The 57,671-nt window shown below is 47.0% G+C and carries 52 protein-coding genes (1 of these 52 cut by a window edge); 43 read left to right on the top strand and 9 right to left on the bottom strand.

All coding sequences use genetic code 11. The features are described 5' to 3' along the window. The 7 genes from AMS66_RS14670 to AMS66_RS14640 all read left to right on the top strand — a co-directional run. A protein-coding gene (locus AMS66_RS14670; RefSeq protein WP_053781485.1) for a CPBP family intramembrane glutamic endopeptidase crosses the window boundary here: on the top strand, positions 1 to 474 show its 3' portion. Its footprint begins 216 nt before the window's first position; only the last 474 of its 690 coding nucleotides appear in the window; its start codon lies beyond the left edge, outside the window; its stop codon occupies positions 472 to 474. A gap of 172 nt (positions 475 to 646) precedes the next feature. Then, entirely contained in the window at positions 647 to 1,090 is a 444-nt protein-coding gene (locus AMS66_RS14665; RefSeq protein WP_053781484.1) for a GNAT family N-acetyltransferase, read from the top strand. Positions 1,091 to 1,195: 105 nt separating this feature from the next. Next, positions 1,196 to 2,074 carry an EamA family transporter RarD gene (rarD, locus tag AMS66_RS14660; protein WP_053781634.1) on the top strand — a complete coding sequence of 293 codons (879 nt, stop codon included), beginning with the start codon at positions 1,196 to 1,198 and terminating at the stop codon, positions 2,072 to 2,074. A gap of 371 nt (positions 2,075 to 2,445) precedes the next feature. Further along, the gene (locus tag AMS66_RS14655; RefSeq protein ID WP_053781483.1) at positions 2,446 to 2,748 is read left to right on the top strand and encodes an AbrB/MazE/SpoVT family DNA-binding domain-containing protein; all 303 of its coding nucleotides are present in this window, start codon (positions 2,446 to 2,448) and stop codon (positions 2,746 to 2,748) included. Further along, the gene (locus tag AMS66_RS14650) at positions 2,745 to 3,080 is read left to right on the top strand and encodes a type II toxin-antitoxin system PemK/MazF family toxin (RefSeq protein ID WP_053781482.1); all 336 of its coding nucleotides are present in this window, start codon (positions 2,745 to 2,747) and stop codon (positions 3,078 to 3,080) included. Before AMS66_RS14655 ends, AMS66_RS14650 begins: the two co-directional genes overlap by 4 nt. A 298-nt stretch (positions 3,081 to 3,378) precedes the next feature. Next, entirely contained in the window at positions 3,379 to 6,531 is a 3,153-nt protein-coding gene (locus AMS66_RS14645) for a GNAT family N-acetyltransferase (RefSeq protein ID WP_053781481.1), read from the top strand. Between the two features lies 1 nt (position 6,532). Further along, the gene (locus tag AMS66_RS14640; protein ID WP_053781480.1) at positions 6,533 to 7,411 is read left to right on the top strand and encodes an amidohydrolase family protein; all 879 of its coding nucleotides are present in this window, start codon (positions 6,533 to 6,535) and stop codon (positions 7,409 to 7,411) included. Positions 7,412 to 7,972: 561 nt separating this feature from the next. On the opposite strand, the gene AMS66_RS33755 is transcribed toward AMS66_RS14640, so the two are convergent. Beyond that, the gene (locus AMS66_RS33755) at positions 7,973 to 9,049 is read right to left on the bottom strand and encodes a hypothetical protein (protein WP_053781479.1); all 1,077 of its coding nucleotides are present in this window, start codon (positions 9,047 to 9,049) and stop codon (positions 7,973 to 7,975) included. Between the two features lie 245 nt (positions 9,050 to 9,294). Then, positions 9,295 to 9,921, bottom strand: coding sequence for a hypothetical protein (locus AMS66_RS14630; RefSeq protein WP_053781478.1), 627 nt, complete (start codon positions 9,919 to 9,921; stop codon positions 9,295 to 9,297). 256 nt (positions 9,922 to 10,177) lie between these two features. Here AMS66_RS14630 and AMS66_RS14625 point away from each other — a divergent pair, with 256 nt between their 5' ends. Next, the gene (locus tag AMS66_RS14625) at positions 10,178 to 12,235 is read left to right on the top strand and encodes a methyl-accepting chemotaxis protein (protein WP_144424496.1); all 2,058 of its coding nucleotides are present in this window, start codon (positions 10,178 to 10,180) and stop codon (positions 12,233 to 12,235) included. A gap of 167 nt (positions 12,236 to 12,402) precedes the next feature. Here the strand turns inward: AMS66_RS14625 and AMS66_RS14620 are convergent, their stop codons facing one another. After that, the gene (locus AMS66_RS14620; RefSeq protein ID WP_053781476.1) at positions 12,403 to 12,765 is read right to left on the bottom strand and encodes an iron-sulfur cluster biosynthesis family protein; all 363 of its coding nucleotides are present in this window, start codon (positions 12,763 to 12,765) and stop codon (positions 12,403 to 12,405) included. A 97-nt stretch (positions 12,766 to 12,862) separates the two neighbouring features. On the opposite strand from AMS66_RS14620, the gene AMS66_RS34365 reads away from it, so the two are divergent. The 9 genes from AMS66_RS34365 to AMS66_RS14580 all read left to right on the top strand — a co-directional run bounded on the left by AMS66_RS34365 (position 12,863) and on the right by AMS66_RS14580 (position 25,557). Beyond that, positions 12,863 to 12,988, top strand: coding sequence for a hypothetical protein (locus tag AMS66_RS34365; protein WP_269084546.1), 126 nt, complete (start codon positions 12,863 to 12,865; stop codon positions 12,986 to 12,988). A 37-nt stretch (positions 12,989 to 13,025) separates the two neighbouring features. After that, the gene (locus AMS66_RS14615; RefSeq protein ID WP_024628667.1) at positions 13,026 to 14,054 is read left to right on the top strand and encodes a LacI family DNA-binding transcriptional regulator; all 1,029 of its coding nucleotides are present in this window, start codon (positions 13,026 to 13,028) and stop codon (positions 14,052 to 14,054) included. 182 nt (positions 14,055 to 14,236) lie between these two features. Next, positions 14,237 to 15,496, top strand: coding sequence for an ABC transporter substrate-binding protein (locus tag AMS66_RS14610; protein WP_053781475.1), 1,260 nt, complete (start codon positions 14,237 to 14,239; stop codon positions 15,494 to 15,496). A 74-nt stretch (positions 15,497 to 15,570) separates the two neighbouring features. Continuing rightward, positions 15,571 to 16,458 (top strand): carbohydrate ABC transporter permease, encoded by an 888-nt coding sequence (locus AMS66_RS14605; RefSeq protein WP_053781474.1) that lies wholly within the window; start codon positions 15,571 to 15,573, stop codon positions 16,456 to 16,458. Next, positions 16,451 to 17,296, top strand: coding sequence for a carbohydrate ABC transporter permease (locus AMS66_RS14600; protein WP_053781473.1), 846 nt, complete (start codon positions 16,451 to 16,453; stop codon positions 17,294 to 17,296). Before AMS66_RS14605 ends, AMS66_RS14600 begins: the two co-directional genes overlap by 8 nt. Before the next feature lie 87 nt (positions 17,297 to 17,383). Next, entirely contained in the window at positions 17,384 to 18,973 is a 1,590-nt protein-coding gene (locus AMS66_RS14595) for a glycoside hydrolase family 30 protein (RefSeq protein WP_236703404.1), read from the top strand. A gap of 68 nt (positions 18,974 to 19,041) precedes the next feature. After that, positions 19,042 to 22,032: a beta-galactosidase gene (locus tag AMS66_RS14590; protein WP_053781472.1), complete on the top strand. Its 2,991-nt coding sequence runs from the start codon at positions 19,042 to 19,044 to the stop codon at positions 22,030 to 22,032. Positions 22,033 to 22,332: 300 nt separating this feature from the next. Then, the gene (locus AMS66_RS14585) at positions 22,333 to 23,667 is read left to right on the top strand and encodes a glycoside hydrolase family 43 protein (RefSeq protein WP_053781471.1); all 1,335 of its coding nucleotides are present in this window, start codon (positions 22,333 to 22,335) and stop codon (positions 23,665 to 23,667) included. Between the two features lie 51 nt (positions 23,668 to 23,718). Beyond that, a complete protein-coding gene (locus AMS66_RS14580) occupies positions 23,719 to 25,557 on the top strand; it encodes an RICIN domain-containing protein (protein ID WP_053781470.1) in 1,839 nt (612 codons plus the stop codon). A gap of 166 nt (positions 25,558 to 25,723) precedes the next feature. Here the strand turns inward: AMS66_RS14580 and solA are convergent, their stop codons facing one another. Next, positions 25,724 to 26,857, bottom strand: coding sequence for an N-methyl-L-tryptophan oxidase (solA, locus tag AMS66_RS14575; RefSeq protein WP_456238479.1), 1,134 nt, complete (start codon positions 26,855 to 26,857; stop codon positions 25,724 to 25,726). 227 nt (positions 26,858 to 27,084) lie between these two features. Between solA and AMS66_RS14570 the strand changes: the two genes are divergently transcribed. The 15 genes from AMS66_RS14570 (at position 27,085) to AMS66_RS14505 (ending at position 42,016) form a co-directional block, all read left to right on the top strand. Beyond that, a complete protein-coding gene (locus AMS66_RS14570; RefSeq protein ID WP_053781468.1) occupies positions 27,085 to 28,029 on the top strand; it encodes an amidohydrolase family protein in 945 nt (314 codons plus the stop codon). Positions 28,030 to 28,089: 60 nt separating this feature from the next. Beyond that, positions 28,090 to 29,439, top strand: coding sequence for an extracellular solute-binding protein (locus AMS66_RS14565; protein ID WP_236703403.1), 1,350 nt, complete (start codon positions 28,090 to 28,092; stop codon positions 29,437 to 29,439). Between the two features lie 27 nt (positions 29,440 to 29,466). Continuing rightward, positions 29,467 to 30,411, top strand: a complete 945-nt coding sequence (locus AMS66_RS14560) for a carbohydrate ABC transporter permease (protein ID WP_082350699.1) — start codon at positions 29,467 to 29,469, stop codon at positions 30,409 to 30,411. A gap of 25 nt (positions 30,412 to 30,436) precedes the next feature. Next, complete coding sequence (locus AMS66_RS14555) at positions 30,437 to 31,297, top strand: carbohydrate ABC transporter permease (protein ID WP_053781467.1); 861 nt, start codon at positions 30,437 to 30,439, stop codon at positions 31,295 to 31,297. 194 nt (positions 31,298 to 31,491) lie between these two features. Further along, entirely contained in the window at positions 31,492 to 31,665 is a 174-nt protein-coding gene (locus tag AMS66_RS14550) for a tryptophan RNA-binding attenuation protein (protein WP_053781466.1), read from the top strand. Positions 31,666 to 32,053: 388 nt separating this feature from the next. After that, the gene (locus tag AMS66_RS14545) at positions 32,054 to 32,890 is read left to right on the top strand and encodes an alpha/beta hydrolase (protein ID WP_053781465.1); all 837 of its coding nucleotides are present in this window, start codon (positions 32,054 to 32,056) and stop codon (positions 32,888 to 32,890) included. A 189-nt stretch (positions 32,891 to 33,079) separates the two neighbouring features. Then, positions 33,080 to 34,642, top strand: a complete 1,563-nt coding sequence (locus tag AMS66_RS14540; protein ID WP_236703402.1) for an AraC family transcriptional regulator — start codon at positions 33,080 to 33,082, stop codon at positions 34,640 to 34,642. Between the two features lie 119 nt (positions 34,643 to 34,761). Further along, positions 34,762 to 35,763, top strand: coding sequence for an ABC transporter substrate-binding protein (locus AMS66_RS14535; protein ID WP_053781463.1), 1,002 nt, complete (start codon positions 34,762 to 34,764; stop codon positions 35,761 to 35,763). A 24-nt stretch (positions 35,764 to 35,787) separates the two neighbouring features. Then, on the top strand, positions 35,788 to 36,795 hold the full coding sequence (locus AMS66_RS14530) for a FecCD family ABC transporter permease (RefSeq protein WP_024628652.1): 1,008 nt from the start codon (positions 35,788 to 35,790) through the stop codon (positions 36,793 to 36,795). After that, entirely contained in the window at positions 36,788 to 37,810 is a 1,023-nt protein-coding gene (locus tag AMS66_RS14525) for a FecCD family ABC transporter permease (RefSeq protein ID WP_053781462.1), read from the top strand. Before AMS66_RS14530 ends, AMS66_RS14525 begins: the two co-directional genes overlap by 8 nt. Before the next feature lie 37 nt (positions 37,811 to 37,847). After that, positions 37,848 to 38,582: an alpha/beta hydrolase gene (locus AMS66_RS14520; protein ID WP_053781461.1), complete on the top strand. Its 735-nt coding sequence runs from the start codon at positions 37,848 to 37,850 to the stop codon at positions 38,580 to 38,582. 106 nt (positions 38,583 to 38,688) lie between these two features. Next, the gene (locus AMS66_RS14515; protein WP_053781460.1) at positions 38,689 to 39,438 is read left to right on the top strand and encodes an exodeoxyribonuclease III; all 750 of its coding nucleotides are present in this window, start codon (positions 38,689 to 38,691) and stop codon (positions 39,436 to 39,438) included. A gap of 275 nt (positions 39,439 to 39,713) precedes the next feature. Continuing rightward, entirely contained in the window at positions 39,714 to 40,697 is a 984-nt protein-coding gene (locus AMS66_RS14510; protein WP_053781459.1) for an alpha/beta hydrolase, read from the top strand. 50 nt (positions 40,698 to 40,747) lie between these two features. Further along, entirely contained in the window at positions 40,748 to 40,894 is a 147-nt protein-coding gene (locus AMS66_RS32720; RefSeq protein ID WP_160319687.1) for a hypothetical protein, read from the top strand. Positions 40,895 to 41,038: 144 nt separating this feature from the next. Further along, positions 41,039 to 42,016, top strand: a complete 978-nt coding sequence (locus AMS66_RS14505; protein ID WP_407944544.1) for a diaminopimelate dehydrogenase — start codon at positions 41,039 to 41,041, stop codon at positions 42,014 to 42,016. Positions 42,017 to 42,206: 190 nt separating this feature from the next. Here the strand turns inward: AMS66_RS14505 and AMS66_RS14500 are convergent, their stop codons facing one another. Beyond that, on the bottom strand, positions 42,207 to 43,061 hold the full coding sequence (locus AMS66_RS14500; protein WP_053781457.1) for a pentapeptide repeat-containing protein: 855 nt from the start codon (positions 43,059 to 43,061) through the stop codon (positions 42,207 to 42,209). Between the two features lie 198 nt (positions 43,062 to 43,259). Continuing rightward, the gene (gene gdhA / locus AMS66_RS14495; RefSeq protein ID WP_053781456.1) at positions 43,260 to 44,636 is read right to left on the bottom strand and encodes an NADP-specific glutamate dehydrogenase; all 1,377 of its coding nucleotides are present in this window, start codon (positions 44,634 to 44,636) and stop codon (positions 43,260 to 43,262) included. A 389-nt stretch (positions 44,637 to 45,025) separates the two neighbouring features. Here gdhA and AMS66_RS14490 point away from each other — a divergent pair, with 389 nt between their 5' ends. From AMS66_RS14490 to AMS66_RS14475, 4 genes are all read left to right on the top strand, one after another. Beyond that, positions 45,026 to 45,499 (top strand): GreA/GreB family elongation factor, encoded by a 474-nt coding sequence (locus AMS66_RS14490; RefSeq protein ID WP_053781455.1) that lies wholly within the window; start codon positions 45,026 to 45,028, stop codon positions 45,497 to 45,499. After that, a complete protein-coding gene (locus tag AMS66_RS14485) occupies positions 45,489 to 45,995 on the top strand; it encodes a cation:proton antiporter regulatory subunit (RefSeq protein WP_053781454.1) in 507 nt (168 codons plus the stop codon). The genes AMS66_RS14490 and AMS66_RS14485 overlap by 11 nt, the downstream gene beginning before the upstream one ends. A 3-nt stretch (positions 45,996 to 45,998) precedes the next feature. Continuing rightward, positions 45,999 to 47,204, top strand: coding sequence for a cation:proton antiporter (locus AMS66_RS14480; RefSeq protein WP_053781453.1), 1,206 nt, complete (start codon positions 45,999 to 46,001; stop codon positions 47,202 to 47,204). Between the two features lie 223 nt (positions 47,205 to 47,427). Then, complete coding sequence (locus AMS66_RS14475) at positions 47,428 to 48,384, top strand: alpha/beta hydrolase (RefSeq protein WP_053781452.1); 957 nt, start codon at positions 47,428 to 47,430, stop codon at positions 48,382 to 48,384. Here AMS66_RS14475 and AMS66_RS14470 read toward each other — a convergent pair. Further along, positions 48,379 to 49,257, bottom strand: a complete 879-nt coding sequence (locus AMS66_RS14470) for a PhzF family phenazine biosynthesis protein (protein WP_053781451.1) — start codon at positions 49,255 to 49,257, stop codon at positions 48,379 to 48,381. The two genes, AMS66_RS14475 and AMS66_RS14470, sit on opposite strands and share 6 nt — an antisense overlap. Positions 49,258 to 49,438: 181 nt before the next feature. Here AMS66_RS14470 and AMS66_RS14465 point away from each other — a divergent pair, with 181 nt between their 5' ends. The 7 genes from AMS66_RS14465 (at position 49,439) to AMS66_RS14435 (ending at position 56,632) form a co-directional block, all read left to right on the top strand. Next, a complete protein-coding gene (locus tag AMS66_RS14465; protein ID WP_053781630.1) occupies positions 49,439 to 50,365 on the top strand; it encodes an NADP-dependent oxidoreductase in 927 nt (308 codons plus the stop codon). A gap of 105 nt (positions 50,366 to 50,470) precedes the next feature. Then, positions 50,471 to 51,100, top strand: coding sequence for a type 1 glutamine amidotransferase family protein (locus tag AMS66_RS14460; RefSeq protein WP_053781450.1), 630 nt, complete (start codon positions 50,471 to 50,473; stop codon positions 51,098 to 51,100). 82 nt (positions 51,101 to 51,182) lie between these two features. After that, a complete protein-coding gene (locus tag AMS66_RS14455) occupies positions 51,183 to 51,920 on the top strand; it encodes a cyclase family protein (protein ID WP_053781449.1) in 738 nt (245 codons plus the stop codon). A 199-nt stretch (positions 51,921 to 52,119) separates the two neighbouring features. Continuing rightward, positions 52,120 to 53,619, top strand: a complete 1,500-nt coding sequence (locus AMS66_RS14450) for a sensor histidine kinase (protein WP_053781448.1) — start codon at positions 52,120 to 52,122, stop codon at positions 53,617 to 53,619. Continuing rightward, the gene (locus tag AMS66_RS14445; protein ID WP_181014117.1) at positions 53,597 to 54,289 is read left to right on the top strand and encodes a response regulator transcription factor; all 693 of its coding nucleotides are present in this window, start codon (positions 53,597 to 53,599) and stop codon (positions 54,287 to 54,289) included. The genes AMS66_RS14450 and AMS66_RS14445 overlap by 23 nt, the downstream gene beginning before the upstream one ends. A gap of 119 nt (positions 54,290 to 54,408) precedes the next feature. Further along, complete coding sequence (locus AMS66_RS14440; protein WP_053781446.1) at positions 54,409 to 55,914, top strand: S-layer homology domain-containing protein; 1,506 nt, start codon at positions 54,409 to 54,411, stop codon at positions 55,912 to 55,914. Positions 55,915 to 55,927: 13 nt separating this feature from the next. Beyond that, a complete protein-coding gene (locus AMS66_RS14435) occupies positions 55,928 to 56,632 on the top strand; it encodes an ankyrin repeat domain-containing protein (RefSeq protein WP_082350697.1) in 705 nt (234 codons plus the stop codon). Between the two features lie 148 nt (positions 56,633 to 56,780). On the opposite strand, the gene AMS66_RS14430 is transcribed toward AMS66_RS14435, so the two are convergent. Next, on the bottom strand, positions 56,781 to 57,050 hold the full coding sequence (locus tag AMS66_RS14430) for a hypothetical protein (RefSeq protein WP_236703401.1): 270 nt from the start codon (positions 57,048 to 57,050) through the stop codon (positions 56,781 to 56,783). A 318-nt stretch (positions 57,051 to 57,368) separates the two neighbouring features. Next, positions 57,369 to 57,671: ABC transporter substrate-binding protein (locus AMS66_RS33750; protein WP_407944543.1), on the bottom strand; the 303-nt coding region annotated here is incomplete at its 5' end.

Below are 57,671 nucleotides of genomic sequence, written 5' to 3'. Positions count from 1 at the left end.
TTTCCTTTTCAACTAGAATTTTTATTGGCTGCTGGATTAGGAATAGGTATTTGTATTGGAATGTTTACTTTGATTCTTGTCTATTCAAAAAAATTAAGAAAAATATTATCTGATGCTCTATCTGATGAAAGCATTCAATTTTTGTTACCCTCAACAATTAAAGAACGTTTACTTTTTCTCTTAGTAGCTATTACTGCAGGAGTCTGCGAAGAAATCATTTTCCGAGGAGTGGTAGTATATTATTTAGATCATCTTCCATTTGAACTGTCTGTCATCACGATTGGTATTGTTTCTAGTTTGCTATTTGGAATTGTTCATTTATATCAAGGTTGGAAAGGGGTATTACTTACTACCTACTTAGGTGCTATTTTGTTTCTTCTTTTCGTGGGAACAGGCGTCTTATGGATTCCAATCGTCTTACACATTATTATAGATGCAAAATTTGTATTTTTGCCAAATAAAAAGATGCCGTAAAATTAATTAATTAAGTGTGTATTTGATTGAACTAACGGGGAACTATAGTGAATTATACACATTAATGAGCAGGTACTTCGGTATCCTGCTCTTTTTATTACGCTAACGGGCAGGATTGCTTCATCAATTATCGAATGCTTTAATGAACATTTTCTATTAAGGGAGGTTAGGCATGGAAATTAAGATAAGAGAAATTCTAGCGAATGACTATACTGAGGTTGTTTTTTTATGGAACTATGTGCTTGGAATTGGCAATGTTAATGATGAAAACTTTCGAGTTACTACAGAAAAAATGAATGAGGACGGGAATTACAAAACATTTGTTGCATTATTTGAAAATGATGTGGTTGGTTTTGTAACTATAGTTCAGGCATTATCCGTAGGGGTTACGATTGGTTATTTACATATACAAGCTCTTGCCGTTAAAAAGGAATTTCAGCATCGTGGGATAGGTACAAAACTATTAAGACACACTGAAAATTATGCTAAAGAACTCGGAATATCTAGTATTATTTTATGCAGCGGATTCAAGCGAACCGACGCTCATGCTTTTTATGAGCATAATGGCTATGACAAAGACTCATACTGCTTTGATAAGGCAATTAAGCTTGACTAATAAGTAATAATTAAATCAAACTAATCAATTATTTCCTTTACTTGAGAGGGGTTTGAGACGTATAATCCGTTCAGACATCAGAGCAAGAAGAGGGGATAAATGATTATGAATAACGGGTTGGTCAACGCTATTATCGCGTATATCATGTGGGGGGTTCTCCCGCTTTATTGGAAGTTGTTTAGCGAAGTTCCGGCAGGCGAGATTCTGTCGCATCGGGTTGTTTGGTCATTCGTTTTCATGGGTATTCTGGTCGCCGCCCAGCGCCGCTGGGGTGATATAAAGCGGATAGCAACTAACCGCTCGCTCCTGCTGTCGCTCACCGCGAGCGGACTGCTGATTGCTGCCAATTGGCTCATCTTCATCTGGGCAGTTAACAACGGCCATGTCGTAGAGACAAGCCTTGGCTATTATTTGAATCCATTGCTGAACGTGCTGTTAGCGGTCGCCTTCCTTCGTGAGAAACCAAACCGCGGCCAATGGCTTGCAATTGCCATCGCTGGCGTAGCTGTACTCATCATTGCGATTGACTATGGGCGGTTTCCTTGGGTCGCGATCTCGCTGGCAGCTTCATTTGGCTTGTATGGCCTGGCGAAGAAGAAGATTAAGCAGGACGCTTCGATAGGCTTATTTTCGGAGACGGCTGTAGTCCTGCCTGTCGCGCTCGGCTACTGGATCTATTTGGCCGTTGCGGGGAAAACGACGGCATGGACGCTGCCTGCACCGACGTTCATCGAATTGCTTCTTTCCGGCGTAGTCACGGCGCTGCCGCTGCTCTTTTTTGCGCGAGCAGCTGCCCGGATGTCGCTGTCAACCCTCGGCTTCGTTCAATACATCGGGCCGACGATCATGCTGTTACTGAGCATATTCGTATTCAAGGAATCGGTCTCGCCGGTTCTGCTCGTTGGCTTTGCGCTCATCTGGACAGCGCTTGTCGTATACGCTACAGCATCGATTCGCGGCACGAAACTCGCGAAGGCGATCTGATGGCACAGGACCCTGGTATCATCAAAATGGCTCTTTCCGTCCGATAAGGCGGAAAGAGCCATTTTTTGTTTGTGGTGTTATCAGGCGTACCTGAGCGCACTACGTTGGAACGATAGCTCCATAAAACAGAGGCAGTCTGGACTTTATTTTTTCGTCTAATGCTTACAGCTGTTTTTTATTGTTGGGGATGATTTAGGAACCCTCGTTTAGACCAAACGAGGGCTTTTTATGCTCATTTTGCTTTATATCAATGGTATATCTATTCGTAATCATAGGCTTTACAATCATTATTTTACGGTAGAATACAATGTATCCTTTTATTGTTTTATGTATATCATATGGATATACAACTGTAGAGAGGTGAGGTATAATTGGAGCATCAATCAAACGAAAGGCGTGGGATTGCCATGACTACAGCCACACTTAGTAAATGGGGAAATAGCAGTGCAATTCGCATTCCTAACCAATTGCTTAAGCGTCTTAATTTGGAAGAAGGCTCGGAAATTGAGATTTTGGTGACAGAAGATAATGAATTGTTGTTGCGTCCAAAAACCAAGCCTGTAGAGTCCAATGAGGAACTACGTGACCATCTAAAGACTTTGCTCTCTAAAGTGAAACAGGATACAAGACATGAAGAAATAGACTTTGGCACTGAAGGGAACGAATTACTTTGATTATTCCCAAGCGAGGCGATCTGATATGGCTTGACTTTGATCCTCAAGCGGGTCACGAGCAAGCCGGGAGACGACCGGCTATTGTTCTATCGGAACATGAATTCAATGAAGTAACGGGTTTTGCCGTTGTATGTCCCATAACGAGCCATGCCAAGGATTATCCTTTTGAAGTTATACTACCAGAAGACCTGCCATTTTCAGGTGTTGTTTTGACGGATCAGTTGAAGAGTCTTGATGTGCGGCAACGACGTATTCAAATTGCGGGGCATGCCGAACCAACCTCTGAATTTATGAAATCAGTTCTACGCAATGTCCGTTCTATTTTGGCATAATTGAAGATTATTAGCTGTTCATTTACCTAAATCCACGTCTAACTTAGAGACGTGGATTTTTTCTTCATACCTAAATAGATTCGTCCATCCTTGGCGCTTCTAACCAGAGCATCCGAAAGGCACTTATAAGTTGAAAAGAAAGATTTTTAATCCTCTGAAATTGTTTCCAATTATAGTATGATAAGACTATCGTTAGCTTCTTCAAACATGGCCAGTATTATCTCTGCGGCTAACGGGCAAAGGCCATATCGAATGACCACGAAGACCATCCTATAGATAAAGATAAGGAGATCCAAATATGACAGTAACTTCGATCATGGAACAAATCCGAATTATTGAATACGATCCCTCCTATGCTGCCGCAGTCGCTGATATGTGGAACCGCAGTAACGAAAGTTGGGGAGGTGGCACCAACCAGAGAACAGAAGATACTGTTCGCCGGGAGATGGAGACTTCGTCCAATCTTTATGTATTTCTTGCCGTTCATGAGACAGAGGTTGTTGGCTTCTGCAGCTTTGCCCACTACCGTTATGACGAGAATGCCCTGTATGTACCGCTATTGAATGTGCGTCCCGATTATCACGGCTATAAGGTAGGCCGTAATCTGATCCTGAACGCCGTTCGCAAGACTGTGGAAGCGGGATGGCCTCGCCTGGATCTGTTCACGTGGGCCGGTAACACCAAGGCTGTCCCGATGTATAAGAAATGCGGATTCTTCTGGGAGAAAAAAGATGATAATGTGCATCTGATGAACTTCATCCCGACCATCTTGCAGACGGAAGCACTTGCTCCTTATTTTGAGGAGCTGGATTGGTACGCAGACAGCACGCGTGAACTCGTCATTGAGCCGGATGGCCGACGGGAGCGTGGTTTCGATTTCTTTGATTATTCCTGGAAAAAGGGAGATATCTCCTTGCGAGCCGAATTCGAGAAGTCTGGTCGCGGGCTGACAGCTCTCGAAACACCAGATTACGAAATTACCACAGAGATCGACGATCATGATCTCGTATTTGGTTCCGCATACAAGGTTCGCTACCGGATCACGAACCGCTCAGCATCCGAGCTGAAGTTCGAGATCAAGGGTCAGAACAACAAAAATATTCGTTTTGCGTTGGACGTTGCAAGAACGGTTGCTTCGGGAGAAACGGTAATTGTGGAGGGCGAGTTCCACCTTGATCCGGTTCAAGAGGAGCAAAGTCAGAATAAGACCCATCCCGTTGTCACAAGCACATGGCTGATCGGTGGCAAAAAGGCCGAGTTTCGTATGGGCGTTGCACCGAAATTCCCGGCCAAGATCAACACGGCGTTGCCCGTAAAAGAGCTCTATACAGGCATCCCGGCCGATTTGTACCTGAACGTGGAGAATAATTTTGATTCCGAAGCGGAGTTCACTTTTGACCTGCCGGAGGATGCATTTCTAGAATGGACAGAACCTTCGGTGCGCTTCACAGTTCCTGCAAAAGGCAAAGCATCTGTACCGGTAACCTTCATTTTGCGTTCGTATGGTCTCTATTCGAGAGAAGTTGAGGTAACGGCCGTTCCGACGGATAGACAGGCGGTCTCTTTCACAACCAAGCTGTCTGTTCTGATGAAAGGTACACAAGGACGTTACGGTGGGGAAAACGGAGATCAGTGGGTGGCCGTGAACGGTGCATTCTCCCTCCATATGAGTAAGCAAGATAACAACATGTGGATTGAATACCCTGGCTCCGTCCACACGTTCTGGTGGACCTATCCGAAGCTGGGTAAGCCATTTGCAGAAGAGTTTTCCAAGAAACAAGCCAAGGAAGTGAACATCTATCCGGAGGGAGAAAAACAGGTTCTCGAAGCACTGTATGAATCGGAAGACTTCCCTGGTATAGAGATCAAGTCCGTGGTCAAGCTGTCTGCCAACGGAATTGCGGAGTTTTACCACGAAATTGGGAATACGCGCAGCGCTGAGCTGGAAGAGAATATGTTCTTGATGACGAACTTTGGTTTTTTCGGCAACCGGCTTATTCTCCCGTACCAAGGCCGTTATGTAGATATGGGCGATGCGTACTCTGGCGATCCGAGCCACTGGGACAGCGCCCAAATTACAGAGAACTGGCTGTTCTGCAAGGAAGAGTACGGTGCTTGCGGTATCTATTGGGACCCTTCCTTGAAGCTGCTTCGTCCGGAACACACACTAGGGTTACAGCATGAGCTTGGCCGGATTCCAGCAGGAGCCGTTGTGCAAACGAAGGCGACCGTATTTGCTCTGAACACCTTTGCCAAATGGCAGGATTTCCGATCTTTCGCCCAAAAACGGCGGAGCCCGGTTCTACCGAAGCTGGACAACCATCTTGAGCTGGCATTGGGTGGTGGCAATCCGTTCGCCCAGGATGTACTGACAGCGGAACTGATCGAACGGAAGATGGTCCCGCTCGCTGGAAACCTGGAACTGTACGTGCAGAATGGTGGCACACCAGAGCATTTAGCTGCTGATATGGAATTAAATCGAGAGCAGGATCTGCGCTCCACTAAATTGGAATTCTCCCCTGAGGGAAAGGATGCGACCGAAGAACGCGATCTTGGCTGGAAGGTTCGGGCCGTATATCGAGGCGAGGATCGGATTCATGAACGGACCGCCCTCTGGTATCCGCAGACAGGAACAGCCGTTGATTGCGTGATTGAAGAAGGTCCAGCAGGTCCTGTGTACACGGTGAGCAACGGAGTTCTTTCGATGGCAGCTGCCCCTGGTTTCGGAAGTGTCGTGCATTCCCTGAAGTACCAGGGTGAAGAATGGCTGGACAGCACGTATCCGGAAGCAGCCCCGCGTTCCTGGTGGAATCCATGGTACGGCGGACTTGGTGTGGGTATCCCTGGTATGAACGGTTTCAGCCGACAGTTGGAACAAAGAAGCGCGGCTTGGACGGAGCGTAAAGATGACTACGGTAACGTCTGGAAAGGAATTCAGATCACGACCCGCATCGAGAAGCATGAAGCGAATCGGGGAATCACGGTACAGCAGCATTATCTCATGCTGCCCGGCGTTCCTGTTCTCTGTGAGATGCATTCAGTTACAAACGATAGCGGCTTGACGCTGGATTACTCGCTAGCGGAGGAACATTTCTTCAAACCTTCGCCTGTCTTTGCTGATGGTTGGCTGGAACACCCCGAGCAAGGGCGGTACCCTCTCGGAAAGCTAGACGGATATCTTCAGTCCAAGGGTTTCTTGCGAATGGGTGCAGTTTCGCGTAAAGACATGCTGCATGCAGTGAATCGTTACCCTAATCAGAATGCTGCGGGGTTTGTGAACAATGTGGTGCTTGGTCACAGTGTGTATCACAATCTGCCACTGCTGAACGGAGAAACGGTCTGGACAGAGCCGACCTATCTGATCTTGGGGCAAATTCCTCTGAATCCAGAGGATGTACGTGGCCTTCTGCAGCTAAACTTTGCAACTTCAAAAGGTGAAAAGGAGGCTTAACATGCCGATTATTGATATTCATATTCATCTGTCGGACATCGACAGCTTTCATCGAACGGCAATAGATTTATCGAAAGTGGATTACTCTGCCGCTGGCCTCAAGGCGGAGTTTGATAAGAACGACGTTATTCTTGGTATCGGAATGGGGGTTACGGAGCAGACGAAGGGAGCATTTCCAGATTCCAGCTCTCCCAACCCGATGGGACTTGATTTGGAAGAAACGGTTCCGTCATTCCTCATGGAATGCGTCGGCATCAATCCAAACCACCTTGGTGGTGAACACGCTCAGGACGAGCTGGACCGGATTGAAGCACGATTACAAGCTCCTGAGGTAGCCGGAATCAAACTATATGCGGGGTACTATCATCACTACGTGTATGACAAGATCTACACACCGGTCTATGAACTGGCAGCCAAGTATAACGTGCCTGTGGTCATTCATACGGGCGATACGTACTCCATGAATGGATTGCTCAAGTATGCACATCCGCTGACCGTGGACGAATTAGCCTTTCAACAGCGCGGCGTGAATTTTATGATCTGTCATTTGGGTGATCCTTGGGTGATGGATGCCGCTGAAGTTGTGGCGAAGAACCCTAACGTTTACGCAGATCTGTCCGGCCTCGTTGTCGGTGATCGGCCCCATTTTGAACGATTTATGAACGAGCCCTTATTCATGGATCATTTCCGTCGGGCGCTGGTGTATTCGGATCATTACGAGAAAATGCTGTTCGGAACCGACTGGCCGCTAGCGCCGATTGATCTGTATGCAGAATTCGTCCGTCGACTTGTGCCGGAGCAGCATCATGAGAAGGTATTCTACGAGAATGCTTTTGATTTATTTCCGCGCATTAAACAGCGAATTGCAGATTTGGGTTAAGCACCAGCTCATAATTATCTGTGGAAAATGTATGCCATGTAGGTCGTGGAAGCATATCATGTTCATGCTGAATCCCTATCATGTAAGCTCCTGTCACTTCTGGTGGCAGGAGCTTTTTTGTCCGGGAAAACAGTGAATTCATCTTATGCTTAACCTGGAATGAGGAGGGGCTCAGGAGAACAAAGGTTGAGTTACCATCTTCATATATTTTTTTAAGTCAGCTTTTCCATGCGAGTGTTTCTCCCATACCCCAAGGCTCCAACTCATATAACGGATGCCAAGATAACGGGACGCCAGGGAGAAGTATTTTTCGAATTGCTCTTGTGGAATATCGTATCCGTGGGAACTTAGGGCCTCCCGATAGATGTCTACTTGTTTTAAGTGGCTACAGCGTAAAGGAATATCAAAGAACAGGGAGCCATACCTTGCTTCCTCCTAATCGATATAGATATGATCAATTTTACAGCGCGGCGTGTTTTGACCCAAACTAAAAAACGCCACAATCGGGGAAGTGACGTTTGGATATATGGATTACTGGCTTATATAGTGTTTAAGGAGAAATTAATTTATTTTTATGGGATTCGTTAGAAGCATAAAATTATTAATGAAGCCCTCTTTTTGAAGAAATATGGCTTCCACTTGTTGCGTTTTCAAATCATAGAAATAAATTCCTCGTTCCTGATTCACGTTTGCTTTTGTATTTTCTCCGAGGAAATAGAAACCCTGCCCGTCTTTGGACAAAAACAATCCACTCCTCGCTTTAATGGGAAGATCAATTTCGTTTCTTTCTCCTGTTTTAATATTAACCATACTATATTTAATTGGATTCTTGTTGATATGTTTTGCAGTGGCAATAAGAATTTGGTCTCCCCTTGTTGATAAAGTTAAAATTTGTTCCTCCTCTAGTTCAATAACCTTGCGTGTCTGTTTAGAGATTGGATCTATCTCAATGATCGTATGGTTTGGAGGAACCATCGGTGTTTGCGTTTTATTGGACTCCTCCATATGATTATATTGCTCCTCTTCAGAATATTGGATGGCATAGGATTTTCTTGTTTCTGGATCATAAGAAATATCCCATGTTGTTGTATCCGAATCATTTTCATTCAATATGGTCATGTCTTGAGTTTCTTTATCATAGAACATAACTTTGACAGGCCGTTCTCCCTTCTTAACAGCAGCCATAACCAATGTATGATCAACGGTATCCGGAATAATCGAATTGATTGCAAATAATTCGGAACTTAATTGCTGGATTTTCTCTGTTTTTAAATTATATGAAAACAACTCGTCACCCTTTTCTTTTCCAGCTCCTGAATAGAAGATGGTGTCTTCTGCTAAGGAAGCCACTGTTAAGGGGTATTGAGAGTTATAGGGCAAATCAGCCATTTTAGTTAGAGTCTTATTTTGTATGTCATATGTGTATACCCTCATGACCATTCCATCGTTGGTATCTGTTCCATTAACATACTCCGTGTTTGTAATTGAAAGATATTCATGGGTTTGTGTATCATTCGTTTGTGTTTTGTGGGAGTCCACTGTTTCAATTGCTTTTTCTTCTGAACTACATCCCCCAATGAAGAGAAGTAGGGTAATTATGACTGAAATAAATTTTGTGATTGAAAAATTTTTTTTCATGATTCATCATCCTTTTCATTAAGAAGATACGATAAGGAGGCGAATATATCGCCCCCTTTATAAAAATCTTATAAATTAGAATTCATAGAAGTATCTTCCTTTAAACGATAGGGAGGAGGACCATTTTAGGTCAAAAAGTTCTACTCCAGTTTTCCAAATATCTAATGTCGCGTCTGGAAGTGCTCCATTATCTCTCTTAGTTACATTCGCAAATACATTATTATCCAAATTCCGCGCATCCAAAGTTAAGTTTGCTCATATTTAGGATTATCTATGTCTCCTCTTGTTGCTGCGTCACCTTTTTTCAGAGTGTTACTGTTTTCCCCAGTTGTATCAGTAAAATTAGTGAATCGTCCCTCACCAAGAACAGTGCTCTTTGTAATTGTAATTTTATTATTGTTATTTCCATAAGTATAGGTTCCAGCTGCTTTTCTAGTGCCTCTTGGTAGGGCTTTATAAGCAGCTAATGCGAAGTCGTTCCCTTGAGGGAAGACAAACTCCTTTATGTAACCCTCGCCATCGTATATAACTTTCAAACCTGGCTGTGGAAGAGGGTTCTCAACTTTATATACAGGCAAATTTTTCGCTTCTTCTTTAATTTTTTCAATGAATTCTTCTTCAATTCTTAACTTATCAAGATCTACTTTTTGTGTGACACTCTTTGTTGTTTGACCTTGATAGACGGAAGGGATATTTACTGGTTCACCCTTTTCCAAAATAACCATCTGATTGGATCCGTCATACTCTAATATTGTTCCCGCCTGCATTCTGGTAGGAATTATACTAACCGACTCTTCTGAATAAGCGAAAGAAGCGACACTACCAACAAATAAGGATGCTGTAACTAATAAAGCTGAAACCACTTTTTTCATTTTTATATCTCCCTCTCAAATTTAATATATTTGAAAGCTGGCCAGCTATTTAAAACTCTCAATTATGGTAAAATAAGTATTTATATAGAGTAGCATAATCTAATTTACAAATTAAGTCAATCAATAAAATATAACACTTAAAAAAATTTTTTTCTGCAAACGTTTTTCTTGCTGAAAGATTAGATACTATCTACCGATATAAAGTTATCCCATACAAAATTGGACACTAACATCGCAGAAACGGAAGGTGGATTTATTGTTAATCGCGAAGGCGAGAGAACGCATGATCAACATGTCGTTCAGAGTCAAATTACCGCTGATGATCAGTTTGCTGGTAACAATCGTATTGGTGGTAACAGCGGTATTATCTTACACTGTAGCAGCAGTCATTACCCTCGACAAAAGCAAGGATGAGATTAAAGCAACCTCTGACCGGATTGGTGCGGGCTTGTTTACCTCACTAACGTTGGAAGAACAGTCTACGTTCCTGATTACAACACATGGCACATTTCAGGAATTGCTAGAGATTCGAAATAGCGAAGGACAGAATGATGATGTCTTTTTCTCGGAAAATAGTGAACTCGTGGATAAGTCCAATGGGATATTGGCAGACAGCCTCGCAGGGATGGAAGGCAACAGCAATATCATATTGCTGGACCGGAAAGGCATCGTCGTTGCAGCGAACGATCCTGAAGCCCTCGGAGGAGAACGTGCAGATCGCGCGTATTTTCAACAGGCGGTTCAAGGCCAGAATGTAATTAGTGAAGGGGTTATCTCCAAATCACTGGGTACGTTGGGTACAGCTTTTGCGATGCCGATCTACGATGAGAACAAGCAAGTGGAAGGCGTACTCGTATCTACCGCATCAACCTCGTTCTTCGTTGACCAGCTTCAGAATATCAACATTAATGAAGAGGGAAAAGTCATTATTTTGGATCGTGTAGGGACCGTGATGTTCAATTCGGCGGATGAGAAGATGGCGGGGCAGAAGCTTGAGTCTGGTGAATATCAGTCACTGATTAACCTGCCTTCTAACGAGCAGTTGCAACAAGGTGATGTTAGCACAAAGGACAAAGTAGTCTTTTATTCCAAAATTCCAAGATCGGATTGGACTATCATTGTTGAAGACAAATTAAGTGATGTGCAGAAGCCGTTACGGGCAATGGCGAAACAAATGTATATTGTCCTGTTCAGCGCGATTGCGGTATCTATCATCGCAGGAATACTGATTTCATTACTGGTTACCAAACCAATTACGAGACTGACTGTATTATTCAGACAACTTGCAGACGGGGATCTGACGGTGCAGGCCAAGGGCAAATACAGCGGGGAATTCAAACAACTGGTGGACAGCTTTAACACGATGGCGGCGGGCAACCAACAGCTAATTTCCAGCATGAACCATTCCATCAGCGTACTGAAAACAAGTACAACCGAACTGGATCACTCCACCCAGCAGACCTCGACCTCCATTGCCGAAACAACGACAACGGCGTTTGAAATTTCACGAGCCATGGAGTCCCAGGCAAATGATACGGAAGCCATCGTGGATAAATTCATGAACGTGGGCAATAAAATTGCGAACGTCAATGAGATGTCACAGTCGGTGAAGCTCAAGGCAGATGAGATCACAGATGCATTCAAGAGCAACCATGAGGTCATTGATGCACTGATTGCGGTGAACGGACAGAACGAGGCCGAAGTGAACAATATTTCCAAGATTACAGTTCAGCTCGCTGAAAGTTCTTCCGGCATTCACCAAATTACGGGTACGATAACCGAGATTGCGAATCAGACGAAACTGCTTGCACTCAATGCCTCCATTGAAGCCGCTAGGGCGGGCGAGCATGGACGTGGCTTTGCCGTAGTTGCATCGGAGATCCGCAAACTGGCGGAGCAGACCACAGCCCAATCGGAGGATATCAGCCGGATTGTGATGCAGACGATTGATCATGTCGAGCAGAATAACCGGAGTGTACACGCCATTGAGGCGATTGCTGAACAGCATAAGAGCAGTGTAGGCCAGACCAAGGAAACGTTCAATTTTGTCACCCAAAATATGAATGAGATGATGGATCAGGTCCAGGCCATTGCCTCCGAGATTGAATCCATTGAACGCGATAAAGATGACGTCATTGGAGCTGCGCAGAACTTGTCTGCTTCGGGTGAAGAAGTGTCCGCATCCGTGGAGGAAGTGACCGCGACGATGGAGGAACAGTCAGGCATGACCGAGCATCTGTCAGAGATGGTACAGACCATCGATGGATTGACCAAACAGCTTGCTGAAGCATCCTCCCGGTTCAAAACAAAGTAAACAAGTTCATGATGTCATTGGACACGATCCGGATATGCAGCAATTGATCATAGAGAGTACTTTCCAGTCGTACAACTGGTGCAGGCCATACAAAAACAAACAAACCTCCCAGCCCGTTAAGTTTCAGGGGTAGGGAGGTTTTTTCATAGTTTCACATTTTCCAACTTTTATCGTACGAACCAACTGAGCGGCTGCGGCGAAGTGTCTGCGATATCCCGAAGATCATGGGCCTTGACATGATTGCCGTATATCATGGAATCACTGCTCAATCGGTAGGAAGGGAAACTGTTCTCTGATTGCAGGCGAAGGTAAGGCTCGAAATAGATCTGTTGCTGTTTGTTGATCAGAAAAGGAAGCGAATCAGATTCAATCCGAATGTCATCACTGTCGGGCTCGTTAACAATCAGAAGCACAGCAGTACCATCACATCCGCATCCATCGGTGTCATAAAACAGCTTGAAATAGCCCGGCCGATCTCCCAGCATCGCGTTAAGTCTTGATTCTGCCAGCGGACTGACCTGAATGTTCATAACGTCGTTCACACTCCTCTAATCACCTTATGAATTCGCTTACAATCTAATATATGGAACAATGGTGTAAAATAGAAGGTAAATGAGGCCGATTCCGATGAAAATTACAACTTTAATGCATCATCCGATGGAACGGTTCAATCACTTGAAACCATCGGAGAGGAAAGCTGCGGTGGAGCCTCGCAATGAAACCCATTTCATCGCTATTCCTTATCTGGTATGATAAGCAGGAAAAATAGAGAAAAAGGAAGGTTCCACATATGACACCGATTACCATATATGACATCGCCAAAGAAGCGAACGTATCCGTATCCACGGTCTCCCGTGTGCTGAATGATACGGCACCTGTGCGTGCAAGCACAAGAGAGAAGATCATGTCCATCATTGAAAAACACCAGTTCCAACCCAACGCGCAGGCGCGCAGTCTGATCAAGAAAGAAACGGGAACGATTGCGATCATCCTGCCAGACATTACGAATCCGTTCTTTCCGGAAGTGTTCTGGGGGGCGGAGAACGAGGCACGTGGATTAGGGTATACGTTCTTCCTGTGCAATACGGCCGGGGATTACAGCCGAGAGTCCGAATATTTGTCCATTTTGCGCGAGAAGCGGGTAGATGGCATTATTTTTCTCGGTGGACGAATCAACATGCAGGTCTGTCCGGATGACATGGCTCAGGAATTGATTGATATGGGCAAACGCATGCCGATCGTGCTGGTCAATGGCAATATTGCCAAAGGCGGATTCCATCGGGTGTACACGGATGAAGGGGCAGGGGCAGTTTTGGCTGCGGAACATTTGCTCGAACTGGGACATCGGGATTTTGCTTTTGTGGGCGGTTTGAAGGAGTTGTCTACCACGATGGTTAAGGTCAAAGCCATTCAGAAAAAACTGCGTGAGCATGGACTCGAAATTCCTAAAGAACGCCAACTGCTCGGAAGCTTCTCCATTGAAGACGGCAAACGGGAGATGTCCAAGCTGCTGGATCGCGGGAATCCTCCGACTGCGGTGATCTGTGTGAACGACTACACGGCAATTGGTGCGATTAAGGCTACTATTGAGCATGGCTTATCGATTCCGAAGGATATTTCCATTGTCGGTTTTGATGATACGCCGCTCGCCAGTGCCGTTATACCGGAACTGACGACCGTATCCCAGAATACCTATCAGCTGGGCAAGCTGGCCGTGGATAAGCTGCATGAGCTGATTAATCAGGGCAATCCGAAGAAACAGACTGTTCTGCAACCAGAGCTTGTTGTACGCCAGAGTAGTGGACCCGCACCACGATAAATGGGGAATGTTTGGAAAAGAAAGCGTTGACATTCCTTCGGAGGGTGAAATATAATGAGGTCGTAAATGAAACCCCTTTCATAAACTGGAACGGGTTTTAATTTTAAACTTTATGAAACCCATTTCATGAAACGGGTTTCAGTTGTCTGATCTTCCATTCATATTTCGAGGGGGCGTACGGTATGAGAAAAAGTTTAAAGGTCATTTCGTTATTGATGCTGGTCATGGTCATGGGTTTGACAGCCTGTAGCAAGGGGGATAGCGGTGCAGCTGGCGGCAAGGTCGATCTTAGCATGACGATCTGGGGCTCGGAGGACGAGAAGAAGATTTATCAGGAGAGACTCGACATTGTGAAGCAGACCTATCCCGATATTAATGTGAAACTGAACGTCGTTGCCGGGGACTATGACCAAAAGGTTCAGACAATGATCGCCGGAGGAACTGCACCGGACATCATGATGATTGCCGAGAACTATCAGGCGTACGCCTCCAAAAACCAAATTGTTCCGCTGGATGATATGATCCAGGCCAACAATGTTAACATGTCAGAGCGTTATTCGGACGACATTGCAAACCTGATGAAATTTGATGGTAAACAGTTCGGAATACCTGACCGCGCAGGGGCGATGGTGCTCTTTTATAACAAGGATCTGTTCGACAAGGCTGCGGTGGAATATCCGACCAAGGAATGGACGCAGGAGGATCTGCTCGCCGCTGCTCAGAAGCTGACCGTGAAGGAGAATGGTAAAACGGTTCAATGGGGGTACTACCCGGGCAGCTGGTGGCCGCAATGGATGCAGCTGATTTATCAAAACGGTGGTTCCCTGTTCGATGAAAGCGGCAAACCTACCTTTAATACCGAACCTGTACGCAAAGCGTTGCAATTCATGAATGACCTGACCTTCACACATGGCGTGGGGCCGACACCAACGGAAATTGCCGACATGGGAAATATCGGTGCTGACCCATTGTTCGCCCAAGGCAAGATTGCCATGGAAACGACGGGATTCTGGAATATCGGTTCACTTGCCAAGGTGGAAGGCATCAATTGGGACATTTCTCCAATATGGGGTGAGACCAACGCGTTCTTCAATGGCTTCACGATTACAAACGAGTCCAAGCATAAGGAAGAGGCATTCAAAATCATTGAAGCGCTGACTACACCAGAAGCACAGATGCCGATGGTCAAAGCCGGTCAGGATGCCCCGGCAACGAAGGCAGGTCTGTCCAGTGATGAGTTCCTGAATGCTGAATATGGCGGCAAGAAAATCAATATGGCCGCTTTCAGCGAATCCACCATCTACGGAGAACCATTCAATCCGCAATGGAATGAAATGATGAAGCTCATTAACGACAAGCTGGGTGTCTACTTCAACGATAAAGCTTCACTGGACGATACGGTAACTGAAGTTCAGAGCGGACTGGAAAGAATCTACAAATAGCATCGACAGGGAGCAGACGGAATTCGGCATGAATCCGGTTTCCGTCTGCTCGCTTCGTTATGGGAGGGCTTAACGTGAGAAAAAAGGAAGGGAAATGGTTTTATATTTTCATCTCGCCTTGGCTGATTGGATTCCTTGGACTTACCCTGGGTCCGATTCTGTTTTCCATCTACATGAGCTTCACCAATTGGGATCTGTTCCAGTCTCCTGAATTCATCGGTGTGGACAATTACAAAAACCTGTTGACCGATGACCCGATCTTCTGGAAATCCGTCGGCAATACCTTCATCTACGCATTAATATCGATTCCGCTGGGCATGTCCATCTCGCTCTGGATCGCCTATTACCTTAACAAAAAAATTAAGGGTATTACCTTCTTCCGCATCCTGTTCTATCTGCCTTCCGTCGTTCCGGTGGTTGCAAGCTCCCTGCTCTTCATCCATCTGCTTGCGCCAACGGAAGGTTTAATCAACCAGGGGCTTGCCATCTTCGGCATTCAGGGTCCTGCGTGGCTCCTTGATCCAAACTGGGTTAAGCCTGCCCTGATCCTCATGTCGCTATGGGGCGTCGGGGGCGGCGTGGTACTGCTGCTGGCGGGTATGAAAGGTATTCCTCAGGAGCTGTACGAGGCCGCCGCCATTGATGGGGCGAAGAGCTCGCAATCGTTCTTCCACATTACATTTCCGATGCTGACTCCCGTCATCTTCTTCAATCTCGTCACCGGGATGATCGGAGCGCTCCAGACGTTCGCACAGGTATTTATCGTCACAGCAGGCGGACCAGACAATGCCAGTCAGATGGTTGTTCCTTACCTGTTCCAGAATGCGTTCCAGTTCTACAAGATGGGGTATGCATCGGCCATTGCCTGGGTGCTGTTCATCATCATCATGGCGTTGACCTTGGTTGTGTTCCGTTCATCGGCGCTATGGGTGCATTACGAGGAGGGAAAAGCAAATGAGTAATCCATCCACTGTGGAGAAAACGATATCCTACATCTTTCTGATTCTGGTCGGGGTGCTGCTTGCTTCGCCTTTCCTGTACATGATCTCCATCGCACTGGCGAGTGACGCTACAACCGTAAAATCAGCCTTTACCTTCGTACCGCTGGAATTCCAATGGTCCAATTTCTACACGATCTTCACGAATAATAATCTGGGTACGTATCTGAAAAATTCAGTCATTATTACCGTGATTACCATTGTCGGATCGGTATTATCAGCTTCGGTTGTATCTTACGGATTCGCTCGGATCAAGGCGAGAGGCAGTCGGTTCCTGTTCATTGTATTGCTCAGTACGATGATGATTCCTGGTGAGGTGACGATGGTGCCGCAGTTCATTATCTTCCGTCATCTGGATTGGATCAATACTTTCTATCCACTGATCGTGCCGAGTTTTTTTGCCGGAGCGTTCAACGTATTTCTCATTCGGCAGTTCGTCATGAGTATTCCGAAGTCGCTTGATGAAGCTGCCATGATCGATGGCATGGGACATCCGGGAATCTACTGGAAGATCATTATGCCGCTCACGTATCCGATACTTGCTGCCATCGCCATTTTCTCGTTTTCCTATAACTGGGGGAACTTCATGGGGCCGCTCATTTACATCAATGATCCGGAGAAAATGCCACTCGCGCTCGGTGTTCAGCTTCTGACCACCGTAGGTGGCGGACAGATGCCGCCATGGAACCTCGTTATGATTGCTTCCCTGTTCCTGACCATTCCGATGGTGCTGGTGTATCTGTTCGGACAGCGTTATGTCTATGAAGCGAATATCAGCGGCGGCAGCAGCGGAATCAAGTAACGGGAGGTGCAGCAGTGCAGAACCAGCCAAGCGTGAAAGCCAGCGACCGAATACGATGCTGCACATGGGGAAAGGGGCGTATGCATCATGGATGATAACAAACCCCCTTTTGAGAACGACAGGAATGATAACCATGATCATACCAAGCATGATTACAAAAATCGGATTCAGCATGACAGGAATGAACATGACAAGCATCGCCGGTGGCGCAAGCGGATCTACATCCTGATGGGTGTAGCCCTGGTCGCGCTGCTTGCTGGAGGAGGAATTATCATCAATCATTTTGCCAATGAATCATCCAAAACAATTGCATTCCAGGGTGAGCCGGTGCGTCTGAAGCTGGAGCAGTCCTATGATCATTTTGAAGGCTGGGGTACGTCGCTCGCGTGGTGGGCCAACGATCTTGGAGGATGGAAAGATCAAGCGAAGGTTAGTGAAGTCATGGATCTGGTGTTTGACCCGGAGAAAGGGCTTGGTCTGAATATTGTCCGCTACAATATTGGCGGTGAGGAGAATCCCGATATGAAGGCACTTCGGCCCGGAGGAGACGTTCCCGGCTTCCAGCCTGAACCCGGCGTGTGGGACTGGGAGGCAGATGCAGGACAACGTGCCATATTGCAGGGTTCTCTGGAACGTGGGGTCAACATTGCCGAGGCGTTCTCCAATTCACCACCTTACTGGATGACGATTAGCGGTTCGGTTACGGGTGCGGTGGATGGCGGCAACAATCTGCGAGAGGATCAGTATGATGTGTTTGCCGATTATCTGACGGAGGTCGTGAAGCATTATCGCGATGAGTGGGGCATTACGTTCCGCACGCTTGATCCGCTCAATGAACCTTCCTCAGACTGGTGGAAGAAAGGCAATATGCAGGAAGGCAGTCATTTTACCAATGACAAACAGGCCGAGATTATCAAGAAGGTAGCGGCATCGCTCAAAAGTAAAGGGCTGAACGGGACAGTCATCAGTGCTGCGGACGATAACAGCATTGACGAGACCGTTCACAATTTCGGCCTCTATGATCAGGATACGCTCGATGTGATCGACCAGATTAATACTCATTCCTATAACGGGAGCAAAATGGAAGAACTGCGCACACTGGCCGAACGGTATGGCAAGAAGCTGTGGATGTCCGAGTACGGAACGGGCGGCAGCGAGCCGCATAGTCATGAGGACATGACTTCCGTGCAGGAACTGGCGGAGCGCATCATGTTCGATCTCAAAATCATGCAGCCTTCTGCTTGGGTGTATTGGCAGGCCGTTGAAGATGAAGGTGCCAACAATAACTGGGGCTTCATACATGCCAATTTTAATGGAGAAGAGCAGTACGAGATGACCAAACAGTATTATGGCATGGCCCAGTTTACGAAGTTCATCCGTCCAGGCGCAAAGATTATTCCAACAGATGATGGTCGCACGCTGGCTGCCTATGATGCAGAGCAGAAGAGACTGGTGCTGGTAATCCGCAATGAGTTATCTGCCGGAACCACAGGATTTGAATTGGAGGCATTTGACCTCAATAGTACGTCTACAGCACAGGTGTACCAGACGTCACCGGATCGGAATATGGAGCAGCTTGAAGATGTTCCGGTGTACAACAATGGACTGGAAGTGCCAACTGTGGACAATTCCATCACCACCGTGGTATTGGAAGGCGTAACATTGCAGATGAACTGAGGGTTAGTAATATATCATTTTGAATTACAGGACATATGAACTCAAACACAGAGAAGGAGGGCTTATCTTTGACAGAGAAACCATCCCTTTTGCTTCAGGAGCAGGAGAAGAATACACAGACCAGGGTTGAGTATGGCGTTCGATCTGAACTGACATACGATCAGCGTAGCTTCATCATGAATGGAGAACGAGTCTTTCTGAACAGTGCCACCATCCATTATTTCCGTATGCCGAGAGAGGAATGGAGGGAGGTACTGATGAAGGCGAAGCTGGCTGGCATGAATTGCATTGATACCTATTTTGCCTGGAACGTGCATGAACCGGAAGAAGGACAATGGTCGTTCGAGGGCGACAATGATTGTGGAGCCTTCATGGATCTGTGCGCAGAGCTTGGCATGTACGTCATCACGAGACCAGGTCCGTTTATTTGTGCAGAATGGGATTTTGGCGGCTTCCCGTATTGGCTGGAAACGAAGCCGGGAATCAAGTTCCGACAAAATAATGAAGCCTATCTCCATTATGTAGATCTCTATTTTGACCGGATTATTCCAATTATCCGCGAGCGCCAGCTATCTGCCGGAGGCACAGTTATTCTCGTACAGGTCGAGAACGAATACGGGTATCTGATGGATGATGCAGCAGCGAGTGCCCATATGAACCATCTTCGGGATAGCTTGCTTCTACGAGGGATCGACGTTCCGCTTATCACCTGTGTAGGTGGCGCGGAGGGCACGATTGAAGGGGCCAACTTCTGGTCAGGTGCTGACGGGCATTATGCGAAGCTTAGGAAGAAACAGCCAGATACACCCAAGATTGTTACGGAATTTTGGACGGGGTGGTTTGAGAATTGGGGTGGGCCTTCTGCCATTCAGAAGACGGCGCCACTGTTTGAGAAACGCATGATGGAAATTCTTCGCACCGGCTATACCGGAATCAGTCATTACATGTTCTACGGCGGAACTAACTTTGGTGGATACGGTGGCAGAACCGTGGGCAGCAGCGATATTTTCATGATTACCTCCTACGACTATGATGCGCCGCTGAACGAGTTCGGACGAGTGACGGCCAAGTATGCTGTAGCCAAGACGTTATCCTATTTTGTCCATGCGTTTGGTGCATTGCTGATGGAAACGGAGGAAGTACCAGCAGAGCAGATCAAGGTATGTCATCCGCAAGGCGTTTCTGTACGAGGCAGGTCTAAAGGCAACGAGAAGATATGGTTCCTGGAGAGTCACAAGGATGAGCGCGAGACGTTTCACGTCACGCTGGAGGAAGGCAGGACACTTCCCGTAGCCCTGAATCCGGGGCAGATTATTCCGATACTGGACAGGGTGGAGATTGCCGAGAATGTATACCTGACAGGCGGCATGATAATCACGGGCAATGAAGTGGTGAACGGAGAATTGACTCTGTTCATCGTTGCGGAAGCGGGACAGCGTTCAGTCGTGGAACTGGAAACGAACGTCTTGAATGTACAGGGCAGCAGCATGCAAGTACTGGTTGAACGTGATCAGTTAAACGGAGCCTATCGCTTCGATCTGGTACATTTCCGAGAGCCAGGCATCATTCATCTGGAGGCAAGCGGTGTCCCCATTCGGTTCGTGATTCTGGACAAGGAAACGATGGATCGCACGTGGAGAATCGATGGAGGTGGAGAGCCGAATCAGCTACGATATGCAATCGGATTTGACGATATGGATGTCTCTCTTTCCGGACAGGTCACGGGGATGATCTCTGATCCGAATCGGACGATTATGCTTTTCGGCAGCTGGACGGATGGTGAACGGACGTTGACTGGATATGAGTTCAAAAACGGAGAAGTAAACGATTCACAGAGCGGCATACAGGATGAACATGTTCAGGAGTCATCCGCAGCAATTCAGCATGCGCAGTTCACGACGCCACCAATGCCACCGAAACTGTCGGGTTCCCCTGAGCTGTCTCGTGTGACATTGACAGCGGAACAGCGTGCTTCGAGTGGTCAACCCGAGCATTTTTCCCAATACGGACAGGATTTCGGGTATTTGTTGTATGAGTGCGATTTCGACCGTCCGGTGGATGGAATCACCACGCTCATTCTGCCAGATCTTCAGGACACGGCCAGAATATATGTTAATCGTGTGGAGCAAGCGCTGGTGCGTCAAGTTGGTGCAGCCGGTGTCCAGGTGCAGACGACGGAAGGAAAGAATACACTTCAGGTGCTGGTACAGCATATGGGCAGGCTGAATTTTTCTCCGTACTTGGGTGAAAGCAAAGGTCTGGCAGGACCTGTGTATATCGGTGGTTCCGTTCAGGATATCCGCCGGAATTGGCAGACTGAGGATGGGGTGGTTCACCTTGATGAAGTGAATCATCTTCAGGAGGCTCCGCTTCTGAGCAGAAGCTTTACGCTGGATGGCATGGATTGTGCGATTCTCGTTGGCGCTGTGAGCCCAGGATTACGCATCAATGGGATGGATGTGCCGATGGAAGGGTATCAGGACTGGTTTTCATTCAACACGTTGGATCTTTCACTATATTTGCGACCGGGAGAGACCAACAGGCTGGAGATGCCTTATCGCAGAACACCCCTGAACCGGTTGGAACTGATCCTTTACCGGAGCGAGGAGGAGTTGAAGGATTGGCGCATGGCAGGTACGGATGCCTTGCTGCCGCAACAATGGGAGACGTATGAGGCATCAAATGAATCAGGTGATCTCACTAAAAGTGGGAAGGCTGCTGACTATAGTGGCAATCGTAGTGCCATTTCTGTGGGTAGCGTTTCGCATGGTCAGCCTGTTTGGTACCGCTGGCGCTTCTCCAAATCAGCTGTGCCAGAACAGTACCGAGTGAACCTGATGCTTCGCCTTACCGGGATGAGCAAGGGAACACTTCATCTGAACGGGCACCATCTGGGACGTTACTGGCAGATCGGTCCGCAAGAGGATTACAAAATTCCGGTATCCTGGCTGCAGGATGAGAATGAATTGCTGTTGTTTGATGAGGAAGGCCGGACGCCAGAACGGGTGCGCTTCTTGTATGATAATTTGTCCCAGTATCCATGGGTTGTGGTCGAGTAAATCTTCTTTTTATTGTACCCTGCAAGGGAATTGGGTCTGTTCTAATCAGTCGTGTCCTGTTCTAGCTCGTCGCCTTTATTCTCTTAGCCTCTCTTAGCGTAGACTGCTCGGATGATTGAATCTATAGATTCTGAATCTCCGGGCAGCTCGGCTAAAATGATGGACGACGAGAATTGCTATTGCACTTATTGAAACCGTTTACATAATAGAATGGCTTGTTGTCACATGATCTGTGAGGGGGGGGGATGTTTGGCAAAAGAAAGATATTCCTGTCCCACATTTTGGATAAGGAGATGACCCATGTTCACAACGAAAAGATGGAGTACAAGGTTGTTCACTACTTGTAAGTCCGGCATGATCATGCTGCTCGGAGCTGTGCTTCTATTCATCACGTTATTTCCCAATACAGCCAGAGCAGCAACAAGTGTCTACACGATCTCGGCTTTTACCAATACGAGTGAATCCAATCTGTATATCTACGAATCCTACAATGCGACGAATTACGGTTTGCTTAAAGGGCCTGCCTATACACCCCCGGCCAATCTGATCCGTGATCCCAGCATCATGAAGCATACGGATGGGCTGTATTATGTCGTTTATACTACGAACTGGTCAGGCAATACGATCGGCATCGCATCCAGCCCGGATAAGGTGAACTGGACGTTTGTCCGCAATATTACGCTATCTGCACCCACTACGATTGCACATACCTGGGCACCGGAATGGTTCAAAGACAGCAACGGCAGTCTGAGCATCATCGTGTCCATCTCCCCAGGCAACTATGAGAACTTCAAACCTTATGTCATCACGGCGACCAATGCAACGCTGTCTTCTACAACATGGTCTGCTGCCACAGAGCTTGCAGGCATTGCACCCAACTACATCGATACCTTCATCGTCAAGACCGGCTCAACCTACCATGCATTCACCAAGAATGAGACTACCAAGTATATCGAATATGCTACTGCTACTTCTCTCACCGGACCTTACACGTTCAAAGGGACGGGAGATTGGGCAGGATGGGGTTCCTGGGTAGAGGGACCTGCGCTCGTCCAGCTGGATAACGGTTCCTGGCGAATCTATTTTGACGGATATTCCACGCAAAAATATTATTACAGTGACTCTGCCGACGGGTTTCAGACATGGAGTGCAAAGCAGGAGCTTGCCGGATTGACCGGATTGGTTCGGCACATGACTGTGTTGAAGGAGACAGGACAGCCAGGCGATATTCGAAGGCTGGAATCGTACAATGTGCCGGGTAGCTATATCCGCCATTACAACTATCAGGCCCGAATTGACACCAATGTCAGTCCTGCGGTAGATTCACAGTTTCGCATCGTTCCTGGACTGGCTGATTCATCAGCAGTTTCGTTCGAGTCTATCAATTATCCAGGCTACTTTCTGAGGCATTACAACTATGACATTGTACTTGTGAAAAATGATGGCAGTGCAACCTTCAAAAGTGATGCCACGTTCAAGCGTGTTAATGGTCTTGCCAATTCTTCCTGGACTTCTTACGCATCATTGAATTACCCAGACCGTTACTTGAGACATGTGAACAGCGTGCTTCGACTGGAACCAATGGTGACGGCGATTGATAAAGCAGATGCGACCTTCAGGGAGACGGTACAGTAAAGCGTGAAAAGACTCAATTAAACCCATTTTACTTCTGAAGGAGTGAATCGAATGAAATGGTTAAAACGATTGGGCGCCCTGCTCATGGCAGGAAGTCTTATTACAGGGAGCTTGGGTACGGAAGCATCCGCTGCGGGTTCTTATACAGCCACGGCTGATCCCTCGAAGCAATATCAGACTATCGAAGGTTGGGGAACGTCCCTTGCCTGGTGGGGGAAGGTAGTTGGAGAGTACTCCAATCGGGATGAATATGCGGAAAAGATGTTTAGCCCAACAACCGGGTTAGGTCTGAATGTTCTTCGTTATAACATTGGAGGTGGCGATAATCCTTCATCGAATGTTCTGGAATATCGCAAAGCCGTGCCGGGATATCAGCCTTCCCCGGGTGTGTATGACTGGAATGCAGATGCCAATCAGAGGTATATGCTGCAAGCCGCCAAATCGTATGGAGTCAACGTCTTTGAAGCCTTTGCGAACTCGGCACCCTACTGGATGACCATTAGCGGAAGTGTATCCGGTGCGGCGAATGGCGGCAATAATCTGAAGCCGGATTACTATGATGATTTTGCTGATTATCTCACAGAGGTAGTCAAGCACTTCCGGGATAACTGGGGCATCACGTTCGATACGGTAACCCCGCTCAATGAACCGATCTCCACTTGGTGGAAGCTGGGCAATAATCAGGAGGGCATGCACTTTGATCGGGCAGATCAGAACACGATTTTGAGCCAGGTGCAATCTTCACTCACAGCAAAGGGATTGTCGACGAAGCTGAGCGCGCCGGAAGAATACAGCCTGGATGACACAACCACTTCTTTCAACAGTTACAGCAGTGCCGTGAAGTCTGCAATCAGTCAGATTAACACACATACCTATGGCGGAAGCAATCGGGCATCGTTGCGGAATACAGCGACTTCAGCGGGAAAACATCTTTGGACCTCAGAATATGGAGACGGGGATGCCAGCGGACTAACGATGTCACACACGATCCTCAAGGATATACGCAACATGGGGGCGAGTGCGTGGGTGTATTGGCAGGCCGTGGATAGTGCGGATGGCTGGGGATTTTTCAAAAACGTACTGAATAACACGCAAACGACCAGCTACACCGTGAATCAGAAATATTATGTAATGGGCAACTACAGCAAGTTTATTCGTCCCGGATATAAGATCATCGGCATGAGTGATGCCAATACGCTTGCCGCCTATGATGCTTCTTCCGGCAAAGTTGTGCTGGTCACCACCAACTCGGAATCGACGGATACAAGTGTCACTTATGATCTAAGTCGATTTACCAGCGTTGGAACTTCTGCTCAAGTACATCGGACATCCTCTACGGAGAAGTTGCAGCAACTGACCAACATCAACATTCAGAATAAAAAGTTTACAGCAACCGCCAAAGCAGGCTCGGTTACAACCTATGTCATATCCGGCGCGACGTATAACGGCAGTACAGGATATGAATCCGGGGCGATCTATAAGCTGATCAACCGGAACAGTGGTCTCGCTCTGGATGTGAATGGAGCTTCCACTGCTGGGGGTGCAACGATTATCCAGTGGAATGACAATGGCGCAGCGAACCAGCAATGGAAGTTGGAGTCTGCTGGCAACGGTTATTATAAGATCCGTAACGTAGGCAGTGGTCTGCTGCTGGACGTGAATCAGAGTTCCACTCAAGGAGGAGCTGCCTTGATTCAATGGCAGGATAACGGAGGCAACAATCAACAGTGGTTACCGGTGGATGTTGGAGGTTATCTTGTGCTCGTGAACCGCAATAGCGGCTTAACCGTTGATATCAACCAGAGCTCCACTACTGCAGGTGCTTCGACTATTCAATGGGCGGACAATGGTGGAGCTAACCAGCAATGGAGCTGGGTCAAGGTGAATTAGAAATGAGTGTGCAGACTGCTGAATTGAATTAAGCTTTGTTATGGTACTCCTTTCTTGAACATGGTGCTCTATCCTCACTGCATGGTTCAAGAAAGGAGTTTACCCCGATACACTGAATCGGGTTCGTTTACTGCGAGTACATATAGAACTTTCCAGGGTTGCTGCTCTACCGAAAACGTGAAAGGGAAAATCGCCCAATATCCTGATCCGTATGACCTGTTTGCACCAAGTCAGACAATATTTTGCCTACTGCACTTGCAAATTTGAAGCCATGACCGGAAAATCCGCCTGCCAGCCATACATGGTCATGGGCAGGGTGACGGTCGATAATAAAATCTTCATCCGGTGTGAACTCGTATTTGCATACCGCACCACGCTTCAGCTTTCCCGCTGCCAGAGGCATCCGAAGTTCAAGCAACCTCCGTAGATCACCCTCATCCGTTTCATCAGAGCCGAAGGGAGCCAGGGTACTGCCTAATGTCCACTCCTGTCCTGTATCGTGACGGCCAATCTTCAGACCAGTCCCGCCAATGCTCGGAAATCCATAATATCCACCATCTTGTCCGGCCAGCGTGAAACCGGGAAAGTGATCCTCGGCGAACAATGCCTCTGGTGCATCGAACCATCCCACGGTTTTGCGTACAGCTCGAATGGGAAGGTTCACGAACGGTTTCAGCGTCTGAAACCATGCCCCGGCACTGAGAATGACCTGGTTCGCATAGTACGTTTCGCCAGCAGATGTTATGACTCCAACAGAATCTGCGCTGCACTCGATATGTTCAACACGTGTATGCGTCAACAGAGTCGCTCCCCATGCTTCGGCTGCCTGACGGAAGGCGAGCACGCAGCGCTCACTAAACAAATATCCTGCATCAGGCTCATACATTCCCTCGTAATGTTCAGGCACCTCAATGCCTGGCCAGCGTTTCATGATCTCGTCTGCACGCATGGTTTCATATCGAATCCCCGCATCGTTAGCATGGGTTAAACGATTGTGAAAAGAGTGGACGTCCGGGTCCACTATATTTAAGACGCCGGAAGGAACAAACAATTGGGTTCCGGTCGTATCCTCCAGTTCTTCCCACAGCTCCTGCGCCAGAAGGGCCATGGCTATATAGTCAGGTCCACCACTGTACACATGGCGGATAAGCCGGGGTTCTCCATGATGGCTGCCTTCAGTATGTGGGGGATCAAAGGCATCAATCAGCAACACCTTCAATCCGCTTCGTGACAGGTAGTATCCTGCACTCATGCCCATCGATCCGGCTCCAACGATAATGACATCATACGTTGGTGATATAACGATCCCTCCTTCCGTTTATTTTCCAGAGACCCATCTTATACAGCATAATCTAGTTTTGAAATCCACGGTAGTCAATAGAACAGGTTATAGAGAAAGCCGATACAACAATAGAAAATTCTGATTAAGGATAAAGTTGTATGTATTCCAAAATAGTGGTAGAGTTTTGAACTAAACATTCCGACCTGATTAGTCGGTATTACACCTAAACGGAAGGAGCAAAAACAATGTTCTCCAATCCCGACTTTCGAGTTTTTGATATCCATGCCCATCTGCCCTATAAACTTCTGTTTTCCTCACATAAAACTCATGAATTGGTGACGCGCTATGGCAAGGAACGCAGTGAGCGAATGCGACTAACCTGGGATTTTCCAGCGGTGGAGGAACAGGGAGAGGAAGCAGCGAGGCCGTTAATCCAACGGTGGGTGGATGAATTGAACAAATACAATATTGCCGGACTTAACTTTTTGACGGCTCTGGATAACGACAATCTGGCTGAACAAATTTCCATATACCCGGATCGGTTTACCGGTTTTGCCTATCATCCCATTGAAAATGAGGATGCAGTGACTGAACTTCGACGGGCGGTTGATGAACTGGGATTACGGGGATACAAGTTGTTTGGCCCACTAACCCAGATTCCCTTTGACTCGCCTTCGCTCGATCCGGTTTGGGCATTTCTTGCAGAGCGGCGCCTTCCTGTCCTGATTCATTTTGGCATGCTTGGTCATGCCGGAGGCATCGTTCATCATCCCAACATCAATCCCCTTGCCATCTTTAACACGGCCCGTGCCTATCCGGATATTCCGTTCATCATCCCACATTTTGGCGCAGGCTATTTCCAGGAACTTCTGCATCTAAGCTGGAGCTGCCCTAACGTTTATATCGATACTTCAGGTTCCAACCAGTGGGTGCGCTGGATGCCCTATGAGCTGAATTTGGAGACGTTGTTCCGCAAAACATACGAGCTACTGGGTCCGGAGCGAATCATCTTTGGGACGGATGCGAGCGGATTCCCGCGTGGTTATCCCTATCGTTATTTGCAGGATCAGATCCGAGTATGCCGGGAACTTCGCTTCCCTGAATCGGACATTGAACTCATCTTTGGAAATAACGCAAGACGTTTGTTGAAGCTGCCTGTTGGCAAAGCCGTCGGTTCCACCAACGTGTAAGTCAAGTATATGAAGAACGTTATAACAGTTTGGTTGCAAAAGAGGGGAGAGTGGCTTCACTTGACGGAATCCGGTTATTTTTCATTCAGGCCAAGCAAGACCCTGCGATTTTTGGTTGCAGGTATACTCTTATTGAGCATTACAGCTTGTTCAGCCAAGCCGTCCGAAGAGTCTGGTTCGGCAGCTGTTACAGCTTCGGGTGATCAGACAGAGCCCATCACTATTGAGTACTGGCAGTACGAATTTCCAGCCAAGGTTGAACTGATCAATACCTTAATCCAGGAATTCGAGACTGAACATCCCAACATCAAAGTCAAACAAACCAATTTCCCGTACGACCAGTACAATCAAAAGGTTGCCACACTTGTACCCGCCGGAAAAGGACCGGATGTTATCAATCTGTATTATGGGTGGTTGCCCAAATACGTGCAGTCCGGTTATTTACAGCCGTTGCCTGAAAGTAGCTTTCCGGGTATTGCCGAGGCATTTTTCCCTTTTGTCGATACCGCAAAGCTTAATGGAAGCTATTATGCTCTGCCTACAGGCGTGAGAACGCTGGGGTTGTTTTATAACAAGGACTTGTTCACCAAGGCTGGACTTGATCCCGACAAACCGCCTACGACTTGGGGAGAACTTGTCTCGGATGCCAAGGTATTAACGGAAACGGACAAAAACGGGCAGTTGGTGACAGAGGGTTTCGCGTGGGAACCGGGTTCTCAGCTTCATCACTGGTTCCGTGACGGATTGTTATATCAGGCAGGAGGCAAGGACACGAGCGAGGATCGTCGGAAAATCCTCTGGAATGATACACCCGCAGGGCTTGAAGCATTCAAGTATCTGGTTGATTTTGCAACCGTGCATAAGGTGGGAATTAACGGCTTTTACACCGATGATGCCAATGCATTCAAAACGGGCCATGCCGCAATCAATGTGGATGGTTCATATCGATTGGGATCGATCAAAAAAGACGCTCCCGATTTGAATTTTGCTGTCGCACCGCTGCCGGGTTATAAAGGAAAATCCACACAGGCCTCATTCTGGGCCAATGCGATTCCTGCCAATGTTACCGGAGAGAAGCTGGAAGCAGCGACAACATTCCTACAGTTTTTGATCAGCAAGGGTGTTCAGGAACAATGGGTGGAGAAGGTCGGTGAACTTCCTGCACAGAAAGAAGTGGCTCTTCAGGATAAGTATGTGAATGACCCGCTGCTTGGCCCTTTTATCTCTCAGCTGAACGATGCCAACGCCCACTTTTTCATTGATGAGACGCAGGAGCGTACACTGTTTGTTAACGCTGTGGATGAGGTGCTGCTTAATCATGTGCCGGAAGAACAGGCCTTCAATGATCTGGTGACCAAAACCCAGAAGCTCTATGACGACTACTGGGCGAAACAGGATAAGAAAAAATAAGCTCTCATTCAAGGAGGCTGCGCAGTTATGAGGACTACCGGGGTGATCCCTTCGCGGCCGAAACGGCGTTTATGGTTCGGATGGGGAATAGGAAGACTCAATTACAGACATAAACAGCGGTTATTCATTTATGGCGGTTTGTTGATTCCGCTGATCTATTTTGTAGTCATCCGCATCTTGCCCATTCTGTATTCCTTTAACGTGAGCTTTCGCGAATGGGGCATGCTGTCACCGGACAAACCCTTTGTAGGTTTTGATAATTATACGACGCTGCTAAGTGACCCTCTATTTTTAAAGTCGCTGGTGAACACAGGAATCTACGTCGTTGTTGGTGTGCCTGCACAGTTAATTGCCGGATTAATCGTGGCTCTTCTTCTCCAGCAAGTGGTGAAGCTGCGCGGATTGTTCAGGACGGCCTACTTTATTCCGTATGTAACCAGTGTAGTGGCGGTAAGCTGGATATTCCGGTGGCTGCTGATGAAGAACGGGATTGTAAATGCCTTATTTATTGAAATGGGCCTTGGACCGCAATCTTTCCTGTATTCGCCCTCACAGGCCATCTTCTGGATTATCGCTGTGATGGTATGGCAGAATATCGGGTTTCAGATGCTCATTTTCCTGGCGGGCCTGCAAAACATCCCCAAATTGTATTATGAGGCGGCTGCCATAGACGGAGCCACGGGCTGGCAGCGCTTTGTCCATATTACGATCCCCCTGCTGAACCCGGTCATGCTGCTCTCCGTCGTCATGGCAAGCATCGGATTTCTACAATCCTTTACCCAGGTGCTGAATATGACGGGCGGCGGACCGTTGGACTCCACCATATCTGTCGTGCTTCATATATACAATTTGGCTTTTAAGAGCTTTGATATGGGTCTGGCCTCGGCAGCAACCGTCATTCTGTTCGCCATCATATTCATGCTGACACTGGTTCAGCTTAAAGTGCTGGGCAGCCGTTTTCAACAGGAGTAAAAGGAAAGGACGGTGCTCTTCAAGCATGAGCAGATCTGCCGCATGGGCCGATACCCGAACAACGCTCCGCTGGAAACACTCCGGGTCAATGTTCAGTTATCTATTGCTAACGCTCGGACTTGGATTAATGGTGTTTCCGTTTCTATGGATGATATCCACGTCGTTCAAGACGCTGGATGAAATCTACTCTTTAAGCCTGATTCCCTCCAAAGTTACATGGGATAATTATACGGCCATTTTTCAGGGGACCCCATTTCCCCGCTGGATGTTGAACAGTCTATATGTGGCCGTCATTGCCACCGTGAGTGTCTGCGTATTTGATTCCATTACGGGATACATTTTGGCCAAGTTTACGTTCTGGGGAAAACAGGTAATCTTTGTACTCATCCTGAGTACATTAATGGTGCCAACTGAAATGCTGATTATTCCATGGTATCTTGTATCCAGCAGTTTCAACGGTATGGATACGTACTGGGGTATTCTGTTTCCAGGCTTAATATCCGGGTTTGGCATTTTTCTAATGAAGCAGTTCATGGAATCACTTCCCTCGGAATTACTGGACGCGGCACGAATTGACGGCATGGGAGAATGGGGCATTTTTCTTCGTATTGCAGTTCCGCTGGTTAGGCCAGCCTTTGCGACCCTCTGCATTCTGACATTCCTGGGCAGCTGGAATTCATTCATCTGGCCGCTCATTATTACACAAACTGAGGAGATGTTTACCATTCCGGTCGGGATGGCGTTCTTCTCCAGCGAGGCCAAGGACAGCAGCAACTGGGTACAAATTATGACCGGAGCAACACTTTCGGTTCTACCATTGATCATTCTCTTTCTGTGCTTTCAAAAACAGATCATTCGGGGAATAGCCACAACGGGTCTTAAATAGCATTAAAGCGTGAGCCATTCTTTTATAATGAACAAAGCCGGCCATTCCATCAGGAGTGCCGGTTTTGTTACGCTCTCAATTATTTCTTTTGTGGGGATTTGTGCTAATAAAAAGGGACCTAAGTTGAATAAGTAATTTACTTTTGATATGTTAATCAAAGGTGCAACAAGTCCTACAAAAGGAAGGGGTTATTTATGTCAGTAGTTATAGCAACAGACGATTTGGAGCTCCCTTGTCCTAACTGCAATAGAGAAAAATATGTGATTACTAATGATAAAAAAGAACCTTGCACGAAATGTGATGGTAAGGGAGTTATACTAACTGCACTTGGGCAAACGTTACTTCACTTTTTCAAAAAACATTCTTAGACATAAAGTTCCCATAGGCCGAGAACTAATGTTGTTTGTCAACAAAAAGGGACTAGCACAACAGCGAGTCCTTTTTGTTTGAGCAATTACAAAAAAAGTAACTTTCAAATACAGTTATGGTGCAGATGGTAGACCGTTTGTTCAGAATGAAAAGATCCCTGGTTTAGTTCGGTGAAATCGCAAATACATATACTTCAACATAATCATAGGAATACAAAAAGCCGTGGTTTACCTCGGCCAGGCCGGACGATAATCCGGCTTTTTGGTGATTCATTCTTCATAGCGGTGCATTTTCCATATGGAAATAGGTGATTCGTCCATGGAAGGCTGAACCGACCTTGGATATAATCGGAGATTAAAGCGTAGCAACCACAGGAGGAATATTTCATTGAGACAAGTGACGAGACATGACGGAACAGAACCGGAGGTAACTTTGCCGGGAACAGCCATTTATCGCATGCGTGAAGAACAGACCGAAAGAGAGTACGAAATCAGAGTTTGGGTGCCGGAGAGCGCCCCGCCAGCTTCCGGATATCCCGTGATCTATCTGCTGGATGCCAATGCGGTGTTTGGTACGATGGTTGAAGCCATGCGTGCACAGTCTTTACGTCCGGAGAAGACCGGGGTTGTGCCGGCAGTTATTGTTGGGATAGGGTATACAGCCAGAGCCCCCTTCCCACCGGACAGGCACTATGATTTTATGATGTCGGTTCCCAAAGGGGAATTACCCCGGAGGCCAGATGGAGCAACCTGGCCGGAGCATGGCGGCGCTGAAGCATTCACCCAATTTATCGAGGAACAATTGAAGCCGGATATTGAACGACGCTATGCCATTGACCGGAGCAGACAGTCCGTTGTGGGACACTCGCTGGGCGGGTTATTTGTTTTGCAGTTGTTACTGGATCGTCCGGGAACGTACCGAAATTACATTGCAGGCAGTCCGTCTCTTCATTGGAACTCGGCATGGATCGCCCGACAGCAAGAGACGTTTGTTTCCCGTATGACGGATAACAGTTCCGAAATTCACGTTTTTCTTGCAGCAGGAGAGCTGGAGGGGAGTCATCCCAGCGGGGTGATTGAACGTTCCCGAGCTTTTGCCCAATGGTTGAACCATGTCGATGCCGAAGGAGTCCGAGCCGATTTTATCTGTTTTGAAGATGAAGGTCATGTCTCTGTATTGCCTGTATTTATAGGCAGGGCGCTGCGATTTGTATCCAGTGATTGAACGGGCAGGAGATATCATGAAAGAACTGGTAGATGTGAGGGCCTCCGAAAATTTGATATACTGATGATAGTTATTGAGAATGGTTATCAAATGGAGGCCTATAAATAGATGATTTCCCCTAACTTATACTCTAATCAAGAGATGGATTCCGCGTATCCACTCGACAGATTGACGATAAAATTGCGTGACATGGAAAAAATGAAATCCACTTCAGACTGGAACATTCCCCAGCAACATACCTCATCTTATGTGCTTGTCATGGTAACCGGTGGTGAAGCCCTATTGACACTGGATCGGGGGGATATCCATATCCATGCACAAGGCGTATATTCCTGTGTACCCGAATCCACTTTTGGACTGACCTCTTTCGGAGATGAAGGAGCTGAAGTAACGATTGTGCGGTTTGACCTTTATCAAGAGCTTTATGATGATCCTGACACCTTGCATGTGGTTAAAGATACCCCGATGTTCAAATCTGGCAAGGAGCTGGCCGTATCACCAACCGTTCAGCTCTCATTTATGTGCGAAGAAATACACAACCTGTGGCATAGCGGCAGAGCCATGGGGCATTTTCAGGCACATGTGCAGTTTCTTCAATTGCTTGCAAGTCTTACTGAAGCATCGCCCCCGCTCAAGGAAGATTCTCAGATGTTGATTCAGCGTACCAAAGATTATATCGATGAGCATTCCAATGAGAATCTAACCGTGGAATATCTGGCAGGCATGGCCGGACTGAGTCCGAAATACTATGTGGATCTGTTCAAGCGAAGATACGGAATGAGTACAACTGATTATATCTCTTCACTGCGCATTAATCGCGCTAAGCAACTGATGGCCGGTACTGAAATGCGTCTGCGAGACATTGCCCATCAGGTTGGATACCAGGACGAATTTTATTTCAGCCGCAAATTCAAAAAAGCCATGGGAATATCCCCTTCGGTATATATGAACAGTCGCCGCCGTAAAATCGCCGCCTATCACATTGCAATTACAGGACATTTACTAGCTCTAAACATGGTTCCCTATGCGGCACCACTGCACCCGAAATGGACATCATATTACTATCGAATGTATGGCAAGGATATCCCTGTACATCTAAGTGCCTATCGGATTGATCTGGAGTGGCAATCCAAAATTCAGGCTCTGCAAGAGCATCAGCCAGACTTGATTATCAGTTACGACCACTTGCGACCTGAGGAGAAAAGACAGCTTGAAGATATTGCGCCTGTTCATTACCTAACAGTCTCAGATCACAACTGGCGTTCACAGCTTCACATCCTGGCTGAACATCTGGGGGCACAGCAGGACGCCAAGAGTTGGCTGGAAACTTATGATCATAAGGCGGAACAGGTCAAAACGATGATGCAGCAGAAGCTTGGCAACGAGAATGCTGTCGTTATCCGTTTGTTAAAACATCAGTTCACACGTTATTGTTCACCTTCCATGTTGGAAGTGTTATACGGTGATTTGGCAGTCCGACCAGCCCGCAGCAGTGAAGAAGGGGAAATATATAACGAGCCGATTACGCTGGAACAGCTAAATGAAATGCAGACGGATTGGATATTTCTGATGGTATGTCAGGAGAGTGAGACGTTGTCCTTCTGGGAGGATGTGCAGAAAACATCCTTGTGGCAAAATATAAAATCCGTTCAGAATAACCGGTTGTTTATCATTACGGCTGACCCCTGGCTTGAGAACTCGCCTCTCGCCAACGAACGCATCCTGGATGATCTGATGGATCGCTATCGGTGAAAAATCCATAGAGATTCAGGACAGAGTCCATGGTTCTGTCCTTCATTCTTGTTTATCATTCAATAATGATTATTATTCTCAATTAGAATAATCGAACTATTGAAGGGGGATCACCAGAGATGAAAAAGAAATTGGGGTTATGGTTGGTAATGTTATGTATGCTCGCTGTATTGGGAGCGTGCGGCAATAAAGAGGACGCGTCAGGGAATGCGGAGAATTCGGCTTCGACCGGAACCACGGAGACGACCGGTCCAGCGGATACAGCTGAGGCAGCTGAAGGCACACGAACCATTCAATATCTTGATAAGGAATACACAGTTCCAACAGAGGTTAAACGTATTGTTATTACAGGTTCCATGGAAGCGATGGAGGATGCACTGGTTCTGGACGTACACCCAGTAGGGGCGATTACTTTTGGCGGTGAATTCCCGGAGATGTACGCCTCTATCACGGATCAGGCTGAGTCCATTGGGCAGAAGATTGAGCCTAACTTTGAGACCATTCTGTCCCTGAAACCGGATATTATCCTGGGTTCCACCAAGTTTAAGCCTGAAGTGGCCGAGCAGTTAAGCAAAATTGCACCATTTATCCAGGTGTCCCATATCGCTACGGATTGGGAGGCCAACCTAAATCTGCTGGCTGAGCTGACAGGCAAGCAGGAACAGGCCAATCAGGAGATTGAACAGTATAAGGCTGCACTGACAACTGCCCAAGCTGAGCTGGGGGACAAGCTGGAAAACAAAAAGGTGCTAGCAGTACGTATTCGTAACGGACAAATGTACGTGTATCCAGAGTCTGTCTTTGTGAATCCGATTCTGTACGGAGATCTTGGGTTCCAGGTTCCGGCCGAGATACAGGCAGCAAAAGCACAGGAAGCACTTTCGGTGGAGAAGTTTGCAGAGATGAACCCGGATTATGTGTTTGTACAATTTGAGACATCTGAGAACTCCGACACCCCGAATGCACTGACGGATCTGCAGAACAACCCGATTATCCAGAAGACAACTGCACTGAAGGATAATCATGCCTTTGTGAATGTCATTGATCCATTGGCTGAGGGTGGCCCGGCATGGAGCCGTATTGAATTCCTGAAGGCGGCAGTTGAGCAATTATCCAAATAATTAGAGCAAGGCGTGTATACTCCTATGCAAAAGAGAAGATTGAATCCGGTGGTGCTGTTTGCAGCAGCACCTCTGTTCATTGCTGTAACTATTCTGGCGTCCGTCATGTACGGAGCCAAGAGCATTGACGTTTCGACCATAACGGCAGCCATTTTTCATTTTGATACGGACAGCATCGATCACCAGATCATTGTGTCATCCCGGCTCCCGCGTGTCATTGGTGCTCTATTGATCGGGGCTTTTCTGGCGGTGTCAGGTGCGCTCATGCAGGGGATGACAAGAAATTATCTTGCATCCCCTTCCATTATGGGGGTATCCGATGGGTCGGTAGTGGTCATCACCTTATGTATGGTATTTATGCCGAATACGTCATCGCTTGGTCTTATATTTTATTCTTTGGCGGGATCGGCACTTGGAGCAGGACTGGTATTTTTCATAGCCTGGTTATTGCCGGGTGGCATGTCGCCTGTTCGGCTTGCCATTCTGGGTACAATTATCGGTACATTCCTTGGGGGTGTATCTCAGGCCGTGGCTACCTATTATCAGGTGTCCCAAACGATCAGTTTCTGGTATAACGCCAGATTGCATCAGATGGACCCAGGCATGATCAAGCTGATTATTCCATTTGCCATCGTGGGCTTGGCGTTAGCCCTTATCCTTTCGAAATCCATCACTATTCTTTCAATGGGTGATGATGTCGCAACAAGCCTGGGGCAGCGTACGGGTTGGGTCAAGGCCTTATCCATTTTGAGTGTGGTCATCCTGACGGGAATATCCGTGGCTCTGGCGGGCAAAATCGCTTTTGTCGGTTTGTTGGTTCCGCATATTGCACGATTCCTCTTCGGGGTGGATTACCGCTGGATTATTCCGTGTTCTGCTCTGCTAGGCGGGTTCTTTTTGGCCTGGTGTGACATTCTGAGCCGTTTCATTAACTCTCCGTTTGAAACACCAATCGGAGTGGTCACCGCATTATTCGGCGTTCCTTTCTTCCTTTATCTGATCAAAACCAAAGGAGGGGGAAAACATGCCTGAACCTAAGCGGGGAAGATTATGGGCGGTTTTTTTCATTAGCGCAGTAATCATTGCAACAGCCGTTTATATCAGTCTGACCAACGGTGCATTTGATATTTCCGTGATGGATGTCGTCAAAACGTTATTGCGGCTGGACCCTGTCCATGAGCATGATCTGGTCATTTTTGACTTCAGGCTGCCGCGTATTGTCATTGCACTACTTCTTGGCCTGGGACTCGGGATTGCCGGAGCTGTAATTCAGGGCATCGCGCGCAATCCGCTGGCGGATCCCGGCATGCTTGGCATTAATGCAGGTGCGGGAACGGCTATGGTGCTGTTTATGCTTCTGTTTCAGGGGTCCATAACAGGTACAGGATGGTTATCCATTATGGCGATGCCACTGTTTGGCCTAGTGGGTGGATTAACCGCAGTCGTTCTCATCTTGTGGTTTGCACAGGAGCGCGGGCAATTGGATTCCCAGAGGCTCATTCTGGTGGGGATTGCCATTGGCTCGGGATTTAGTGCAATTACGCTCTATCTTTCCCTGAAGATGAACCCCTCAGATTTTGAGATGGCAACCGTATGGCTGACAGGCAGCATCTATAATGCCAACTGGCGATACATATCGGCAATGATTCCATGGCTGGTCCTGCTGATTCCATTGCTGTGGGCTAAATCCCGTGTACTGGATGTGATGCAATTGCAAGAGGCCAGCAGTATGGGACTTGGTGTGGATGTTCATCGGGAGAGGAAAATATTGTTGCTGGGCAGTGTTGGGCTCGTCAGTGCCTGTGTTGCCGTGTCCGGAAGTATCGGATTTGTTGGGTTAATCGCGCCCCATATTGCCCGGCGGCTGGTGGGGCTTCACCATAAACGAGTCATTCCGGTATCCGGGTTGGTCGGCATGGCGATGGTTGTTGTAGGGGATTTGATCGGCAAAACGGTATTTGCCCCCGCTGAACTGCCTGTAGGCATCGTCATCTCCATCATTGGCGTTCCTTATTTCATCTTTTTGCTGCTGAAAAACCGGATGTAACAAGTCAGATTTGAAACAGGAGGGAAGGGTTCCATACATGAGTAAATGGGTACAGGAGTCCGTTAATGGCTGGACGCTCCATCTGCTGCTTCCGCCATCTTATACAGAGGGAAATCGTCATTACCCGGTTGTTTATATTCAGGATGGTGGTGCGGTAGCCAAAGCCTGCAGTAATCTGCTGGATCATTCCTTTCGCTCCGGAAAACTGCCTGAATTGATTTTGGTCGGTATTGAACCTCACAATCGCAACGATGACTATACACCATGGCCTGTACCGGCGTTAAATGCATCTTTTTCGGCCTTTGGCGGGCAGGGAGGCATATATCTGAAGGCGATCACTGAGCAGCTGAAACCGTATGTGGACTCGTCTTACCGTACTCTTGCAGATTCAGAGAATACAGGTATACTCGGCTGTTCGCTCGGCGGGCTAATTTCTCTGTTTGCGGCGATGGAGTTCCCTCATGTCTTTGGGAAGGTGGGGGCGTTATCGGCCTCTATGTGGTATGAAGGTTTCCTCGATTATATGAGGGACTATTCCTGGGCTGAACGAGGTGGGTTGAAGTTGTATATGTACGTTGGGAGTCTGGAAGGTGTGTACAAAGCCAATGCCCAGGCCATGATGCTGGAAAATACACGTTCAGCGTGTCGCATGATTCTGGCCCAAGGTTATCCTGCTGAGCGGCTGAATTACGTGGAGGAAGAGGGCGGGACACATGATCTTTTGTTCTTTGCCAAGCACCTGCCCGAAGCATTATCCTGGCTGTATCAGTGAGTATATGGCTTAGGAAGCCCCCATTCTGTTTGGATACCGTCACACCTCAGCCTTGTCCTCCCGAATTGGCCCATGCTATATTGGGGAGATGTGAGGAGATGAGGATATGAAGCTGGTGTCCTGGAATGTGAATGGATTACGGGCATGTGTTACGAAAGGGTTCATGGATTATTATCACGAGACCCAGGCAGATATTTTCTGTGTGCAGGAGACGAAATTGCAGGCAGGACAGATCGAGATGGATCTGGGAGAAGACGTATATCAATACTGGAATTATGCTGTTAAAAAAGGATACTCCGGCACAGCCGTATTTACCCGGATCAAGCCTCTATCTGTCTGGTACGGGATAGAGGAAGACAGCGAACCGGAAGGCCGGATGATTACGCTGGAGTTTGATCATTTTTATCTAATCAACGTATATACTCCCAATGCGAAGCGGGATCTGACTAGGCTTCCTTACCGTCTGGAATGGGAGGATCGCTTCAGGGGTTATATCCTGCAATTGGAGCAGACCAAGCCGGTTATCGTATGTGGTGACCTGAATGTAGCCCATCAGGAGATCGACCTGAAGAATCCGAAGCCCAATCTGGGCAACTCGGGATTCACGCTGGAAGAGCGAGGCAAGATGACCGATCTTCTGGCTGCCGGATATGTGGACAGTTTCCGCCATCTGTACCCGGATCGCACGGATGTGTACAGCTGGTGGTCTTATATGCCGAAGGTCAGGGAACGGAATGTGGGCTGGCGTATTGATTACTTCCTTGTATCCAATCAACTGGCTCCGAAGGTATCCGATGCGCATATCGACTGTCATGTCATGGGCAGCGATCATTGCCCGGTGGGTCTTACGTTGTAACTGTAGATTGCAGAGGGTATATTTGTTTTTTTAGAAATACCATCAAACCGCAGGTTTCCGTTATCGGGGGCTTGCGGTTATTTTACATTGTCTGTACGGTTGTCTTCCCTTTGGTACAGGTATCAATGGTATTTTTCATGTTACGGGTAGGGGAACGGAACTAGACTTAGGTTGGGGAAAGAACTGGACCCGGGATTGTTCCGTTTCGACCCGTAATTAGGTAGGATTGAAGAATACATATAGATGATGACTCGGGGAGTAAGGGGTAGAGAACAATGAAGAAGGGGTTACGGAGAGGGTTAAAGGGGCTGGGAGGCCTGATGCTGGCAATGGGACTTCTGCTGCTGGCAGGTACCGCATATGAGGCATATCAGTCGACACAGGACATGAAATCCTATGCTGCACCGGGCAAGATGTATGAGGTGAGCGGACGCAACATGCATCTCTATACAACGGGAACAGGAAATGCGACAGTGGTTCTCGCTTCAGGCTGGGGTACGCCCAATCCTTATGTTGATTTCAGCCCACTGTATAACCAGTTGAAATCCCAGGTGAAAATTGCGGTGTATGATCGGTTCGGTTACGGGTATAGCGACTATACGGATCGGCCACGTGATATCGATACCATTACGGAGGAAATCCATCAATTGCTGCGAGTATCCGGCCAACGCCCGCCGTATATCATGGTAGGTCATTCTCTCGGATCGCTGGAGACCATGCGATTTGCACAAATGTATCCCGATGAGGTAGCTGGCATAGTCATGATCGATGGAGGAAGCCCCGAATATTACAGCACTGTGGATATGGAGCAACCGGATTGGTATTTCGATTCAGCCCGTTTTCTGGTGAAAACAGGAATTGTGCGTACATTGCTGCATTCGGATCGGATAACGGAATCTTTGGTCGTTAACCCGGATCTCGTCACGGAATCGATGAGAAAAGCAGCCACCATTTCCACTCTCAAGCATGCTTACAATGAAAACGTGATTGGAGAGATTCGCAATTGCAAGATGAACGCAGGCCATATCCTGGAGCATAAAAAGGAATTCTCCTTCCCACTGACCATTCTGACGGCGGGTTCAGAGAAACCGAGCGAAGGCAGCCGGGCATGGCAGGCAGATCAAGCCGATTTTGCTTCATGGTCCAGTCAAGGAGCTCAGGTCACTGTGGCACACGCCAAACATGATATCCATAACAGTCAGCCGGATATTGTAGCCAATGAAATTTTGAAGTTGGTGAAGCGGTCCGGTGAACTGTGAAGAACATGATCCAGAAAAAATATAGCAAACAGGATGAGGAGGCAGGGTGGATGAAGAAGATCAGAACCGCATCAAGATTCCTTTCCATACTTCTGGCAAGTTGTCTGTTGTCTTTAACGGTATTGTCCGTTTCCGTCTTGTTTGCTACCTCTTCCGTGGATGCTATACCTTTTATCCATTCGGTTGGACGTAATTAGAATAAGGGGAATACATCTGACCTTGCTGCTTTGCATGCAAGGTATTTTTATTTCAAACTGGAAACCTGACAGTTTACATGTTATGTTATATCATTATACTAGATAAAGTAGGCAACTATAGATGAGGACAGGAGAGGATTGAACATGGTCAAAGTTGGTATCGTAGGTTACGGAAATCTGGGCAAAGGTGTAGAGAAAGCTATCACTCAAAACCCGGATATGGAGCTTGTTGCTGTATTTACACGTCGTAACCCGGAGCAGATGGTTGCAGAAGGTACAGAGGTTCGTTTTGAGCACATCTCTGCTGCTGAGCAATACATAGGCAAAATTGATGTGATGATTCTGTGTGGAGGTTCGGCAACCGATCTTCCGGAGCAGACACCTGCAATTGCAAAATTGTTCAATACGGTGGACAGCTTCGATACACATGCCAAAATCCCTGAATTCTATAAAGAAGTTAACGCTGCGGCAGAGCAAGGTGGCCACGTAAGCGTCATTTCCACAGGTTGGGACCCAGGCTTGTTCTCCATGAACCGACTGCTTGCTCAATCGATCCTGCCAGAAGGTAAAGAGTACACGTTCTGGGGTAAAGGGGTCAGCCAAGGTCACTCGGATGCCATCCGTCGTGTTCCGGGCGTTAAGGCTGGTGTGCAATACACTGTACCTGTTGAAGAAGTAATCAACAGCATTCGTGCTGGGGAGACACCAGAATTGACCACACGCGAGAAGCATTTGCGTCAATGCTATGTGGTGGAAGAAGCTGGTGCGAACCAAGACGAGATTCGTGAAACCATTGTATCCATGCCGAACTATTTCTCGGATTACGATACAACGGTAACGTTCATTACCGAAGAGCAATTGAAGGCTGAGCATGAGGGCATGCCACACGGTGGGTTTGTCATTCGCAGTGGAGTTACAGGCGCAGGCCAGAAACAAATTATTGAGTTTGGTCTGAAGCTCGACAGCAATCCTGAATTTACCGCAAGCGTACTGGTGGCTTATGCAAGAGCCGCACAACGTTTGAGTCTAGAAGGACACAAAGGGGCCAAGACGGTATTTGATATTCCACTCGGTCACCTGTCTCCTAAATCGGCTGAGGACCTTCGCCGCGACTTGCTGTAGTCCGTTAATTCATTACTGCAGTTCTAAGGCTTGATTATTCATATCTAAAATGTGATACAACACAAACAGCTCGTCCTTTCAAACAGAGGGACGAGCTGTTTGTTGTACAAACGAATTAGTGCATTTTTAGTGCATATGTATGGGCTATTCATATTCACTCGTACTCAAATTCATACTGGGATAGTCTTCCCTACAGCCAGTGTTCAGGAATGTTTAAATGATCCGGCAACCTGGTACCTGCACTACCCTTTGCCGAGTTGAGCTGGGATTGTGTCAGAAAGATGCTACCTCTCAGATCCGCCCCGCCCAGATCCGCATCCCGCAAGTCGGCGCCGATCAGATCGGTACTTCTCATATCTGCGTTTCGTAGGTTAGCCGCAATCATTAAGGCACCTCTGAAGCTCGCTCCCCGAAGGTCAGCCCCTTTTAGATTTGCACCCAGAAAGTCTCTTCCGGTACGCTTTTTGGTCTTTGATGTGGATTGTTCCTTATCTGAAGCTTTGGCTTTCGCTCGCACCATTTCGCTTGCCTGTACAAGCAGTTCGTTCACCACAGCCCGATGTGCGGGAATGTCGAGACGTAATATGGCAGATGGCTCCAGATTGGTTAGTCGTTCCGTTTCCCGGTATATGTTCTGCAAAGCCGAATGAATCGATGATGTTTCCGGCAGATGCAGCATTTCGTTGACATAACTCATCATCTCATGGAGCTGCTTCATTACAGGCAAACAATCGAACATCTCTGTGGCAGATTCGGGATGATCGCGCCAATCCTTGCCTGCATATGTAACTTGCGATAGTTTCTGTCCTGCCCCAAAACAGTCGTATACCGTGCATCCCTTAAAGCCTTTCTGTCGCAGCTGTGTATGGATGCCGCAGCGGTTATCGGTACGGAGATTGGGACAGGGGGTGCCACTGGATTTATCAAAAGCAAAGTCAGATGACTTGCCATACGGCAAGGCGACGCAGCATAGACCAAAACATTGCTCGCAGTCTGCGCTTAAATGCAGAGTAGCCTGATTGCTACTGAATGCTTGGTTAGTCATTTGTACACTTCCTTTAATTAAAAAAAATGCTATTTTAAGGTCAGGATAACTTTACCATCACACTGGATTTCGATCAATTCCAATAAGAATCATGTGGCGATCCTGATGCTGAATTAAATCCATAGATGACGGAATGTAAAATAACCGCCTCCCGTGATGGAAGGCGGTTTATTTATTTAGTTAGCAATTGTAACACAATTAGACGATACCTTGTGCAATCATGGCGTCTGCCACCTTCAGGAAGCCAGCAATGTTCGCTCCGGCAAGCAGGTTACCAGCACAACCGTACTCATCCGCTGCCTCAACACAGCTGGTGTAGATGTTCGACATAATGTCATGCAGCTTGGCGTCCACTTCTTCAAATGACCAAGACAACCTCATGCTGTTCTGCGACATTTCAAGTGCGGACACGGCAACTCCGCCAGCATTAGCCGCTTTGGCTGGTCCAAACAGAACGCCTTCTTTATGGAAAACGTCAATCGCAGCAAGAGTGGAAGGCATATTCGCTCCTTCACCGATTGCTTTAACTCCGCCTTGCACGAGCAATGCAGCAGCCTGTTCATCGATTTCATTTTGCGTTGCACAAGGCAGCGCGATATCACAAGGGATAGACCAGATGCCTTCACAGCCTTCGGTATACACGGCATGTGGATGCTCAGTGACATATTCGCTGATCCGTAGACGGTCAACCTCTTTTAATCTTTTTACGGTATCCAGATTAATTCCTTGAGGATCATAGATGTAACCTCCGGAGTCACTACATGCCACAACATTGGCTCCAAGCTCCTGAGCCTTCTGAATAGCATAGATGGATACATTACCTGAACCGGAGACAACAACCGTGCTGTCCTTGAAGCTCAGTCCTTTGGATGCCAGCATCTCCTTCACAAAGTACACGCATCCAAATCCGGTCGCTTCCTTACGTGCAAGACTTCCTCCGTATAGGAGCCCTTTACCTGTAAGTACGCCGGCTTCGTGTCCACCGCTGATGCGTTTGTACTGTCCGAACATATAACCGATTTCCCGTGCACCTACACCGATGTCACCGGCAGGTACGTCCGCATCGGAACCGATATATTTGTACAGTTCAGTCATGAAGCTTTGGGTGAAACGCATGACTTCCAGATCTGACTTTCCTTTTGGATCGAAGTCGGAACCACCTTTACCACCGCCGATTGGCAGACCAGTCAGGGCATTTTTGAAAATTTGCTCGAACCCAAGGAACTTAACGATTCCCGAGTAAACGGAAGGATGGAAACGAAGTCCGCCTTTGTATGGACCAATTGCGCTGTTGAACTGAACACGGAATCCCCGGTTCACTTGTACCTTACCGTGATCATCTACCCAAGGCACACGGAACGTAATGACACGTTCTGGCTCAACAAGCTGTTCAAGCAAGCCATTCTCCCGATATTTCGGGTGAGCTGCAATGACAGGAATAAGCGAGTCCAGGATCTCTTTGACAGCCTGATGGAATTCACTTTCCTGTGGATTTCTGGCGATAACCGATTCGTAAACGGAATGAACATACTCTGCGGCAGTTACTTGAGTTGAATCCTTAGTTATAGTCGACACTTTTTCAATGCACTCCTTTATTGTGTTAAAGTCTTGGGATGGCTATTTGTATAAATTGCATAAAAGTTTGTAGTTAAATATACAGGAAACAAAATAAAAATACGAGATGAAAACCCATAAAATGTTTTTTATGACGTTATTAAAATCTTCTATGGATCTGTCATATGATGTAAAGGTTAAGTTTGGAAGCTGGATGGACTCCCCTTTTATCGTAATATAACACGAAGTTAACGGAATAGACTGGATTAAAAAATTAGTTTTGGTAAGATGGTAGTAAGACCGCGGTATCCGTGGTTTTTTTATCTATATGAAGGAGGAGAACAGCATGATGAAGAAAAACATGCGAATCAACATGGAGAACAGGGCTTGTATAGGAGGTGAGATCTATTATGAACCATAGGTCCTCCTTTCAAAATTGCAGAGAAATGCTGGTGAACCAGCTCATTATATTCGGTGAAGAGAAAAGAACATTTCTCGACGCCTATTTTGACGTACGTGATCCGGAACGTTCGCAGATGGAACGGCTGCTCGCAGCCTATACGACTTCTTTGGAGAAGCTGCTCCTCGGTTCGGATGAATCTCTGGCCTCGGTGGTACTTATCGGTAGCTTGATCCGGTTTGAATACGTTGATTTCCATACATCTGACTCATTCACCATTGTTATGCCGGATGACGCGGACCCGGATGCGGGACATATTTCCTTTCTCTCCCCTGTGGGTAGGCAAGTACTGCTTGGGCTCAAGGGAGAAGTGAGGTCGATTAATATACCAGCTGGCTCCATGAGGGTACGTATTACGGATATTACGTTGAACAATGAATCCTTGAACCGGATGTCTACTGGGGGTGCAGATCATGCACTTTAAAGAGACGGATTTGCCGGGAATTGGACGCAAATATTGGCTGCACACACGCAGCGGTGAGCATTTGGTCATCGTCATCCATAATGATGAGCGGCGTGACCTGTTTCACATGGAGTCAGGCGATTCGCCTGAAGAACTGGGAGACATGGTGTCACTGGTCACACTGGATGATGATGAGGCACGTGCGGTAGCGGCTATTGTCGGCGGCATGACGTACAAACCAACGTTTCAGGATGAGCGTGAAGTGATGCTGGAGGGGCTGTTAATTGAATGGCTCCGTATTGAACCGCATTCAGAGAGCATAGGAAGAACGATCGGAGAACTGAATATTCGCCAGGTAACAGGTGCGGTTATTCTGGCTGTGGTGGAGAAGAATAGGACGAAGCAGTTTAATCCGGGTCCGGACTATACCTTTACCGCGGGGGCTACGGTTGTTGTCGCTGGTGAACGGGATCAGATCAAACTGTTAAAACGGTTGTTATCCAATGGGCGGCTCTAGCCTATGGATATGCTCATATTCGAAGTGGGAATTGCCGTTGCGCTGATTACACTTACGGGGCTAATATCTGCACGATTACGATTTTCGGTCATACCTTTCTATATCCTGATTGGCATGGCTGTTGGACCGCATGCACCACAGATTGGCATTGTGGATTTGCGTTTTATCGAAAGCTCGTCATTTATTGAATTTATGGGCAGGCTCGGAATTTTATTTCTTCTCTTCTATCTGGGACTTGAATTTTCAGTATCCCGTCTATTGAAGTCGGGCAAAGCCATTCTGACCGGAGGCATGTTCTACGTTGGACTAAATTTTGCTTCCGGTCTGCTGCTGGGATGGTTTATGGAACTGCCACTCAAAGAAACATTGGTTGTCTGTGGCATTATGACGAGTTCTTCCACAGCTATTGTGGCTAAAGTACTCGTAGATCTGAAGCGCACGGCGAACCCCGAGACGGAGATTATTATGGGCATGATCATGTTTGATGATCTGTTCATCGCCATTCATATCTCGATCCTGACGGGGCTTGTACTTAGCGGCGCTACCTCATTCCTCAGCGTCCTGCTCGTGTCCCTGTCAGCACTGCTGTTTATTGTACTATTTCTGATCATAGGCAGGAAATGCATCAAGTATATTGATATGGCACTCAACATCAAGTCATCCGAGTTGTTTCTGCTTACGGTCATGACGCTGCTCTTTCTGGTGGCGGGTTTCTCGGAAACCTTACATGTGGCCGAGGCGATTGGGGCGCTGATGATGGGGCTGGTTCTGGGGGAATCGAGACATGCCAGCCGAATTGAGCATCAGATCATGCCGTTTAAGGATTTCTTTGGTGCCATCTTCTTTTTCAGCTTTGGCCTGACCATTGAACCTTCAACCCTTGGCGGTGCCGTCGGAATGACCGTCATTGCCGTTGTTCTCACCATTGCCAGCAACTACGGTGCGGGCATGATCGCTGGCAGACTCTCCGGGATGTCTCCACGCGCTTCTCTTAATGTGGGATTCACGCTGGTGTCCCGAGGAGAGTTCTCCATCATTATGGCGAACATCGGCAAGGCAGGAGGGCTGATGGCATCTATTCAGTCTTTTGCCGTGTTATATGTGTTGATTCTGGCAGTGCTTGGCCCGATTCTGACGAAAGAATCACCTTGGATCTACGGTCAATATGCTCGCTTGAGGAAAAGAATGAAACGAAGGCAGACAGAGTGAATAATGGGAACTGTTGCTACTCTTATGAAGCTGAAGCTCCAAGTGAAGCAAAAGGACACACATTGCTCAATTTGGCGAAATGAAGATTGCTTTACCAAAGATTTATGTTTAAAAAAATATGCTTAATGAAAAGTCGTGCAATGCACGGCTTTTTTTGGTTATATAGGATGATGCTCATGCAATTGAATTAAATTGGTTTTGCGACAAGAGGAGAATGTACCGCATGGATAATCTGCCTTCATATCATTCAACATATCATTATTGGAAACAGTATCAAGCCTTCTTCCCGGAAGAATTCAGGCTAGGAGATCATGCGAATCCTGAAGAGGAGTGGTGGGAATCGAACGGGGTTCATCTGCACATCGATCGTCTGCCCGCGCCCGAGTCGCCGATCAAAATTCTGTTCATTCACGGAGCCGGAGGCAATGGCAGGTTGCTCGCCCCTTATGCCCGAATGCTGCAGCTCCGAGGCTATGAGGTAGTATCGCCAGATCTTCCACCGTATGGGCTAAGCTATGCGTCGTCTGGGACACGTCTCAATTATGACCTGTGGATCAAGCTGCTTGTTTCACTCGCTGATCGAGAATATAGGAAAGACGGCAAGCCGATCGTGGCGTTGGGAAGCAGCATCGGGGGTATGCTGGCGTATCACACGAGTGCACGCAGTGAGTACGTACAAGGCTTGATCGTAACAACATTTGTGGACACGAGTGATTCTGATATGCGTGACCAGCTTGCACCGAACCGTCTAATTAGCCGATGGGGCAAACGTATGATGGATCAGTTCCCCGGCCTGCTGGACCGTATCCGCATCTCCGTCAAGCAAGTATCGCGTATGGAACTGATTACCAATAATTCGGATTTAACCCGACTTATTATGAATGATCCACAGGCGGCAGCGACGCGTGTCCCGTTGGAACTGTTAAGAACATTCTTGAATAAAAAGCCGGAGGTAAACCCGGAACAGTTTGATCAATGTCCCGTACTGCTGGTTCACCCCGAACTGGAGCCGATGACACCATTACGGTTCAGCCAATCTTTTTTTGATCGATTGAAAGTGGAAAAGGAATGTGTAGTGTTGGAAGGAGCAGGGCACTTCCCTATTGAACAACCAGGGTTGAATCAATTGGAGGAAGCCGTATTACGATTTTTACATAAGATTCAAGCAAAACATTCATGAAAGTTGGATTCGAATGTTCTCTATATGAACCGCGACTCCGCCCACTTGAATTTCTGTAATTTCATTGGAAATATCCAGCGTTAATTTAGCTCGGATCTCCGAGGGATGGTTCATGGTGTACCCTTGTCTAATCGTATAGATTGTATCGTTGGGATCTGAAAGTTGGTTGTATTTATGTAAATAACAGAGTAAAGCACCGTTAGATGTACCTGTTGCGCTTTCTTCCGGAATATCGTAAAGGGGAGCAAAATTCCGGCATTCTGCCAGAGTGACCTCTGCACCTGGTTCGAGTGCAAACACATGATAGCCTACGACATGGTTAGCTTTGCTAATTTCAGCGATAAGCTGAAAGTCAGGAATGATTTTTGACAGAACATCAACATGGTTAACCGCAATCAAGATATCTCGTAATCCGGTAGACACGATCTGCACAGGTAATTCGGCGTGTAAATCATCTGTAGAAATACCCAAAGAATCCGCAATGTTTTGTCGGTCAACAATCTCTCCAAACACCGGTAGCGCCTGAGACAGATAGACTTCACCATTATTCTGGACAACCACTTCGAGTATTCCGGCCAGTGTCTCCAGTGTGTACATACCTACCTCAACGATATGCTGTGCTTTCATTAAATAAAATAAAGCAATCGTTGCATGCCCGCATAAATCAACTTCATCACTAGGGGTGAAGTAACGAACTTTGAAATCAGCCTGATCCGATGGCATAACAAATGCCGTCTCTGAAAATCCAACTTGTCTGGCAATCTCCTGCATCTGGGATTCGGATAAGTGTCCTGCTTGTAAAACAACTCCTGCAGGGTTTCCGCCTAGAGGCTTGTCGGAAAATGCATGTAACGTGCTTACTTCAATGTCCACAATTCTACCTCGCTTGTTCGGTTATTTAGGTTCAACAGTTCTACATTATATCATGGATCCTGATCAGGATTGTGACCCCAAACCTGCTGCGAATTCGTGAATATAGGTCAAGTGAACGTCCGGGAAGGGTAATGAAGAAGGAGAGCATAAGGATAATCCTATGGAAAGGCTGGGATCGCTAATGAAAGCAATTGTGATTGAAGAGTTCGGTGGAGCGGAACAATTGAAGGAAAAGGAAATGACCAAGCCGGTATGTGGAGTGAATCAGGTGCTGATCCGCATTCATGCTACTTCTGTGAACCCGGTGGATTTCAAAGTCAGACAAGGTCATATGAAAGAGGCAGCGGATTCTTTCCCACTCATATTGGGCGGGGATGTCGCCGGTACGGTAGAAGAAGCGGGTTCGAATGTGGCCAGGTTCAGAGCGGGAGATCGCGTATTTGCCCGTCCTCGTCATTTCGGGACCTATGCAGAATATGTGGCCGTGGATGCGGACATCATTGCCCGTATTCCAGAAAATCTGAGCTTTGAGGAAGCAGCTGCCATACCGCTAGCCGCCATGACGGCCTGGCAGGCACTTGTTGACCATGGACGGCTTGCCAAAGGGCAGAAGGTTCTTATTCACGCGGGAGCAGGTGGTGTAGGAACCTATGCCATTCAGATCGCCAAATATCTTGGCGCTGAAGTGGCTTCCACGGCGAGTGAATCGAATGAGGAATTGCTCCGTTCGCTGGGTGTGGATCATTTTATCAATTATAAAAAAGAAGATTTCTCGGAGATTCTCTCCGGGTACGATGTCGTGCTGGACACGATGGGTGGCGACATTCAGCGTGATAGCTTCAAGGTATTAAAGCCCGGTGGACATCTGGTATCGCTTGTGGAACAACCGGATGAAACGCTGGCCAAGGAAGCAGATGTAACGGCCAACGTGTTCATGATGGAACCCAAGGGGGACCAACTCGATCAGTTGGCTGAGCTCGCTGCTGAGGGCAAACTGAGACCCATCATTGATGAGACATACCCCTTGAGTGAACAAGGACTGCGTGAAGCACACGAAAAAAGCGAAACCCATCATACACGCGGTAAACTGGTCATTCGAGTAGAATAGATGGGGATTACCGCTAATTATTATCAAATTCAAAACTTTACTGACGGAGGATGTCAGTAAAGTTTTTTTATAATAGGGGTATCTACTAGAAAGGGAGTGCACACTATGCATACAAAAAAAGCATATCTTTATGTATTTGATACGATGTCAGATTGGGAGGTTGGTTATTTAATTGCTGAACTAAACTCGGGAAGGTACTTTAAGAAAGGGCTGGCGGCGATAGAGGTGGTTGCCGTTGGTGTTGATAAAAGTCCGGTAACTACCATGGGGGGATTGGAAATACTACCTCGCATTTCTGTTGATGATTGTATGTTGGAAAGTAAGGATGTGTTGATTCTTCCAGGGGGAAATACTTGGATGGAATCCATTCATGAGCCTATATTGAAAAAAGCTTCGACATCTTTGGAAAAAGGTCATGTTGTTGCGGCAATATGTGGTGCAACCGTTGGACTTGCGAGGATGGGATTGCTAGACTCCAGAAGTCATACAAGTAACGATCTGGAATATATGAAAATGATTTGTCCTCATTACATGGGAGAAAAATACTATGAAATGGTACCGGCCGTAACGGATGATAATTTAGTTACAGCATCGGGCATAGCTCCGTTGGAATTTGCGATGCATGTATTGAAGGTGCTAGATGTATTTACACCGGAGACTTTAGATTCATGGTTCAATCTATATCAGACTCATGAACCAAAATACTTCTTCGAGTTAATGAATTCTATCAAATAGCTGGCATTTCGATATTTTCGCATGGAGTGGAATAAGATATAATAGTAACAATTTATTCCATTCTATGTATGAGGTGATTCGGATGTCCAATGAGCTCATTCAAGCGATTCAATTATTAAAAGAAAAGAAGTGGGTGGATCTGACCCATACATTTGGACCGGAATCTCCGCATTTCTCAGCTTTTGATGCGGCACAATTCGATACGTTGTTTAATCACGATCAAGGCTTCTTTGCCCAGAGTTTCAGGTTTCCCGGCCAATATGGTACGCATCTCGATGCGCCAATTCACTTTGTGCGTGATACCCGGTATCTCGATGAACTGGGCTTAAAGGAACTTGTGCTACCGCTGGTGGTCATTGATCAATCTGAGGCTGTAGAGAGCAATCCGGATTTCACGCTGGATGTCGAGCATATTCTTGAGTTTGAAAAAGAGCATGGCGTTATTGAAGCTGGCAGTTTTGTAGCACTGCGTACCGATTGGAGCAAACGCTGGCCCAGTCATGAAGCATTCGACAACAAGGATGCTGAAGGCAACAGTCATGCACCGGGATGGTCAGTCAGTGCGCTAATGTTTTTATTCGAGGAAAGAAAAATACAGGCGATTGGCCATGAGACCTTCGACACCGATTCAGCCGTGGATTATCAAAAGAATGGGGCACTTCTCGCAGAATATTATGTACTTGCCCAGGATACATATCAGGTAGAATTGTTAACGAATCTGGATCAGGTACCTGCCAAAGGTGCGGTGATCTTCAATATCGTACCCAAGGCGGAAAAGGCGTCCGGCTTTCCAGTTCGTTCATTTGCCATACTACCGTAATTCACATATGTAAATAGCATGAGAGGCGTATTTCGCCTTCTCAAATTGTTGAGAAACCCAGGTCTTTTTTTGACTTTGGGTTTTTCTTGTAATCAGGCAGAGCTGATATGTAAATACCCAACCCATATGGGCATTTGGATCGATCTTGTGTTAACATGTGCACTAACTAACCCAATAGCATGATTAAGAAGGGGATACCATGTCAATTCGAATAAAAATGTTGCTATCCTTCACGGGAATGCTCGTCATAAGTTTGCTGTTCATCCTGCTCACGGCAAGTCTGTATACGATTGCTGCAACAGGCGATCTGCAGGGTTTTCGTGATATTTACAAAGTACATTATCAGGTCAACCCACTCACTGAACAGGGAGAAACGATCTTTCAAGAGATGAAGTTTCTGGCCAAAAATGATCCGGACGAGCTGCAGAACAAAGTTTTGCTGCGCGAGTACGACATGAAGCTTCGAGCCGAAAAGTCTGGGCTCTACGTCAGACGGGAGGATAGCCAGATCTTCGAATCGCTGACCTTCAACCAGCCAGAACTGAAGCAAGCACTGCCTGCCTATGATCTTAACAATTATCAGATTCGCAGCACCTTCAACATTAGTGAGCGATTCTATGCGTATGCGAAATTTGATTTTCAATATTCAGATGGAGAAAGGGGAAGCATCTTCGTTATTCGTGAGAGAAGCCCATTTGCGGAGCTTACTCGCAAGCTGCTACCAGTGATGTCACTTCTGCTCATCGGCGTTCTCATTATCGCGAACCTACTCTTATTCCGCTGGATCACTCGCACCTTCATTAAGCCGTTGAATCAACTACGGAGTTCAGCCGAACATATTAAGGATGGGAATCTGTCCTTCAAGCTTCAACTTAGCTCCAATGATGAGGTTGGACAACTTAGCGAAGCGTTCGAAAGCATGCGGAATCAATTGCAACGCTCCAATGAGTTACGACAGCAAGACGAAGCGAATCGCAGAGAGCTCATCTCCAATATTTCGCATGACCTTCGCACGCCGATCACCAATATTAAAGGTTACATTGAGGGGATTCGTGATGGAGTGGCCAACACTCCGGAAAAAATGGAGACATACGTCAATATCATTCACTCCAAAGCAGTTAGCATGGATAAGTTGGTGGATGAACTGTTTCTGTATTCAAAGCTCGATTTGAATCAGGAACCCTTCCTGTTTAAAGTGGTAGATCTCGTCGATTTCCTAGAAGACAGCATTGAAGAGCTGAGATACGATCTGGAGGACAAAGGGGTGGCATTGAATTGGGATAATCAGGAATCTGGTCCGGTCATGGCTTCTGTAGATCTGGATAAATTAAAACGCACAGTTGTCAATGTAGTGGATAATGCACTCAAATATATGGAGAATGAACAAAAACGATTCGGGATTACACTTCAAGCAGATGACGAATGGACTACGATAGCCTTTAAGGATAATGGCAGAGGAATACCGGAAGAGGCGCTGCCTTATATATTTGAACGCTTTTATCGTGCAGAGCAATCCCGCAATTCCTCAACAGGCGGAAGTGGATTGGGGCTGGCAATTGCCCGCCAAATCATCGATGGACACGGAGGCTTGATCTGGGCGAAAAGCAAACCCAATGACGGCACGATCATTTATATCAAACTAAAACGGTTGAATGAAGAGGAGGAGCTTATCGGTAATGACGAACATTTTGATTATTGAGGACGAAACAACAATTGCGGAATTGGAACGGGACTATTTCGAACTCAACGGGTTTTCAGTAGAGCTCTGCCATAACGGAGATGAAGGGCTGAAGCTGGCTCTGGAGGGGAGTTACAATCTGATTATTGTTGATCTGATGCTTCCGGGACTGGATGGCTTCGAATGTTGCAGGCGCATTCGTGAGGTGAAGGAGGTGCCGATCCTTGTCGTCTCTGCGAAGAAGGAGGAGATCGATAAGATTAGAACTTTCAATTTGGGTGTTGATGATTTTATTACAAAACCGTTTAGTCCAAGTGAGTTGGTTGCAAGAGCGAAGGCTCATTTGACCCGATATGAGCGACTGCTTGGCAAAAGCAAACCAGCCGAACAAGATGAGATCCACATTCGCGGGCTTCATATCGACAAGGGAGCGCGCCGCGTTTTTGCTAATGGTGAAGAGGTAGCAATTACAACCAAGGAATTCGATCTACTCGTATTTCTTGCGAGTCATCCCAACCGTGTATTCAGCAAATCCGATCTGTTCGAGCGGATCTGGAGCATGGAATCCAGCGGAGATATTGCGACGGTTACCGTCCATATTCGCAAACTGCGTGGGAAGCTGGAGGCAGATCCCAAAAATCCGGAGTACATTGAAACCGTCTGGGGAGCAGGTTACCGGTTCACTGTATAAGTTACGAGAAAAATTAGATTCAGTTTATAGTTTATTAATATTTTTGTCCTTGGGAGTTTCTTTTTGTCCTCTATTCTATAGATACAGGCAACTTCAACCTATAGAGGAGGAATTCAATTATGAATCCTATAACCCGAAAAATGGCTACATTTTTAACGATAACTGCATTAGGCACGGCAGTATTCCCGGTCACTGCAAATCAAGTAGATGCAGCTACATACTTTACTAACGTTGCAACTACAGCGACACAGCTTACCGACCAGCAGATTGAGGCTGCCATCAAGGAACTGAACAGCTTGGGGATTATGAATGGATATGCCGATCAATCCATGGGTGAATATAGGGCCATAACCCGCGCGGAATTAGCATCATTGGTATTTAAAACATTTAATCTGGAGGACAAGACGGGGGAAAGCGTAGAATTAACGGACGTAAATCCTAACGCGTGGTATGCACCGTATGCATCAAAGATCGTTGAACTTGGCATTATGCAGGCGAGCAATGGGCAATTTAATGCGCAAAGTCAAGTGACGGATGCAGAACTGGAACAAGTCGTATCCAAAGCGATGCAGCGTGATGTGAAATCCGTTCACCAATGGATGAGCGCTTTCTACTCCAAGAACGGTTCGACCACGCGCGGCGAAACAGCGGTTCTGTTGCAAATGGCCCACCAGGCAATTCCTTCTGAGCAGGCTCAAATCCAGAGCGTTAGATCGCTGAATGCCATTACGTTAATTGTGACGTTCGACAAGCCGCTGACAGCAGCGGATGAAGTATTTGCCAAGGCACAAACGGACTTTGCGCTTAGTGGTGGGCTGATGTTGACCAATATGCCTCGTCTGAAAACAGGGTCCATCGCGACCTACATCGTTCCAACGTCCGTTCAAAACGTAGGTGAAGTATACAGCCTCACTTATAAAGGCCAAGATGCTGGTACCTTTGAAGGCAGTGGCACGAAATTAAGCATGACGACTGCTAGTCAAATAACGAATGATACATTCGAGATTGAAGCACTGCAAGAGAACGGTGTAGTGGATTACGGCTATATCATTTCGGCCTACAGTGGTGGTCGAGGGGCCAATGCGTTTGTGTTGAATGACCAAGAACAAGCAGAAGGCAAAACGTTTCAAATTATCTCTTCCATGCAGGCAAGACAAATCGTGATTACGCCAGAAGGTGGCGAGCCAATCGTTGCCAAATATGTTCCGTTCACGCAATCGACAGATGGAAAACAAGAACCGAAGTTCCGTTTGCCTGAAGGACAAACATTGCAATCTGGTGTCACATATACGGTTTCTTCGGACTGGGCGAACATCGACAACGCTTCATTTACTGCGAGATCGTTTGATTCGCTTGAGGTTGCGAGTGCTCAAGCTGTGAGTGAAACTTCAATTGAAGTTTCACTGGCGCAAGATCCTGGGGATGAACTGTTCTCTGGTCGAAGTGTAACATTAACTTCACCTAGCGGGGACGTTGTGACAGCTACTTATAAATATTCAAGCCGGAAAGGTGCAGCGGGCGTATTCGACCTTGTTAATGATGACAAGTTGATCCCAGGCACTACCTATACGGTAAGTCCAGTTGGGGATTGGAGTGTCGCTTCTTCGGTAACAGTGACACTGTAATAAGGGAGGCAGTATGAGTAAGTCGCTGATGATGATAATTCTAATAAGCAGTATGTTCGTCGTTCAAGGCTGTGTGCCTGAAGTGAGAAATGACTCGAAGGTGGAGGAGAAGACATCAACTTCACCGGATGAACAGCTGTTAAAGGCAGCTCAGGGAAGAGACACCGAAAGTATCGGAAAATGGATTCAAGAAGGCGCCAATATCAATGCTCAAGATCAGAGCGGAAGAACCGCTGTCATGATTGCAACATACAACAATGATCTGGCATCAGCCACAATGTTGATTGAAGCGGGCGCAGATGTTAATGTACAGGATGATATGAAGAATACCCCGTTTTTGTACGCTGGCGCTGAAGGATACTTGGATATTTTGAAGCTGACGATTGAGGCGGAAGCCGACCCATCGATAACGAATCGATATGGAGGGACTGCACTTATTCCAGCTTCGGAGCACGGATACGTTGATGTGGTACGAGAACTTCTGACCCAAACTTCAGTGAATGTGGACCATGTTAATCAACTGGGGTGGACAGCACTGCTGGAAGCAATCATTTTAAACGATGGCAATAAAGGGCAGCAGGAGACGATTCAATTACTCATTGGTCATGGAGCAGACGTGAACCTTACGGATCGTGATGGTGTATCACCGCTTATTCATGCGAAGAATAAAGGCTTCAAGGAAATCGAAGAGATTTTGGTCCGGGCTGGAGCGAAATAGAGTGTCGTTTTTATTTTGCATAATTCAATTTTCTTGCTCCAGGGTAGAGAAAATTGAAAGGAAGAAGCATCCTGATCAATACAACGTTTAGACGAATAGGCATTCATTTAAATAATAAAGGAGGCGTATTACGCCTCCTTTTATGTGGTTACTTTTGATCCGATGAGGGATCCTGATTAAACCGTTGTGAGATTTTCTTCTCTGTTTTCTTACGCCGTATCCAGCGCTTGAAAATACTTTCTTCTTTTCTTCCCTGCAATGTTTCCTTCATGCCTTGGATCATAAATTCGGATCTTCGTCTGTCATCCCGACCAATCTCGCGCAATTCCTTAATAAATTTGTCGTCCATATCTGCCTCTCGCTCATTAAGTATATCTCCATTATACCGAACGTACGTTCTTTTATCAAGTTTTACCATAATCGAATTTTTGGGGACGATTCTAGTGAGATAGAGCACAGGATTCGGCCTTCTCCATATGTGAAAATGGAATAGAACTTTCAGTAAAATTTGTATAACATGTCTGGAGGATAAGGGATGAGGAAGGGTGATGATGGTGGAAGGAAGCATGAATGTGGACCTGGAAGGTCGTGGGTGCTCATTATCTTGCAGGGGCTGTGCCTGGCGTACAGCGAAAATATCAAGCAGATTGCTCAACAAAAACATTTTCCTTATAAAATAAAACGGCTGTCATCTGGATCTTGGATTGATCCGGGAGACAGCCGTTTATCTGTATTGTTACTTGGAAGCCTGGTAGGCGCTCAAGAATTCTTTCACTTTTGCCGGATCGGACTTTAATTCATTTCCGGTCTGAACAAGTGGGCTTACTGTGGAGTACGCCTTAAGTTTATTGTTTTTGTAGAACTGCAGAATGTCATCCTGATTAATGGAGTACAGTACGGATTTTCTCAGGTCACTGCTCTTGGCAACTTCCCGATTGGCAGTGTTGAACAGCAGATAGGAAACCGCATTGCTCGGAATGCTCTGCAACTGCAATTTGCTGTCACCTTTGATGATGTCATATTTCGTTTCAGGCACCCC

The organism is Paenibacillus xylanivorans, from assembly GCF_001280595.1.
In the GTDB taxonomy this organism is placed as follows: Bacteria; Bacillota; Bacilli; order Paenibacillales; family Paenibacillaceae; genus Paenibacillus; species Paenibacillus xylanivorans.
This window is presented reverse-complemented; position numbering and strand designations above follow the sequence as displayed.

Bases quoted from the DNA above. Each gene is read 5' to 3' on its own strand.
- AMS66_RS14665 (WP_053781484.1), top strand. From the start codon at position 647: ATGGAAATTAAGATAAGAGAAATTCTAGCGAATGACTATACTGAGGTT.
- rarD (WP_053781634.1), top strand. From the start codon at position 1,196: ATGAATAACGGGTTGGTCAACGCTATTATCGCGTATATCATGTGGGGG.
- AMS66_RS14645 (WP_053781481.1), top strand. From the start codon at position 3,379: ATGACAGTAACTTCGATCATGGAACAAATCCGAATTATTGAATACGAT.
- AMS66_RS14640 (WP_053781480.1), top strand. From the start codon at position 6,533: ATGCCGATTATTGATATTCATATTCATCTGTCGGACATCGACAGCTTT.
- AMS66_RS33755 (WP_053781479.1), bottom strand. From the start codon at position 9,049: ATGAAAAAAAATTTTTCAATCACAAAATTTATTTCAGTCATAATTACC.
- AMS66_RS14630 (WP_053781478.1), bottom strand. From the start codon at position 9,921: ATGAAAAAAGTGGTTTCAGCTTTATTAGTTACAGCATCCTTATTTGTT.
- AMS66_RS14620 (WP_053781476.1), bottom strand. From the start codon at position 12,765: ATGAACATTCAGGTCAGTCCGCTGGCAGAATCAAGACTTAACGCGATG.
- AMS66_RS34365 (WP_269084546.1), top strand. From the start codon at position 12,863: ATGAAAATTACAACTTTAATGCATCATCCGATGGAACGGTTCAATCAC.
- AMS66_RS14615 (WP_024628667.1), top strand. From the start codon at position 13,026: ATGACACCGATTACCATATATGACATCGCCAAAGAAGCGAACGTATCC.
- AMS66_RS14610 (WP_053781475.1), top strand. From the start codon at position 14,237: ATGAGAAAAAGTTTAAAGGTCATTTCGTTATTGATGCTGGTCATGGTC.
- AMS66_RS14600 (WP_053781473.1), top strand. From the start codon at position 16,451: ATGAGTAATCCATCCACTGTGGAGAAAACGATATCCTACATCTTTCTG.
- AMS66_RS14595 (WP_236703404.1), top strand. From the start codon at position 17,384: ATGGATGATAACAAACCCCCTTTTGAGAACGACAGGAATGATAACCAT.
- AMS66_RS14585 (WP_053781471.1), top strand. From the start codon at position 22,333: ATGTTCACAACGAAAAGATGGAGTACAAGGTTGTTCACTACTTGTAAG.
- AMS66_RS14580 (WP_053781470.1), top strand. From the start codon at position 23,719: ATGAAATGGTTAAAACGATTGGGCGCCCTGCTCATGGCAGGAAGTCTT.
- AMS66_RS14570 (WP_053781468.1), top strand. From the start codon at position 27,085: ATGTTCTCCAATCCCGACTTTCGAGTTTTTGATATCCATGCCCATCTG.
- AMS66_RS14560 (WP_082350699.1), top strand. From the start codon at position 29,467: ATGAGGACTACCGGGGTGATCCCTTCGCGGCCGAAACGGCGTTTATGG.
- AMS66_RS14555 (WP_053781467.1), top strand. From the start codon at position 30,437: ATGAGCAGATCTGCCGCATGGGCCGATACCCGAACAACGCTCCGCTGG.
- AMS66_RS14550 (WP_053781466.1), top strand. From the start codon at position 31,492: ATGTCAGTAGTTATAGCAACAGACGATTTGGAGCTCCCTTGTCCTAAC.
- AMS66_RS14540 (WP_236703402.1), top strand. From the start codon at position 33,080: ATGGAAAAAATGAAATCCACTTCAGACTGGAACATTCCCCAGCAACAT.
- AMS66_RS14535 (WP_053781463.1), top strand. From the start codon at position 34,762: ATGAAAAAGAAATTGGGGTTATGGTTGGTAATGTTATGTATGCTCGCT.
- AMS66_RS14530 (WP_024628652.1), top strand. From the start codon at position 35,788: ATGCAAAAGAGAAGATTGAATCCGGTGGTGCTGTTTGCAGCAGCACCT.
- AMS66_RS14525 (WP_053781462.1), top strand. From the start codon at position 36,788: ATGCCTGAACCTAAGCGGGGAAGATTATGGGCGGTTTTTTTCATTAGC.
- AMS66_RS14520 (WP_053781461.1), top strand. From the start codon at position 37,848: ATGAGTAAATGGGTACAGGAGTCCGTTAATGGCTGGACGCTCCATCTG.
- AMS66_RS14515 (WP_053781460.1), top strand. From the start codon at position 38,689: ATGAAGCTGGTGTCCTGGAATGTGAATGGATTACGGGCATGTGTTACG.
- AMS66_RS14510 (WP_053781459.1), top strand. From the start codon at position 39,714: ATGAAGAAGGGGTTACGGAGAGGGTTAAAGGGGCTGGGAGGCCTGATG.
- AMS66_RS32720 (WP_160319687.1), top strand. From the start codon at position 40,748: ATGAAGAAGATCAGAACCGCATCAAGATTCCTTTCCATACTTCTGGCA.
- AMS66_RS14505 (WP_407944544.1), top strand. From the start codon at position 41,039: ATGGTCAAAGTTGGTATCGTAGGTTACGGAAATCTGGGCAAAGGTGTA.
- AMS66_RS14500 (WP_053781457.1), bottom strand. From the start codon at position 43,061: ATGACTAACCAAGCATTCAGTAGCAATCAGGCTACTCTGCATTTAAGC.
- AMS66_RS14490 (WP_053781455.1), top strand. From the start codon at position 45,026: ATGAACCATAGGTCCTCCTTTCAAAATTGCAGAGAAATGCTGGTGAAC.
- AMS66_RS14485 (WP_053781454.1), top strand. From the start codon at position 45,489: ATGCACTTTAAAGAGACGGATTTGCCGGGAATTGGACGCAAATATTGG.
- AMS66_RS14480 (WP_053781453.1), top strand. From the start codon at position 45,999: ATGGATATGCTCATATTCGAAGTGGGAATTGCCGTTGCGCTGATTACA.
- AMS66_RS14475 (WP_053781452.1), top strand. From the start codon at position 47,428: ATGGATAATCTGCCTTCATATCATTCAACATATCATTATTGGAAACAG.
- AMS66_RS14465 (WP_053781630.1), top strand. From the start codon at position 49,439: ATGAAAGCAATTGTGATTGAAGAGTTCGGTGGAGCGGAACAATTGAAG.
- AMS66_RS14460 (WP_053781450.1), top strand. From the start codon at position 50,471: ATGCATACAAAAAAAGCATATCTTTATGTATTTGATACGATGTCAGAT.
- AMS66_RS14455 (WP_053781449.1), top strand. From the start codon at position 51,183: ATGTCCAATGAGCTCATTCAAGCGATTCAATTATTAAAAGAAAAGAAG.
- AMS66_RS14450 (WP_053781448.1), top strand. From the start codon at position 52,120: ATGTCAATTCGAATAAAAATGTTGCTATCCTTCACGGGAATGCTCGTC.
- AMS66_RS14445 (WP_181014117.1), top strand. From the start codon at position 53,597: ATGACGAACATTTTGATTATTGAGGACGAAACAACAATTGCGGAATTG.
- AMS66_RS14440 (WP_053781446.1), top strand. From the start codon at position 54,409: ATGAATCCTATAACCCGAAAAATGGCTACATTTTTAACGATAACTGCA.
- AMS66_RS14435 (WP_082350697.1), top strand. From the start codon at position 55,928: ATGAGTAAGTCGCTGATGATGATAATTCTAATAAGCAGTATGTTCGTC.
- AMS66_RS14430 (WP_236703401.1), bottom strand. From the start codon at position 57,050: ATGGTAAAACTTGATAAAAGAACGTACGTTCGGTATAATGGAGATATA.